The organism is Pseudoxanthomonas sp. 134C1, assembly GCF_057773065.1.
Window position 1 is genome coordinate 337105 of record NZ_JBYMTH010000004.1, and the last position, 54848, is coordinate 391952.

A 54848-nucleotide genomic window follows, 5' to 3' on the forward strand; every position below is an offset into this window, starting at 1 on the left:
TTGCCCTTGACCCCGGCGCCAAATCGGAGCGGAGCAATACCGACGCGACATTTTTCCAGCAGTGGCGAAAGATCAGGCACATGTCCATGCACATGCACGGAAGCTGGCAACATGATTCCCGTCAGTGCTTCCCGCAGGCCCGCACCTACCAGATGGATATCGATGTCACGTGATGCCTCGCGGGTCAGTCGGGGCAGTATTCCGGACACCAGCCAGCGGACTGCATCGGCATTGGGTGGATGCCTGCCACCACCCACGAACAACATGCCTTGTCGTTCCGGGAATCCGGGAGGGGATGAGCGCAGACCGTGGATGTTGGATACGATTTCGATTCTCGCGGTGGGTACCAACTCCGCCAGAAGCTCGCGCTCCAATTCGCTGACGACCCAGGCGACTTCCGCCTCCCCGATTTGATGAAGCTCCTGTTTCCGGGTCGCGCGGGCCATCCGCGCCAGCGCGGGCTTGCCCAGAAGTTCCGCTTCCCGAGCTTCGCGCAGAAAGTGCAGATCCACGGTATCCAGAACAAGGCGGGCCGACGGAGCATGTTGTCGGAGGAACGGAAACCAGTAGCGTGCCAGGTGGTAGCGGCATACCAGCACGCCCGCATGCTTGCCTGAGCGCCGCAAGCGGTTGATCGGCGAAGCCGCCCAACTCCGGCCCAGGATCCGGACGCCCAATGCCCGAAGTGAATCGGCGTCGGCGCCGTGTTCCAATCCATCCTCGGGAAGAAAATCGACCTCCAGGCCAGCTTCACGCATGAGGCGCAGGATGCCAAACAAGCGCATGGAGCCTGAATCACGATCCGGTCGTGGCAGGCTTCCATCGATCACCAGCAGGCGATTCCCTCCGCCGGGCGTGGGCGGGTCAAGCGATTCCGGATGAAACCGGATTGCTGGTTCAGCCTCCACCCCATTCCTCCCCAGCCTGCCGGCCAGTCCCTCCATTCCCTGGGAGGCCAGCACCAGGCGCAGTCGATGCAGCCTGGAAAGCAGCCGATGCCAATGGAAAGCCGTCGATGGGGGCATGAGTAGCTGGGCGGACACTGAATTTGCGGGCTATCACGGCCCTTGGGGTTGCCGGGACTGCGTTAGACTGCCCGGAATTCCCATTGTCGCATCCCCGTGGCCCATACCGACTACGACGACGAAGACGATTACGAGTACGACGAGGACGAAGCCGGGGCGCCACGCTGGCGCCAACGGCTGATCACCTGGGGCCTGGCGGCGCTGGGGCTGGGGCTGGGATTCCTGATTCCGTATACGTTGTACCTGAACCACCAGGTCACCCAGCGATTCGGGGAACTGCGCTGGCAGGTGCCCACGCGCGTCTACGCGCGTCCGCTGGCGCTGGCGCCGGGCGTGGCGATGGATGCGCAGACCCTGAAGACCGAGCTGGCCGCGGCCTCCTACCGCGAGGACGGCACCGGCAAGCTGCCCGGTACCTATGTCGGCGAGGGCGGACGCTTCACCATCGCCAGCCGCGGCTTCGTCGACGTGGACGGGCAGGTGGCGCCACGCCGGGTCCAGGTCAGCCTGTCGGGTGGCCGGGTGGCGGCGGTGCGCGATATCGACCGTCGGCAGAACCTGAAGGCGGCGCGGCTGGATCCGGCGCGCATCGCCACCCTGTACGGGCAGAAGCAGGAAGAGCGCCGGCTCGTCCGATTGAAGGAAGTGCCGTTGCTGCTGGTGACCGGCCTGCAGGCGGTCGAGGACCGCGACTTCAAGGACCACCACGGCATCGATCTCAGCGGCATCGCGCGCGCGGTCTGGGTGACCCTGCGTTCCGGCGGCGAGACCCGCCAGGGCGCGAGCACGCTGACCCAGCAGCTCGCGCGCAGCGGTCTGCTGGGTATCGGCAAGGAAGTCACGCCGTCGCGCAAGTTCAATGAAATCCTGTTCGCGCTCATCCTGGAAGCGCGCTACGACAAGAGCACGATCCTGGAGGCGTACTTCAACCAGGTGTATCTCGGCCAGCGCGGCAGCCAGGCCATCCATGGCGTCGCGGCGGGCGCCGAATTCTGGTTTGGCCGCGATCTGAACTCCCTGACCACCGAACAGGTCGCGCTGCTGATCGGCATGGTGAAGGGGCCTTCCTATTACGATCCGCGGCGCAATCCGGAGCGTGCGAAGGAACGCCGCGACTTCGTGCTGGGCAAGCTGCTGGAAACCCGGCTCATCGACGAGAAGGAATACAAGCGCGCGCTGGCCGCGCCGCTGGGTGTCACCCAGACTCCGGGCATGGCCGCGGCCAACCGCTTCCCGGCCTATGTGGATCTGGTTCGCCGGCAACTGGCGCGCGACTATCCGGAAAGCACGCTGCAGGGTGCCGGCCTGACCGTGCTGACCGGCATGTCGCCCTCCGCGCAGGCCTACGCCGAAGGTGCGGTCACCCGCACCATCAAGGCGCTGGAGAACAAGCGCCGGCCGCCGTTGCAGGCGGGCGTGGTGGTGACCGATGTGCATGACGGTGACGTGCTGGCGGTGGTCGGCAGCCGCGATGTCTCGCAGCCGGGTTTCAACCGCGCGGTGGAAGCGCAGCGTCCGGTCGGTTCGCTGCTCAAGCCGTTCGTGTACCTGCTCGCGCTGGCCCAGCCGGATACCTATTCGCTGGCCAGTTGGGTCGATGATTCACCGGTGACCGTGCAATTGGGCAGGAACCGGCGCTGGACGCCGGGCAATGCGGACAATCGCAGCCATGGCACCGTGCGCCTGATCGACGCGCTCGCGCGCTCGTACAACCAGGCTACCGTGCGCATCGGCATGAAGGTCGATCCGGAACGGCTGGCGGAACTGCTGCGCGTGCTGGCCGGCGTCAAGGCCGACGCCAATCCGGCCCTCATCCTCGGCTCGACCGACCAGAGTCCGTACGCGATCGCGCAGCTGTACCAGTTCCTCGCGTCCGGTGGCGAAATCCAGCCGCTGCACGCGGTGCGCGGCGTGCTGGATCCCAACGGCAAGCTGCTCAAGCGCTACGACAAGACGCCCGCGCCCGCGCAGGAAGGCGATTCGATCGCCGCCAACCTGATCAGCGTGGCGCTGCAGGAAGTGGTCAGCAACGGTACCGGCCGGCGATTGCTCGGCGACGGTCTGGGCCGGCTGCAGTCGGCCGGCAAGACCGGTACCAGCAACGATGGCCGCGACAGCTGGTACGCCGGCTACACCGGCGATCATCTCGCGGTCGTCTGGATGGGCAACGACAAGAACGAACAGACCGGCCTGCAGGGCGCCACCGGCGGCATGCGGGTATGGTCGAACCTGTTCATGCGCTTGCCCAGCGCGCCGCTCAACGTGTCCGGCAAGGGCCTGGACTGGCAGTGGGTGGCCGGTGCCAACACGACCGATCCCGGCTGCCCCGGTGCCCGCCAGCTGCCGTTCGTGGCCGGCTTCGCGCCCGCCTACAGCGCCTGCGTGATCGAGGCGCCGGCGGCGCCGGAAGAAGAGAGCGGTGGCTGGCGCAGCTGGTTCGGCCTGGATCGGAAACCCGAGGAAGCCCCGCCCGCCGAAGACACTCCCCCGCCCGCATCACCGCCATGAAGATGAAACTGTTTTCCCGCTCCGCCACCCTTGTCATTGCCACGATTGCGCTGGCGGCCTGCGTCACCGCGCCATCGGAACCCGAGCCGCCCGCGGTCGCCGTGCGCACATCCGCGCAGATGCTGGCCGCGGTACACAAGGCCGCGCAGGGCGGCGACGATCGCGAACTGAACGTGCAGCCGCTGCGTGATCCCGAGGTCGAGGATCTGCGCGCGAGCGCCGGCAAGGCCGTGGCGGGCGGCAATCCCGCCGCCGCCGCAGCAGCGCTGGATCAGGCGTTGGGCATCGTCGCCGATGATCCGGCGGTCCTGCAGGAGCGGGCCGAAGTGGCGCTGGCGCTGGGCGAATTCGATCAGGCCGAACGGTTTGCCGAGCGCGCGGCCGGGCTGGGTTCCGCCGTCGGTCCGTTGTGCCGCCGGCACTGGGAAACCGTCCGCCAGGTCCGCGAGCATCGACGCGAACTGGCCTCCGCGCCGCTGAAGCGGCCCAACCAGGCGCAACTGGACGAACAGACGGCGAAGCTGGCCGCCCTGGATCGCGCCATTGGCGAAGCCGGACAGCAGTTCGATACCTGCACGGTGCCCGGCATCAATAGAATGTAGGCATGTCCCAGCTTGCCCAAGCCAGTTGCGAAGCCCTCAGCGAGGGCGGCGCCCTGGCCAGTCGTCTCGATGCTTTCGTTCCCCGCGAGGCGCAGCAGCGCCTGACCCGCGCGATTGCCGATGCCTTCGAACAGCGCGACGTGCTGATCGCCGAAGCCGGCACCGGCACCGGCAAGACGTTCGCCTATCTGGTGCCGGCGCTGCTGTCCGGCCTGAAGACGATCGTCTCCACCGGTACCCGCGCGCTGCAGGATCAGCTCTATCATCGCGATCTGCCGCGCGTGCGCGACGCGTTGGGCGTCGGCCTGAAATCGGCGTTGCTGAAGGGGCGGGCCAACTACCTGTGCCGCTACCGGCTGGAACAGGCCAAGGGCGAGCCCCGTTTCACCTCGCGCGAGCAGATCGACCAGTTCCAGCGAGTCGTGGCCTGGGCTGGCCGCACCCACTTCGGCGACATGGCTGAACTGGCGACCCTGCCCGATGATTCGCCATTGCTGCCGATGGTCACCTCCACGATGGACAACTGCCTGGGATCGGATTGCCCGTTCTGGGAAGACTGCTTCGTGGTGCAGGCGCGCCAGCGCGCGCAGGCGGCCGACGTGGTGGTGGTCAATCATCACCTGCTGCTGGCGGATCTGGCGTTGAAGCAGGAAGGCTTCGGCGAAATCCTGCCGGGCGCGCAGGCCTTCGTGATCGACGAAGCGCACCAGTTGCCCGAGCTGGCGGCGAATTTCTTCGGCGAAGGCTTCGGCCTAAGGCCATTGCAGGAGCTGGGGCGCGATTGCCTGAGCGAATGCAAGGACGTGCCGGGCGCGCTCGCGGCGATGCAGGCGCCGGTCCAGCGGCTGGAACACGCCCTGCGCGAGCTGCGCCTGGCGATGGAAGGCCTGCCGGTGCGCGGCACCCGCGAACGCGCGCTGGGCAAGGTCGAGGTGAGCGAGGGATTCGACAACATGGTCGAAGCGCTGGCGGATCTGTTCCAGTGCGTGGTCGGCATGGCCGAAGCCTCGATTGGCCTGGATGCCTGCGCCGCGCGTGCGCGCGAACTGTCCACGCGGTTGTCGCGCTGGCTGGGCGAAGGCGAGGGCGAGGCGATTCCCGGTTTCGACGACGACGACCCTGCGCATGACGCCGCCGGCGACGTGTTCTGGTACGAGTTGACCCAGCGCGGTTTCCGTTGCCAGCGCACGCCGCTGGACGTGTCGGCGCCGTTGCGCGCGCACCGCGAACAGTCGCGCGCGGCCTGGGTGTTCACTTCGGCGACGCTGGCCGTCGGCGGACATTTCGATCATTACGCCGAACGATTGGGCCTGGAGGATCCACCCACGCTGCTGCAGCCCAGCCCGTTCGACTGGCCGCGACAGGCGCTGTGCTACCTGCCCGGCAACCTGCCGGATCCGGGCTCACGCGATTTCGGTCGCGCCGTCATCGAGGCGGTGAAACCGGTGCTGCATGCCTCGCAGGGGCGCGCCTTTTTGCTGTTCGCCTCGCACCGCGCGCTGCGCGAAGCCGCGGAGTTGTTGCGGGGTGGGCCATGGCCACTATTCGTGCAGGGCGAGGCCCCGCGTGCGTTGCTGTTGCAGAAGTTCCGTGAATCCGGAAACGGCGTGTTGCTCGGCGCGGCCAGTTTCCGCGAAGGCGTGGATGTGGCCGGCGACGCGCTGTCGGTGGTGGTGGTGGACAAGCTGCCGTTCGCCGCGCCGGATGATCCGGTGTTCGAGGCCCGTCTGGACGCGATTCGCCGGCATGGCGGCAATCCGTTCCGCGACGAGCAGCTGCCGCAGGCGGTGATCGCGCTCAAGCAGGGCGTGGGCCGGCTGATCCGCAGCGAGACCGATCGCGGCGTGTTGGTGCTGTGCGACCCGCGCCTGCTCGGCAAATCCTATGGCCGGGTGTTCCTGGAATCGCTGCCGCCATTCGCGCGGACCCGACGGGTGGAAGACGTGCAGGCGTTCTTTGCGCCAGAATCGGTGGGCCAGAGGGAGATGGATCTGTCATGAAACTGCTAGCGTTCGAGACCGCCACCGAAGCCTGTTCGGTCGCGCTGTATCTGGATGGCGAGGTGCGCGAACGCTTCGAGATCGCGCCGCGCCGGCATGCCGAGCTGGCGCTGCCGTGGGCCGATGCGCTGCTGGCGGACGCCGGCGTGGCGCGGACGGATCTGGATGCGATCGCGATCAGCCGCGGTCCCGGCGCCTTCACCGGCGTGCGCCTGGCGATCGCGCTGGCGCAAGGCATCGCGATGGCGCTGGACCGGCCGATCGTGCCGATCTCGACCCTCAAGGTGGTGGCCGCTTCCCTCGTGCTTCCCTATGCGACCGAGCCGGTCGGGGCGAAGCAACGGATCCTGGCGGCCATCGATGCCCGCATGGGCGAGGTTTACACGGGCGCTTTCATGCGGGACGGCGCGGACCTGATTGCCCTGTCGGAGGAAACCGTGTCTGCGCCGGACAACGTCGTCCTGCCGGACGAGGACGGACGCTGGCATGGTGCCGGTACCGGTTTCGCCGCGCTCGATGGTGCCCTGCAGGCTCGCCTGCAGCCGCGGCTGGCCAGTGTGGACGCGCAGGTCCTGCCGCACGCGTCGGATCTGGCGCAGCTGGCTTCGCTGGCCTGCGCGCGGGGAGAAACCGTCGCGCCCGAGCGGGTGGAGCCCGCCTACCTGCGCGACAACGTCGCGTTGACGCTGGCCGAGCAGCAAGCGTTGCGGGCGTCGAAGTAGACAGGCCCCCGGCCCTCATCCCGCCCGCGCAGCGGCGCGGGCGGGATGCCGCGATCATGCGCGCCGCTTGCGCGCATGGACCTCGATGACATCCAGAATCAGCGAACGTTGCTGCTTCGGCGCTTCGCGAAACAACTGCAGCAGACAACGTTCGTCGCTGTCGCGGGCAAACTCTTCCGGGGCGACGACGGGCTTCGAAGCGATCTGATCGTCGTTGCGCGCATCGCGCCCCGTCGCCAGCCATTCGAAATTCACGCCGGTGAGAAGCGCCAGCTGGATCATGTGCTCGACCGTCGGCGTGATTTCAGAATCGGATTCCCAGTTGGCGACGGCGCCACGGGTGACGCCGATGCGCTGGGACAATTCCTGTTGGGAGAGGCCAGCATGCTGTCGGGCCTGGCGGATGCGTGAGGTCATTTTCATGTGTTGCCTTCTGTTGGAGAGAACGGCCACGAGCCTAGTCCTCTCCTGCGCGGCGATGCAATTAACATTGACATTCGCGTTGCGTAGATAAGCTTGCACAAGATCAAGAAATCACATCAATTGCCGGCCCGAATGGATGAATGACCCGCGTGACGTCCACATCTCGATGCATCCAGCGAGGGCGCCCGTACGTGAAGAATCGACTTTGTCTTCGTGCGTGGCCTGTGACACGCGCTCGGTGTCCGTAACGACAAGAAGTTGGCGCATGGACGAACGCGGAACGCCGGTGCTCGCTGTCAGGAAAGATGGTGGTCACTCATCCCGCACTTCACCGCCCGGCAGGAAATTCCAGGTGCGGGTGACGTGCAGGATGTCTATGTGCTCGTCGGTTTCCGGCAATGGCGGGAAGGGCTCGGCGAGACGGACGATACGCAGCGCGGTGGAATCGAGCAGCGGAATGCCGCTGGACTGGATGATGCGGGTCTGCTCGATCGAACCATCGCGGCGCACCGCCACGCTGATGACCAACTGCCCGGTCAGGCGCTTGCGGCGCGCTTCGTCGGGGTAGTTCAGATTGCCCACGCGCTCGGCGCGATCGACCCAGGCGCGCAGGTAGTTGGCATAGGCGTATTCGCGGGTGCTGGCGGAAACGAATTTGCGCTTGGGTCGCTTGGCGTACAGCTCGGAGCGGAGGTGAATCTCGGCGGCCAGGCGGGCCATCTCGGCGTCGTGCTGGATCTTGCGATCGCCGCGCGGAAGATCGGGGTGTTCGATTGGCGGCGTCGATTGCGCAGTTGGCACCCGTTGTTCGCTGTCGCGGGTGGTGATGACGCGCGCCTCCGGCGGTGGCGCGGGCGCGGGCGACTGCGCTCGCAGCGGCTGTGGCGCCAGCCCGGTTTCCTGCTGGGGAACCCAGCCGGCCTGGCTGTCGCGTGGTCGCCGGGCTTTGTCATGGTCGCCGCCGCCCTGCTGGTTGGCGGCGGCCAGGAAGTCGGCTTCCTTCGGCGTCAGCGGGGTCTGGGTCTGGCTGAGCACCACGTCCAGGGTGGGCACGACCGGCGCGGCCTCGTCCAGGGTGAAGCCCACGCCCAGCACCAACATGCCGTGCAGGATCAGCGAGAGCGCCAGGGTCGCGCCCAGGCGCTCGTTCTCGCCGACGCGGGGCGGGGCAACGGCGACGGCGACGGCGCTCATTTCATCCGGCCAGCTTGCGCTCGATGACGTCGAACAACTGCCCGGCGATGTTCAATCCGAACTGGGCGTCAAGTTCGCGCACGCAGGTCGGACTGGTGACGTTGACCTCGGTCAGGTAGTCGCCGATCACGTCCAGGCCGACGAACAACATGCCCCGGCGTTTCATTTCCGGTCCCACCTGGCTCGCGATCCAGCGGTCGCGATCACTCAGCGGACGGCCTTCGCCGCGGCCGCCGGCGGCCAGGTTGCCGCGGAATTCGTCGCCCTGCGGGATCCGCGCCAGCGCGTAATCCACCGGTTCGCCATCCACCAGCAGGACCCGCTTGTCGCCGTCCTTGATGCCGGGAATGAAGCGCTGGGCCAGGGCCTGGTGGCCCGGACCGACCAGGGTCTCCAGGATGACGTTGGTGTTGGGGTCGCCCGCGCGGACCCGGAAGATCGAACGTCCGCCCATGCCGTCGAGCGGCTTGAGCACGGCTTCGCCATGCTCGTGGACGAAGGCCTTGAGCGCGGCCGGGTCGCGGCTGACCAGGGTGGGCGGGCAGCATTGCGGGAACAGCAGCGCGGCCAGCTTTTCGTTGAAATCGCGCAGGCCCTGCGGGTCGTTCACCAGCAGGGCGCCGGCGGCCTGGGCCACCGACAGGATGTGGGTGTCGTACAGGTACTCGCCGTCCACCGGCGGGTCCTTGCGCATCAGCACCACCTGGCCCGGCCCGAAACGCTGGTCGACCGGCTCGCCCAGGGTGAACCACCCGGCCTTGTCGTCCTTCACCGCCAGCGGCGCGGTGCGCGCCCAGGCCTCGCCGCCACGCAGGGACAGGCCGCCGGGAATCACGTAGTGAAGCCGGTGGCCGCGGCGCTGGGCCTCCAGCAACATGGCAAAGGTGGTGTCCTTGGCGATTTTGATGGACCCGATGGGGTCCATGACGACGATGACATCGAACGGCATGGCGGGGAGGGGGCGAACCGGTGCGGGAAGTGGCGCGATGTTAGCAGGCCCGTGCCATCGGCCCGGTCCGGCGGACCCACCTGAAACCAGGGAAGTGCAAATGAGACGGGGTTCGCATCGCCGTGTTCAGCTGGGGCCTTTCCGGAGCCTCAACTTGACAGCCCGCGCCCGGGCTGGAATATAGGGGACATCGCAGCGACGCCGGTTGGTCAATGAAGCGTCGCGCGCACGGGGATTCCAGTAATGACGCAGAACGCTGACCGGGCCGGGGAACTCAATGGCCTCCGGGTCATGGTTATCGATGACTCGAAAACCATCCGCCGCACGGCGGAGACCCTATTAAAACGTGAAGGTTGCGAAGTGGTGACCGCGACGGACGGCTTCGAGGCGCTTGCCAAGATCGCCGACCAGCAGCCGCAGATCATCTTCGTCGACATCATGATGCCGCGCCTGGACGGCTATCAGACCTGCGCGCTGATCAAGAACAACCAGGTGTTCAAGAGTACGCCGGTGATCATGCTGTCCTCCAAGGACGGTCTGTTCGACAAGGCGCGGGGACGGATCGTCGGCTCCGAGCAATACCTGACCAAACCGTTCACGCGCGAGGAACTCCTCGGCGCGATCCGCGCGCACGTCAGCACCTGAGCGCCGTGACGCCGACTGCCACACCGCGCACTGGGAGCGGACCATGAGCCGTACACCGTTCGACATCCTTGCCGAGTACGAGCGCCGCAGCCTGGCGCACGCGGTCGTGCTGCCCGCCGTCGAGCAATCGCCGGATCAGTGGCGGGGCGTCGGCTACCGGGTCGGCCAGCGCCGGCTGGTGTCCAATTTCGCCGAGGTGGTGGAAATCGTGCCGCTGCCGCCCATGACCCAGGTACCCGGGGCGCAACCCTGGCTGCTGGGCATCGGCAACCTGCGCGGCAACCTGTTCCCGGTGGTCGACCTCAAGCAGTTCCTGGAGGGCGAGCGCACGGTGCTGCATGAAGGACAGCGGGTGCTGGTGATGCGCCAGCCCGGCGGGGACGTCGCCCTGACCATCGACGAATTGTATGGACAGCGCAGTTTCAACGAAGCCCAGCGGACCGAGCCGGGGAGCTTGACCGAAGGGCGTTACGCACATTTCGTCGACCGTGCCTATCACGGCGACGAGCACGATTGGGGGGTGTTCGCGCTGTCGTTGCTGGCGCGGACGCCGGAGTTCCGACAAGCCGCGCTCTGACGCGGACGACAACTAGAAACAGCCAGGGGTTTGGAAGATGAGCACTGCGGCGGATTCCCCCAACACCAGCAAGCTGGGCGGCCTGGGCAGCACGTCCTGGTTGGTCCTGCTGGTGATTGCGGTATTGCTGTTCGGCGCCAACACGGGCGTCGCCACCTGGCAGGGCAGTCGGCTGTCCGGCGCCAGCACCGGCGCATCGGACATGCGCGTGCTGTCGCAGCAGTTGGCCAACTACGGCCGCGAGGCCGTGGCCGGCAATGCCGAGGCATTCAAATCGTTCCGTTCGACCAAGGAACGCATCGACACCACGGTCAATGAACTGGAAGGCCGGTTCGGCAAGGAAGGCGCCATCGTCGGCCCGCTGAACCAGTTGAAGGCGACCTGGGCGCCGCTGGACAAGAGCGCCGATCAGATCATCGCCAGCGAAGCCGCGGTGCTTGCACTGTCCGGCAACGCCGATCGCTTCGCCGGCCAGGTGCCGCAGCTGCAGGCGCAGTTGAACGAAGTGGTGCGCGCGATGTCGGCCAGCGGTGCGCCGTCCTCGCAGATCTACAGCGCGCTGCAGCAGGTCGTGCTGGCCGGCACGATGGCGCGCCGCGTCACCGAAATCCGCGCCGGCGGCGCGGGCGCGGCGATGGCCGGCGACGCGCTGGGTCGCGACGCGGTGCTGTTCGGCCAGGTGCTGGACGGCCTGCGCAACGGCAACGCCGACCTGGGCATCGCCGCGGTCCGCGGCCCCGGCACGCTGGCGGCGCTGGACCAGTCGCAGGCGCTGTGGAACAACATGAAGAAGGATCTGGACGCCATCCTCGGCAGCTCCAAGAACCTGTTCGGTGCGCAGTCCTCGGCGACCGCGCTCACCAACGGCGCGGGCACGATGCTGGAGGACAGCACCCGCCTGTTCGAGGCGTTCACCGCGTTCGGCTCGGTGCGCGATACCCGCCTGTTCCCCAATTTCTGGATCTCGGTCGGCGCCGGCGCGCTGCTGCTGGTCTCGATCGGCGGCTTCCTGTTCAGCCTGTACCGCAATCGCCAGCGCGAGCAGGAAACGCGGTACCAGACCCAGGTCGAGTTCAACAGCCGCAACCAGCAGGCGATCATGCGGCTGCTGGATGAAATCAGTTCGCTGGGTGAAGGCGACCTGACGGTGAAGGCCTCGGTGACCGAGGACATGACCGGCGCCATCGCGGACGCCATCAACTACGCCGTGGACGAACTGCGCAACCTGGTGACCACCATCAACGACACCTCGGTGCAGGTGGCGGCCTCGACCCAGGAAACCCAGGCCACCGCGCTGCAACTGGCCGAGGCGGCCGGCCACCAGGCCGACCAGATCACCACCGCGTCCGAACGCATCAACGAAATCGCGGTCAGCATCGACCAGGTGTCGCGCAACTCCACCGAATCGGCGGACGTGGCGCAGCGCTCGGTGCAGATCGCGACCGAGGGCGCCGGCGTCGTGCGCGAGACCATTCGCGGCATGGACCAGATCCGCGATCAGATCCAGGAAACCTCCAAGCGCATCAAGCGGCTGGGCGAGTCGTCGCAGGAAATCGGCTCGGTGGTGGAACTGATCAACGACATTTCCGAACAGACCAACATCCTGGCCTTGAACGCGGCGGTGCAGGCCGCCTCGGCGGGCGAGGCCGGCCGCGGTTTCGCGGTCGTGGCCGACGAAGTGCAGCGCCTGGCCGAGCGCACATCCAACGCGACCCGCCGCATCGAGTCGCTGGTGCAGGCGATTCAGGCCGACACCAACGAAGCGGTCAGCTCGATGGAGCAGACCACCGCCGAAGTGGTGTCCGGTGCGCGTCTGGCCGAGGACGCCGGCACCGCGCTGGGCGAGATCGAACGCGTGTCGAGCGATCTGAACGACCTCATCAAGAACATCTCCGGCGCCGCCCAGCAGCAGTCCGCCGCGGCGACGGACATCACCGAAACGATGGGCGTGATCCGGCAGATCACCTCGCAGACCTCGCTGGGCGCCAAGCAGACCGCCGATTCGATCGGCCACCTGGCGCAACTGGCGGCGGACCTGCGCCGCTCGGTCGCCGACTTCAAACTGCCGGGCTGAGGACGGAACGCACGGATGAAAGCCCGAATTCCCACCGCATGGCACCTGTACCCGACGGGCTGCCGCTCGCTTGCCGACGGAGCGTGCCGATGAGCGTGCTGCGCGAGGCCATGAGCCATGCCGTCCTGGGCTGGGTCAAGCCCGAACTGGACGAAACCCTGCGCCTGGCGCGCGGTGAGATCGAGGCGTTCGTCGAGACTCCGGCCGACACCGGCCGCATGCGCTTCTGCGCGGGCTATCTGCACCAGGTCCAGGGCACCCTGCGGATGGTCGAGCTGTACGCACCGGCGATGGTGGCCGAAGAACTGGAACAGCTGGCGCAGGCGCTGCAGGAAGGTACCGTCGTCGATCGCGAGGAGGCCTGCGCCACCCTGATGCGCGGCGCGGTGTTGCTGCCGGATTATCTGGAACGCCTGCAGGACGGCCATCGCGACATTCCGATCGTGTTGCTGCCGCTGCTCAACGAGATTCGCAATGCGCGCGGCGCTCCGGGCCTGAACGAAAGCATGTTGTTCCCGCCGGGAACGCAGGCCGCCGAGGCGCCGCAGCCCAGCGCCGAGGAGATCGATCATGCGCGCAGCAGCATCAGCGGACGCAACCGCGAACTGCTCGATACGGTCGGCAACGCGGTCAAGGAGGAACTGCTGCGGGTCAAGGATGCGCTGGACCTGCACCTGCGCACCCGCGGCGATGCGGCGGCGCTGCAGCAACAGGTGTCGGAACTGGGCAACGTCGCCGATACCCTGGGCATGATGGGACTGGGCGTGGCCCGCGACGTGGTGCAGCAGCAGCGCGATGCGCTGCGCGACGTGGCCGAAGGCCGCCGCGAGGCGGACGAGGGGACGTTGCTGGACATCGCGGGCGCGCTGCTCTACGTGGATGCGTCGCTGGACGACCAGGTCGCGCGCCTGGGCGGCCCGGCGGACGAGGGACAGCAGGACCCCAGCGCGGTCGAGTCGCAGCGCACGGTCGAAGTGCTGGCGCAGGAGGCGATCATCAATTTCGCCTCCGCGCGCGAAAAGTTCGTCGCCTTCATCGAGACCAACTGGGATCACGCCGAACTGACGGAAGTGCCGCGCCTGCTGGATGAAGTCGCCGGTGCGATGCGCATGCTCGAACTGGATCAGGCGGGCGATTACCTGCTGGGCGTGCGCCGCTATGTCAGCAATGAACTGATCGGCAGGCGCCGAGTGCCGGGCGGGCAGCAACTGGACACCCTCGCCGACGCGCTGGCCAGCCTGGAGTACTACCTGGAGGCGCTGCGCGAGCGACGTCCCAACCGCGACGACATTCTGGAAATCACCCGCAGCAGCCTGGAAAACCTGCGCTACTGGCCGTTGCCGGACGAAGCCCCGGTCACCGCGCCCGCCGGGATCGTGGTGGAAGTACCGCCGGCCATCGAGCCGTCCAGTGAAATCACCGCGCCCGTGGCCGCCACCATCGAGGAAGCGCCGGTCGCCGAGGCGCACCCATTCGATCCGGTGGGTTTCGAATTCACCGAGGAAGCGCCACCGCCGGCGAGCACCGTGCCCGTCAGCTGGGAGCCGGCCGAACGGGATGTCGAATCCGACACGGCGGGCGACGACGCCGAACTGGTGGCGGTGATGGCGGACATCGATGCCGCGGCGAGCGCTTTGACGCCGGGTGGCGATGGCCACGTGCCGCATCCGGTCGTCCATGCACCGTCCGCGTCCCTCGCGGCTCCCCCGGCTCCGACGCCGCAGGCCGGTGGCTTCGAAGGCGACGCCGGCGACATCGATGACGAGATCCGGGAAGTGTTCCTGGAAGAATTCGACGAGGAAATCGTCAACCTGCGCCAACTGCTGCCGGCGTGGCGGATGGTACCGGATGATCTCGAACGCCTGCGCCCGATTCGCCGGGTGTTCCACACCCTGAAGGGCAGTGGCCGGCTGGTCGGCGCCAAGGTGCTCGGCGAGTTCAGCTGGAAAGTCGAGAACATGCTCAACCGCGTGCTGGACCGCACGCGTGCGCCAAGCATGGCGGTGGCGCTGATGCTGGAACAGGCCTGCGAGGTGTTGCCGCAGTTGAACGCGGCACTTCGGGGGCAGGCGCCGGTCACCGCGGATCTGGAAGGCATCAAGGCGGTGGCCGATCGCGTCGCCGCCGGCGAGGAAGCGTTCTATTCGAAGGAAAGCCCGGTCGCCTCCGACGAGGGCGGGCAGGAAGACGCGTTGGTCGAAACGGTCGAATCGATCGACGACGCGCCCGAGCCGGAATCCGAACCGGAGATCCTGGAAGGCACGCCGGCGTCGGTGGATTCGGTGCTGCGGGAGATTCTGGAAACCGAGGTCGGTACCCATCTGGAGACGGTGCATGGCTGGCTGTCCGCGGCGCGCGTCGCGCCGCAGCCGGCGACCGAACCGCTGCTGCGCGCGATGCATACGATGAACGGCGCGTTCGCGATGGCGGACGTGCCCGAAATCATCGAGGTCACCGCGCCGGCCGAGCAATACATCAAGCGCCTGCTGGCCGCGGGCGAAACGCCGGTGCCGGAAGGCGTGCAGGCACTATCCGATGCCGCGGCCGCAATCGCGCGCAGCATCACCGCGCTCAAACGGCCGTCGCCGCGCATTCCGGTATTCGCGGAACTGTCCGCGCGGCTGGCCGACCTGCGCGATACCCTGCCCGAAGTGCGCACGGGCGCGCAGGTGATCAACGACAGTGCCCAGGGCACCTACGTCGAAACACTCTCGGCCATCGCCCCGCCCATGTCGCTGGAGGACGTGCAGCTGGCGCCGCATGACCTGTCCCGGTTCATCGAGCCGGGCCATGCCGATGCGCTCGGCACGGCCGCGTGGATCGAGCCGGCGTACACGGCGCAGGAAACGATCGCCGCGGAGGAAGCTTCCGTATCGCCGGTGCTGCCGGAGGCGTCCGCGGCGGTGGAGCCGGCGGGTGATGACGCTGTTGGCGCCGCCACCTCCGCGAGCATGGACCCCGCATCCGCCGCGAGTGCCATCAACTTCTACGACGTGCATGACGTGCGCACCTCGTATGTCTATACACCCTGGTCCGATGCCGAAGGCGCCACCGTCGGCGCTGGGTCCGACGCGGGCGTCGACACGCAGGCAATGGCGGATGGGAGCGGGTCGGGGCCGGCTGTCGAGGTCTCCGCGGAAGCCTCCGATGATGCCCTGGTGATCGAGGAAATCGGTCTGGATGCGGCTGTCGAGACCGCTCACGGCGACGCCACGCTCGAGTTCGATGCGGCCACACCGGTCGAGACCCTTGAAGCCACCGACGATGCCTCCGGCGCGGACGATGCGCTGGTTTGGGAGGCCGTTGCGCTGGAGGCCGATGACGCCGTTGAAGCGCCTGTCGCCGGGGACGCCGGCGAACTCGTGGAAGGCGAGGCGATCGACGCGCGGGACAGTGGCGACAGCCTTGCCGCGCCGGAGCCGGAAACCGTCTTGCCGGCAGATGAAACCGCCGTGCCGGAGAACGGCGAAGAGCCTGCTGTCGCGGCGCTCGAACAGGAAGCTGCTTCCGGCATCGAACCGGAAGTCGGCGATACCGTTGATGCCGATGCGCCGATGGTCGTCGATGCGGACGACGCGTCGGGCTCTCCACAGGACGAGACGGCTGCCGAAGCACTCGCTGTCATTGGTGATGCATCCTCCGACGAGGCTGCGGCCGATGCGGACGCGGAGCCCGGAACCGGGCCTCAATCCGAAGCGCACGCCGAAATCCCGGAAGAAGTCTCCGTCGAAACACCTGCGGAAGCCGAAGCGGATGTCGATGCCGATGGCGAAGTCGCGGAACCCGGCGATGCGCCGGCGTCCGTGGATTCCCCGGTACCGGAGTCCGCGATGCCGGCATCCGGCGAGGTCTCGCCTATGGAAGAGCAGCCCGAAGACGCCCTTGATCTGGCCGGCCTGGATCTGGATCTGGTCGAGATCTTCATCGAGGAAGGCAACGACCTGCTGGACCATTCCGATGACCTGCTGGCGAGATTGCGCGAGACGCCGGAAGATCGCAGCCTGGTCACCGGCCTGCAACGCGACCTGCACACGCTCAAGGGCGGTGCGCGGATGGCGGGCATCCACCCGGTCGGCGATCTCGGACATGCCATCGAATCGATGCTGGAATCGATCGTCGCCCAGCGCACCGAACTGGATCGCCGCGGCGTGCAATTGCTGGAGCGCGGCTTCGACGCCCTGCACGAACAACTCAAGCGGGTATCCGCGCGCCGCACCGTCCAGATTCCCGACGGACTGATCGCGGAGTTCACCGCGCACGCGCGTGGCCTCGAAGCGCCCGCGATGCCGGAACGCCGGGTCGAGCCGCCGCGTGCGCCGGTCACCCTCACGCCGTTGTCGGCGCCGGTGGAAACCGAGTTCGCGCAGGACGAGGAGTTCTTCCCGCACAGCCAGCAGGAGCAGGTGCGCGTTCGCGCGGATCTGCTGGACCGCCTGGTCAACCACGCCGGCGAAGTGGCGATCTACCGCGCCCGCCTGGAACAGCAGTTGGGCGCGTTCCGTGGCGCCATGGCCGAACTGGAACGCACCAACATCCGTCTGCACGATCAGCTGCGCCGACTGGACCTGGAGACCGAGGCGCAGATCGTCGCCCGCTACCAGCGCGAGCAGGACCATCAGGACGCGACCTTCGATCCGCTGGAGCTGGACCGCTTCTCCACCCTGCAGCAGCTCAGTCGCGCGCTGGCCGAATCGGCCGCCGACATCAGCGGCCTGCAGGGCGTCCTGGATGATCTGGCGCGCAACTACGACAGCCTGCTGCACCAGCAGTCGCGCGTGAGTTCGGAACTGCAGGATGGCCTGATGCGCGCGCGCATGGTGCCGTTCGAGGGCATCGTGCCGCGTCTGCGGCGCGTGCTGCGGCAGGCCGCGACCGACACCGGCAAGCAGGTCCGCCTGCTGCTGGAAGGCACCCACGGCGAAATGGACCGCAACGTGCTGGAGCGCATGACCGCGCCGCTGGAGCATCTGCTGCGCAATTCGGTCGCGCATGGCCTGGAGTCGCCCGACCGGCGTGCGGCGGCCAGCAAGCCGGAAGAAGGCACGGTGCAGGTCAACCTGCGCCGCGAAGGTTCGGAAATGGTGCTGAGCGTGCGCGACGACGGCGCCGGCCTGAACCGCGCGGCGATCCGCGAACGCGCGGAACAGCGCGGTCTGCTGCAGCCGGGCACGGTGATCGACGATATCGATCTGGATCGGTTGATCCTGGAATCGGGTTTCTCCACCTACGACAGCGTCAGCCAGCTGGCCGGTCGCGGCGTCGGCATGGACGTGGTCTACAACGAGGTGCGCCAGCTGGGCGGTTCGCTGGATATCGCCTCGCGCCAGGGCGAAGGCGCCGAATTCACCCTGCGCCTGCCGCAGACGCTGGCGGTGACCCAGGCCGCGTTCGTGCAGATCGGCGAGACCCAGTTCGCGGTACCGGTGGCATCGGTCAGCGGCATCGGCCGGATCAGCCACGCGCGCTTCGAAGCCGGCACTGGTGGCTATGTCTATGGTGGCGAGGAGTACACCCTGTACAACCTCGGCCACCTGGTCGGCCACGCGCCGGCGCGCGCCGAGGGCGAGGCGCAGGTGCCGTTGCTGTTGATCCGCGCGGGCGACATGCGCGCGGCGGTCGCCGTCGATCAAGTACTGGGCAACCGCGAAATCGTGGTCAAGGCGGTGGGTCCGCAGATCGCCTCGATTCCCGGCATCTACGGCGCCACCATCACGGGCGACGGCAGCGTCGTGGTCATCCTCGACATCGCACCGCTGGTGCGCCGCCAACTGGCCCAGCCGCAACAGCCCGCGTCGGCGGCGCCGGTGCAGGAGCAGCGGCGGGTGCCTCTGGTGATGGTGGTCGACGACTCGTTGACCATGCGCAAGGTCACCGGCCGCGTGCTGGAACGCCACAATTTCGAAGTCACCGTGGCCCGCGACGGCGTGGAAGCGCTGGAGAAGCTGGAGGATCGGGTACCGGACCTCATGCTGCTGGACATCGAAATGCCGCGCATGGACGGTTACGAGCTGGCCACCGCGATGAAGGCCGACCCGCGCTTCAAGGACGTGCCCATCGTGATGATCACCTCGCGTACCGGCGACAAGCATCGCCAGCGCGCGTTCGACATCGGCGTGCAGCGCTACATGGGCAAGCCGTACCAGGAACTGGATTTGATGCGCAACGTCTACGATCTGCTGGGAATCGCACGTGTCCGGGAATGAAGCCAAGCGCGTCGCGCTGCTGGCGCGTCCCGGACCGGCGAGGGAACGCCTGCGCAGTACCCTCCATGAAGTCGGCGCGGACATCGTGCTGGAAGACGACCCCGGCGCCATCGACGTGCAGACCGTGGGGGACGCGGCGCCGCAGGTCGTGCTGGTGGCGCTGGAGCCGGCAATCGAGGACAGCCTCGCGCGCTTCGATGCGTTGCTGGACAACCCGGCCATCGCGGTGATTTTCGAGGAAGCCGAACTCGCGGTCCGCCGCGACGGCTGGGAGGCGAGGCGCTGGGCCCGCCATCTGGCGGCCAAGATCAATGGCCACGACGACGTGCTGCCGCCGGGACGCGAAGAGGATGCTTCCCTCGCGCTTGAGCCGGGCCTGCCACCCACGCCCGCGCAGATGCACGCCGACGCGGCCATCGAGCCGCACGTGCACGAGGCCGTGGATCGGGCCTGGGAACTGCCCGACGACGATTTCGCCTACCGTCCGCCGCCGGCGGCCGCCCAGTCCGCGGTGATCGATGCGGACGAGTGGTTGCGCGGCGCGGCGCCCAGGGTGGAGCCTGCGGCGGAGACGCGCGGCGAGCCGACACCGCCGCCGGTCATCGAACCGGTCTGGGATCTGGCGCTGGAGCCGGTGACCTCCGAACCCGCGGCGCCGCCCGCATCCGCGTCCGGACCGGTTGCGCCGCCGGCGGTGGAAGCGCCGGTGGCGTCGAAGTGGGAGCTGTCACTGGAGCCGTTGGAACACGCCGCCGCCGCGGGTGGTCCGCGTGCGCCCGGCGCGGTGCTGGTGTTCGCCGGCATCGGTGGCCCGGACGCCATCCGCAAGCTGCTGGCCGAACTGCCGCCCGACTTCGGCCGCCCGCTCATCATCCATCTGAAGCTGGATGGCGGACGCTATGACAACCTGGTGCGGCAGATGGCGCGCGCGTCGACGATGCCGGTGATGCTGGCGGAAGCGGGCCACGTGGCCGAGGCCGGGCACGTCTACGTGCTGCCTGGCGATGTCGGAATCGGCGTGGAGCAGGGCGCGGTGGATTTCCGCGCGCAGGGCGCGCTCGATGCCGCGATGGCGCAGTTGCCGCCGCGCGACAGTGCGGTGCTGCTGCTCAGCGGCAGCGATGGCCTGTGGGTCGACGCGGCATGGCCGCTGGTGGTGCAGGGTGCGTGGGTGGTCGGCCAGGCGCCGGAGGGCTGCTATGACCCGACGGCGTCGCATGCGCTGGCCGCGCGTGGCGGACAGCTGGTGACACCGAATGAGATGGCCAGGCAACTGGCGGAACGCTGGATCTGAGGAGAGCTCCTTCATGGCACATTCGAACGACGAGATCCGTGGCGTCCTGGTGCAGTCCGGCGACGACCGCCTTTTGCTGCCGAATGCCACCATTGCCGAGGTGCTGTCGCGCGCGCCGATCATCCCGATCGAAGGCGCGCCGACATGGCTGGCCGGCGCCATCGACTGGCACGGCTGGCGGGTGCCGCTGGTCGCCTTCGCGCGCCTGACCGGCCTGGGCGGCGACGTCGCGCCGGTTGGCAGCAAGATCGTGGTGCTCAAGGCCCTGGAAGGATTGGAAGACCTGCCGTACTACGCCTTGCTGACGCCTTCGTTCCCGCGCCTGGTCTCGGTGCCGCGCGATGGCCTGCTGGCCGACGCGACCGAGGAGGAACTGCCGGCGGGTGTGCAGGTTCGCGTGCTGCTGGGCGACGAAGTCGCGATCCTGCCGGACCTGCAGATGGTCGAGCAGCGCATCCACGAGGCATTGCAGGCCGCCTGAGCGGCGCATGTTCACGCTGTTTCCACTGCCCTGAACGCTTGCTGGCGCGGACCCGCGCGTTCACACGGAGTTGGAGGCGACGGTGACAGCGTGATCGGGCTGCCGGGTGCAGCCCATTCCCGCGAACCGGGAGGCCCATCATGAAAGCCTGGATCCTTCTTCCCCTTTGGCTGCTGGCATTGCAGGCCAATGCGCAGCAGGCGTCACCGCAACCGGTGCGCAGCGAACCGCTGACCGCCTACCAGGGTGGTGGCCAGAGCCGCCAGTTGCAGGAACAGAGCGGACCGGTCACGGTGCGCTGGGGACAGCCCGAGACGCTGCCCAATGCCGCCGACTATCGCGTGACCATCGGTGACCTGGATCGCAACGGCGACGGCGTGCTGACCCGCGACGAGGTGCCGGAAGGCCACGCGCTGGCCAGCGAGTTCAAGCTGGTCGATCGCAATCACGACGGGCGGATCACCGCCGAGGAACTGGCGGCCTGGCGTTGAACGATCCGGCGTTGCCGCTGTTGAAGATCGGCTAGGCGAGATCGCCGAAACGCGACTGCAATGCCGCGATGGCGGCCAATCCCGCGGTCTCCGTGCGCAGGATGCGCGGGCCGAGTCGCAGGCCGAGGAAACCGGACGCCAGCAGCACCTCGCGATCGCGTGGTGACCAGCCGCCCTCCGGACCGATGGCGATCACGATGCCCGCGCCCGCGGGCGGCGCCACGCTGGCGAGTGAAAGCTCACCGACCGGATCCAGCAACAGGCGCAGGTCCGAGTCATCGCAGGCCTGCGCCGCCTGCATCAGCGCGGTCGGTGGCGACAGTTCCGGAATCCTGGCCCGGCCGCTCTGCTCGCAGGCGGAGACCACCACACTGCGCCAGTGCGCGACCCGTTTGTCCAATCGCTCCGCATCCAGCTTCACTTCGGTGCGTTCGGCGTTCACCGGCTGGATCCGAGCGATTCCGAGTTCGGTCGCCTTCTGCAGGATCAGGTCCATCTTCTCGCCTCGCGCGATGCCCTGGATCAGGGCCAGCCGCAGGGGGGATTCGCGCTCGACCGCGAGCGAGGACAGCACCTCGACCTGCACCTCGCGCTTGCCCACGCTGACCAGACGGGCGACGTGATCCTGTCCGTCTCCGTTGAACAACACGCATTCGTCGCCTTCGCGCAGGCGCAGCACGCGGGCAAGATGGTTGGCGGCGGCTTCGGGCAGCGCGAACGTCCGCGCCGGGGCCAGCGGAAGATCGACGTGGCAACGGGTCAGGCGCATGCGACGGCCTCCTCGATGGCGGCGCGGGTGGTGGCGGCCAGCAGATCGAGCTGCGCCGCGTCCACGCAATAGGGGGGCATCCAGTACAGCACATCGCCCAGCGGACGCAGCACCACGCCACGCGCCAGCGCGGCGCGGTAGGCGTGCAGGCCGATACGCCGGCCGGAATCGAACGGGTGCCGGCGATCGCCGTCACGGGTCAGTTCGATCGCCAGGATCATCCCGGCCTGGCGCACGTCGGCCACCCAGGGCAGGTCCGCCAGCGGGGCCGCCAGCGCGGTCATGCGCGCGGCGGTCGCGCGGTTGCGGACCAGCACGTCGTCCTGCGCGAAGATGTCCAGACTGGCCAGCGCGGCGGCGCAGGCCAGCGGATTGCCGGTGTAGCTGTGCGAGTGCAGGAAGGCGCGTTCGCGCGAGTCATCGAGGAACGCGTCGTAGATGGCCTGGGTGGCCAGCACCGCGGCGAGCGGCAGGAAGCCGCCGGTCAGGCCCTTGGACAGGCACAGCAGATCCGGCATGACCCCGCTCTGCTCGCTGGCGAACAGGGTGCCGGTGCGGCCGAAACCGACCGCGATCTCGTCGGCGATCAGGAATACGCCGTGCGCATCGCAGAGTTCGCGTGCGCGTCGCAGATAATCCGGATGGTGCATGCGCATGCCACCGGCGCATTGCACCCGCGGTTCCAGGATCAGCGCGCATATTTCGCCGGGGTGGCGATCCAGCAGATCCGCCAGCGCATCGGCGGCGCGCCGGGCGACATCGGCGCCGGTTTCGTCAGGCTCCGCCAGGTACGCGTCCGGCGAGGGCGTGAACAGCGCTTCGGCCAACAGCGGCGCGTAGATGCGTCGATACAGCGGAATGTCGCCGACCGCCAGCGCGCCCAGGGTCTCGCCGTGGTAGCCGTTCTCCAGGGCGATGAACTTCGTCCGCCGCGATTCGCCACGGTTGTGGAAATAGTGGAAGGCCATCTTCAGGGCCACTTCCACGCCGGCCGAGCCATTGTCGGCATAGAACACCTTTGCCAGCGGAGCGCGCCCGGATTGCCGGGGCGCCAGCGCCAGCAGGCGTTCGGCCAGTTCGACCGCGGGAGGATGGCTGAAGCCGGCCAGGATCACCTGTTCCAGCTGCCCGGCCTGGCGGGCGATGGCGGCGGCGATGCGCGGCTCGGCATGGCCGAACAGGTTGGTCCACCAGCTGCTGACCGCATCCAGGTAGCGACGGCCGTCCTGGCCGATCAGCCAGGCGCCTTCGCCGCGGGCGATGGGCACCAGCGGGAGGGTGTCGGGATGCTCGCGCATCTGCGTGCACGGGTGCCACAGCACCGCGAGATCGCGCGAACGCCACGCGTCCGCCTCTGCTAGCATTCGGGTTTCATGATTCGTCGCCACCATCCCGCCATGATATCGGCGTGCCTGCCGTCCCGTCGCCCGGTTCCTGTCCGTGGGGAGCGGCCATGAGCCGCCGCCTGCCGATCATCCATCGCGTGACCGAGCGATCCGGCGGCCCGCTGGACCGCAATGTCGAAGAGCTGGATCTGGAGTTCAGCAATGGCGAACGCCGGCGCTTCCACCGCGTGCGCGCGGATGGCCACGGCGCGGTGGTGGTGGTGCCGCTGATCGACGATGACACCGTGCTGCTGGTGCGCGAGTACGCGGCCGGCGTGCATCGTTACGAGCTGGGCCTGGTCAAGGGCCGCATCGACGCCGGCGAGACGCCGGAGCAGGCCGCCGATCGTGAACTCAAGGAGGAAGCAGGCTACGGCGCGCGCCGTGTCGACGTGCTGCGCAGCCTGACCCAGGCGCCCCTGTACATGAGCCACCAGTCCTGGCTGGTGGTCGCACGAGATCTGTATCCGGAGCGCCTGCCCGGAGACGAACCCGAGGAGTTGGAAGTAGTGCCGTGGAAGCTTGATGCCCTCGACCAGCTGATGCTGCGCGAGGATTTTTCGGAAGGTCGTTCGCTGGCGGCATTGTTCATCGTCCGCGAATGGCTGCGTACCTCGGCATGAGCCGGATGACCTCTGACCTCCACGAAGCCGTTCTTGTCATCGCCCGCGAAGCCGGCGAGGCGATCATGGCGGTATACGAACAGGGCTTCGACGTGGCCCGCAAGGCCGACGACAGCCCGCTGACCGCGGCCGATCTGGCCGCGCACCGGGTGATCTCGGAAGGCCTGCGCCGCCTGACGCCGGAATGGCCGGTGCTGTCGGAGGAAGCGGCCGACATCCCCTGGGAGACCCGTTGTGCCTGGCCGACCTACTGGCTGGTGGATCCGCTGGACGGCACCCGCGAATTCATCAAGCGCAATGGCGAGTTCACCGTCAACATCGCGCTCATCGAGCAGCACATCCCGATCTTCGGTGTGGTGCAGGCGCCGGTCACCGGCGAGATCTGGCACGCCGAACGTGGCCGCCATGCCTATCGCCGGCGCGGCCAGGTGGATGAGCAGTTGCGCAGCCGGGCGCCGGCGAAGGCGCCGCTGCGGGTCGCCGCCAGCCGTTCCCATCGTGACGCGCGCACCGAGTCGGTGCTGGCGCGGATGGGCGACATCGAACTGGTGGGCTTGGGATCCTCGCTGAAGTTCTGCCGCATCGCCGAAGGCTCCCTCGACGTGTATCCGCGCTTCGGGCCGACTTCGGAATGGGACACGGCCGCCGCGCAGTGCGTGCTGGAGGCGGCGGGCGGCGCATTGCTGGCGCCGGATGGACGCGCGTTCCGCTACAACCGGCGCGAAACCCTGCTCAATGGCGATTTCATCGCCCTGGGCGATCCCGCCTTGCCGTGGCGCGAGTGGCTGGAGGACGGCGCCGTTGAACAGACCGCCTGATCCGCGCGACATCCGCGAACTGCTCGACATCATGGCGCGCCTGCGCAATCCCGAAGGCGGTTGCCCGTGGGATCTGGAACAGGATTTCGCCACCATCGCGCCGTACACGATCGAGGAGGCTTACGAAGTCGCCGATGCGATCGACCGTGGCGATCTGGAGGATCTGAAGGACGAGCTCGGCGATCTGCTGCTGCAGGTCGTGTTCCATGCGCAGATGGCGAAGGAGCAGGGTGCGTTCGCGTTCCCGGACGTGGTGGCGGCGATCTGCGACAAGATGGTCCGGCGCCATCCGCACGTGTTCGGCGACGACCGTTTCGAGGACGCCGAAGCGCAGACCCGCAATTGGGAAGCGATCAAGCAGGCCGAGCGTGCCGTCGCCGGCAACGCCGATGCGTCCGCGCTGGCCGGCATTTCGCGCGGGCTGCCGGAATGGCAGCGCGCGGTGAAGCTGCAATCGCGCGCGGCGCGGGTCGGTTTCGACTGGCCCGGTCCCGCGCCGGTGATCGACAAGCTGCACGAGGAAATCGGCGAGGTCCAGGCCGAACTGGCGCAGGGCGACGTGGTGGCCAACCATGATCGGCTGGAGGACGAGATCGGCGATCTGTTGTTCGTCGCGGCCAACCTCGCCCGGCATGCGAAGGTCGATCCCGGTGCGGCATTGCGCCGCGCCAACCTCAAGTTCGAACGCCGCTTCCGCGCCATGGAGGCGATCGCGGCCGAACGCCGGGAAACGCTGAAGGATCTTTCGCTCGCGCAACAGGAAGATCTGTGGCAACAGGCCAAGCGGCAGGAACGCGGCGCGACGGAATGAGCCGGTCGCCACAGGGTCGCCAAGGAGCTCGCGCATGAAAACCCTGCTGCTGTTCGTCATCACCGCGCTGGCGGAAATCGTCGGTTGCTATCTGCCGTATCTGTGGTTGCGCAAGGGCGGCAGCGCCTGGCTGCTGGTGCCGGCGGCGGCGAGTCTTGCGCTGTTCGCCTGGCTGCTGACCCTGCATCCCACCGCCTCGGGCCGTGTGTACGCGGCCTACGGCGGTGTCTACGTCACCATCGCGATCGGCTGGTTGTGGGCGGTGGACGCAGTCAAACCGACGCGCTGGGACCTGCTGGGCGCGGGCCTGTGCCTGCTCGGCATGGCGGTGATCATGTTCGCGCCGCGGCCGGCCTGAACGCCCGCGCGGCGTTGCGTCCACGGGCGCGCGGGGCCATCATCCCGCCGGTTGGCGCAATGCCGGACCGGGAGGGCGCTTCATGAGCCGTTTCGCCAGTTTCCGCGAGTTCTATCCGTTCTACCTGAGCGAGCACGGCAACCGCATTTCGCGCCGCCTGCATTTCATCGGCAGCTGCGGCGTGCTGCTCCTGTTGGCCTGGACGATCGTGTCGGGCAATCCGTGGTGGCTGCTGGCGGCGCTGTTCTGTGGCTACGGATTCGCCTGGGTGGGGCATTTCTTCTTCGAGAAGAATCGTCCGGCCACCTTCCGCCATCCGTTCTATTCCTTCGCCGGCGACTGGGTGATGTTCAAGGACATCCTCATCGGCCGAATCCGGTTCTGAACGTCCGGTTCCGAGCGTTCACGCCGCGTCCGCCACGCCGTCCTGCGAGCCGATCCGGAACAGGGTGCGGCCAAGACCGAATGCGGTGTCCAGATGCCGCCGCGCGTCCTCGCCGGCGGCTGGCACCAGCAGTTCGGAAGTGATCACGCGCGCGCCGCAGTACTCGAAGATGCCATGGTCGATCTGGGTGCGCATCGCGCCGAAATAACCATGCCGCGCATAGGTCCGCAGGTCGGCGCCGCCGATGGCGAGCAGGTGGACCGCCAGGTGGCCGAGCCGGCGCTCGTCGCGCCCCTCCCGTTCCTCATAGGCCCAGCCCTGCGAGAACACCCGATCGATCCAGCCCTTGAGCAGGCCCGGCATGGACCACCAGTAGACCGGATAGACCAGCGCCAGCGCATCGGCGCGATCGATGCGCGCCTGCTCGGCGCGCACGTCCGCGTCGGCGGGGGCCCGTTGCTGGAAGCGGGCGATGTCGCCCCCGGTGAAGCGCGGATCGAAGCCCTCCCGGGCGAGGTCGGCGAGCTCGGTGGTGTGTCCGGCATCTTCCACGCCATCGGCCAGCCGGCGTGCCACCGCGTGGGTGAGGGATGGGGGCAGGGGATGGGCGGTGACGATCAAGGCGTGCATCGGAGGGCTCCAGAGGGTACGGCGGGGGTGGAGGGTCGGTATATACTTTCGGTAACTTATTGGCCATAACCTACTTTTGGTATATAGCAATGTCAAGCCGCGTCACCCCTGCCGATCCGGCCTCCGAACCCGTCGCCCGCAGGCGCCTGTCGCGCGATGCGCGCTATCGCCAGTTGCTGGAAGCCTCCTGGCGCCTGATCGGTGAAGAGGGCACGGAAGCGCTGTCGCTCGGACGCCTGGCCGAAGCGGCGGGCGTCACCAAGCCGGTGGTCTATGACCATTTCGGAACCCGCGCGGGGCTGCTCGCCGCGCTGTACCGGGATTTCGACGCGCGCCAGACCGCCCTGATGGACGCGGCGCTGCGCGAGGGCGCGGCGGATCTGGATGCGCGCGCGCGCGTCATCGCGCGCTGCTACGTGGAATGCGTGCTGTCGCAGGGAAGGGAGATCCCGGGTGTGGTCGCCGCCCTGGCCGGTTCGCCCGAGATGGAGCGCATCAAGCACGAGTACCAGAGCGCGTTCATGGCCAAGTGTCATGACCTGCTGGTGCGGTTCGCGCCGGATCGACGGCTGCCCGCGGCGGGTCTGTGGGCCGTGCTGGGCGCGGCGGAATCGCTCTCCTACGCGGCGGTGGCGGAAGCCATCGACGCGGCGCAGGCCATCCGCGCGCTGACCGATCTGATTGTCGGCATCGTCGAGCGCGGTGGATGCGAGGACAAGGCCTAGGCGATCCGCCTGCTCATTCGTAGAACATCAGGAACGCCGCGCCGACGATCAGCGCGAACGCGGCGTAATGATTCCATTTCAGCGGCTGGCCCAGGTACCAGGTGGAGAAGCCGGCGAACACCACGAGGGTCAGGATTTCCTGGATGGTCTTCAGCTGCACCACCGAGTAGACGGTGCTGCCAAGCCGGTTGGCCGGCACCATCAGGGTGTACTCGAAGAAGGCGATGCCCCAACTGGCGAAAATGGCCAGGAGCAACGGTGCGCTGCGGTATTTGAGGTGCCCGTACCAGGCGAAGGTCATGAACACGTTGGAGCCGAGCAGAAGCACGAGCGGCAGGATGCGGGCGAGCATGGAGGGGACCGGCGGGAGGACGCGCCAGCCTAGCCTCACTGCGGGCTGAATGGCAGCAGGGGCCTTCACGCGACCTCAACTGGCCGCCGGGTAGCTTCACAAAGCTGAAGCACTAGGGAGCTCTTATGCGCCACTCACAGGAAACCGCGGGTCTGGTTCTGGTCGTCGAGGACAACCGCAACATTTCGGAAATGGTCGGCGAATACCTGGAAGGCCGGGGATTCGAGGTCGACTACGCCTCGGACGGACTGGACGGCTATCGGCTGGCCACCGAGAACAGCTACGACGTGGTCGTGCTGGATCTGATGCTGCCGCGCATGGACGGCATGGAAGTCTGCAAGAAGCTGCGCAACGAAGCGCGCAAGTCCACGCCGGTGCTGATGCTCACCGCCCGTGACACCCTGGACGACAAGTTGACCGGACTGAGCTCCGGCGCCGACGACTACCTGACCAAGCCCTTCGCGATCCAGGAACTGGAAGCCCGCCTGCGCGCGCTGATCCGGCGCGAGCGCCGCCAGGTCGGCGCCGAGGTGCTGAAGGTCGCGGATCTGGTGCTGGATCCGGTCAGCATGCGCGCCACCCGCGGCGGCAACGAATTGATGCTGTCGCCGATCGGCCTGCGCCTGCTGACCATCCTGATGCGCGAATCGCCCCGGGTGGTCACCCGCCAGGAGATCGAGCGCGAAATCTGGGGCAACGGGCTGCCGGATTCGGACACCCTGCGCAGCCATCTCTACAACCTGCGCAAGGTGATCGACAAGCCGTTCGACAAGCCCTTGCTGCATACGGTCCAGAGTGCCGGCTACCGGATCGCGGACATCGGCTGACGACCACGGCATAATCCGGCCGGGGAGAGGAGCCGCCATGCCGCAGGGGTTGCCGCGCAAGCTACGTATCGCCTTCATCCTGCAGGCGGTGATGGTCAGCCTGGCCATCGTGCTGGGCGTGTACCTGATCTCGGCTGTCATCAAGCACAGCCTGATGAACACCGCGCTGCAGGAGGAAGCGACCCATTTCTGGGAGCTCTACGACGCGTCCACCGCGCAGCCTCCACCCAACACCCACAATCTTCGCGGCTATCTGGTGGTCAAGGGGCATTCCAACCTGGTGCTGCCGGACAACCTGCGCGACCTCAAGCCGGGTTTCCACGAACTCAAGGACGACGACATGCTGGTGCTCGTGGACGAGCAGCCCGCCGGCCGTCTGTACCTGGTGTTCCTGCGTTCGCAGGCCGAGCGGCTGGCGTTCTACTTCGGCACCCTGCCGATCATCCTGACCCTGATCGCGATCTACGTGGTGTCGTGGCTGACCTATCGTGCGTCCAAGCGGCTGGTGTCGCCGGTCAGCTGGCTGGCGCGGCAGGTGTCCGAATGGGATCCGCGCCGGCCCGATGTCAGCGGACTGGCGCCGGATCGCCTGCCGGCGGAAGTGCAGGGCGAAGCGCGCCAACTGGCGTCGGCGCTGCACGGCCTGGCCCAGCGCGTGGCCTCGCACGTGGCCCGCGAGCGCGACTTCACCCGCGACGCCAGCCACGAGCTGCGCACGCCACTCACCGTGATCCGCGTCGCCAGCGACATGGCCATGGCCGAGGAGGCATCGCCGCGGGTGGTGCGTTCCCTGCAACGCATCCAGCGCGCCGGCCGCGACATGGAGGCGGTGATCGACGCGTTCCTGATCCTGGCGCGCGAAGCCGAAGTGGAGCCGCAGCGCGAGGACTTCGACGTGGCCGACATCGTGCTCGACGAAGCCGAGAACGCCCGCGCGCTGCTGATCGGGAAACCCGTCGACCTGGAAGTCAGCTGCCACGCCAAGCCGCGCCTGCACGCGCCGCCGCGGGTGTTCCAGGTGGTGGTCAGCAACCTGCTGCGCAACGCATGCAGTTATACGGATACCGGCCGCATCGACGTGGTCGTCGAGGCGGACCGGGTGATTGTCCGCGACACCGGCATCGGCATGTCGGCCGAGTCGATGGAGCGCGTGTTCGAGCCGTTCTACCGCGCCGATCCCTCGCGTCCGCGCGGGAGTGGCCTGGGCCTGTCGATCGTCAGCCGCCTGTGCGACCGGTTCGGCTGGAAGATCGAGTTCGAGAGTGAGCTGGGCAAAGGCACGGCCGCGGCCATCCGCTTCACCTGAGCATCCGCGGGAACGGAAAGATGAGTGGCAGCCCAACGGACACGGCGGCCATCTCTCCGCTGTCAACCGCCGCACCCGCCGTGCGTTAATGGGCCCAGACTTCCCTTCGACATAGCCGACTCGCCCGCATGAGCCAGCCGTCCCGCCGTCGCTCCCGACTGATTCCCCGCATCATCCTCGGCATCGCCGTCCTCGCCATCCTGGGCGCGGGGGCGTGGTACTGGAAGGGCCGCCAGGCCAAGGCCGACGAAGGCGCCTATCGCACCGCCGAGGTCGAGCGCGGCAACATCCGGGTCGCGATCTCCGCCACCGGCACCCTCAGCGCCATTTCCACCGTCACCGTCGGCAGCCAGATCTCGGGCCAGGTGACCGATGTGCTGGTCGACTTCAACAGTCCGGTGAAGAAGGGCGACGTGCTGGCCCGCATCGATCCCAAGACCTACGAGGCGCAGATCGAGCAGGGCACCGCCCAGATTGCCGCCGCCCGCGCGTCGCTCGCGCAGGCGCAGGCGACGCTGCACAACGCCGAACTGGACTATCGCCGCAAGGCCGATCTCGGCCAGCAGAAACTGGTGGCGCAGAGTGATGTGGACCTGGCCCGCGCCGCGCGGGATCAGGCGCGCGCCCAGTTGAACTCGGCGCAGGCGCAGATCCGTCAGCAGACCGCGTCCACCCAGACCACCCGGGTCAACCTGGAGCGCACGGTGATCCGCTCGCCGGTGGATGGCGTGGTGCTGACCCGCAGCATCGAGCCCGGCCAGACCGTGGCCGCCAGCCTGCAGGCGCCGGAGCTGTTCACCATCGCCGAGGATCTGCGCAAGATGAAGATCGAACTGGCGGTGGACGAGGCCGACATCGGCCAGGTCAAGGTCGGCCAGACCGTGTCCTTCACCGTCGATGCCTTTCCGGATCGCCAGTTCAAGGGCCAGGTCGAGCAGGTGCGCCTGGCCGCCACCACCACCAACAATGTCGTGACCTATCCGGTGGTGGTGACCGTGGACAACGGCGACGAGATTCTGCTGCCGGGTCTGACCGTCAACGCGGAAATCGAAGTCAGCAAGCGCGACAACGTACTCAAGGTGTCCAACGCGGCGCTGCGCTACAAGCCCACCAACGAGGACGAGCAGGCGCAGGGCGCGCCGCAGGCGGCCCAGGTGCGCGGTGGCGGGGTGACCGAGGATTTGCAGCGCATCGCCGGCGATCTGCAGTTGACGCCGGAACAGCGCGCGGCGTTTGACGCCGCGGTGCAGGCGGTGCGCGAGCGCCAGGCCGCGCGGATGGCGCAGGTCCAGGAGGGCGGCGGCAATCGCCTGTTCGGGGGTGGTCCCGGCGGCGGCGGTCCGCGCACGGTGACGAGTGGTGGCGCCGGCGGCGCGATGCAGGCGCAGCTCCGCCAGCGCATGGCGGAGCGTTTCCAGCAGGATTTCGCCACCTTCCGCGCCACGCTGGATCCGGCCCGGCAGCAGCGCTGGGACAACGAGCTCAAGACCCTGCTGGCGGCCAAGCGCGCCCCGCTGTACAAACTGGTGGCCGGCAAGCCGGAGCGGATCATGGCGCGGCTGGGCGCCAGCGATGGCAGCGCGACCGAGGTGTCCGGCGACATCAAGGCCGGTGATCAGGTGATCGTCGGCGAGCGCGCCAGGGAATGAGTGCCGTGCCCGCTTCCGCCGGCGGCGTGCCGGTCATCCAGACCCGGGCGCTGAGCAAGGTGTATTCGCCCGGCACCGAGGCCGAGGTGGTCGCCCTCAAGGGCGTGGACGTGCGCATCGAGCGCGGCGACTTCGTCGCCATCATGGGACCTTCGGGTTCGGGCAAGTCGACCCTGATGAATCTGGTCGGCTGCCTGGATACACCTTCTTCCGGCAGCTATCACTGCGACGGCGTCGATGTGGCAACGCTGGACGCGGAGGAACTCGCGGTGCTGCGCCGGGACAAGATTGGTTTCGTTTTCCAGGGCTTCAACCTGCTGCCCCGGATGAGCGCGCTGGAGAACGTGGCGATGCCGCTGGGCTATGCCCAGGTGCCTCCGCACGAACGTACCGAACGCGCGCGCAAGGCGCTGGCGGCGGTCGGCCTGGCCGAACGCGGCGGCCATCGTCCGAGCGAACTCTCGGGTGGCCAGCAGCAGCGCGTGGCGATTGCCCGCGCGCTGATCAACGAGCCGCCGATCATCCTGGCCGACGAACCCACCGGCGCGCTCGACAGCCGCACCGGCGAGGAAATCCTGGCGTTGTTCAAGCGCCTGCGCGATGAGGGCCACACGGTGATCCTGATCACCCACGACGCCGATGTGGCCGCCCATGCCGACCGCATCCTGGTCATGCGCGACGGCGAGTTGCATGAGGAGCCGGGGTTCGGGAAACGGGATCCGGGATGGGGGGAAAGCAACCCATGAACTTCACCGATATCCTGCGCACCGCGATCTTCGCCCTGCGCGGCAACTGGATGCGCAGCGCGCTGACGTCGCTGGGCGTGATCATCGGCATCGCCGCGGTCATCGTGATGGTTTCGGTGGGGCAGGGCACGCAGGCGGAGATCGACAAGCTGGTGTCCGGCCTCGGTTCGCAGCGCCTGGACATCAATCCGGGCGCCGGCCGCGGCGGTGGCGGCGTGCGCATGAGCGGCAGCGGCTTCTTCACCTTGCGCGAGGGCGACGTGGACGCCATCCGCAGCGAAATCCCGGAAGTGCAGTACGTGGCCGGGGCGCTGCGCGGCAGCAGCCAGGTGGTGTACGCCGAGAACAACTGGTCGAGCAGCTGGCAGGGCGTGCAGCCGGACTACTTCGACATCAACAGCTGGACGCTCGCCAATGGCGAAGGCTTCGACACGCAGGACTACAGCAGTGCGGGCAAGGTGGTGATCCTGGGCGAGACCGTGCGCCGCGAGTTGTTCGGCGAGGAAACCGGGATTGGCCAGAGCGTGCGCATCGGCCGGGTGCCGTTCACCGTGGTCGGCACGCTGGCGCCGAAGGGGCAGGGTGGTTTCGGCCAGGACCAGGATGACGTGATGATGGTGCCGCTGGAAACCGCACGCCGCCGATTGATGGGTTCGATGGGCCTGCCGCCCAGCGCGGTGATGCAGATTGCGCTGACCGTGGCCGACGCCAAGGATCTGAGCTACGTGCAGGGCGAAGTCGAGGCGCTGCTGCGCCAACGCCACAAAATTGCGCCGGGCGAGGACGATGATTTCAACGTCCGCAACATTTCCGAAATCGTCGCCACCCGCACCGCCACCACCCGCCTGATGTCGTTGTTGCTGGGCGCGGTCGCGACCATTTCGCTGATCGTCGGCGGCATCGGCATCATGAACATCATGCTGGTGTCGGTGACCGAGCGCATCCGCGAAATCGGCTTGCGCATGGCGGTCGGCGCTGGGCCCGGCGATGTGCGCCGGCAGTTTCTCGCCGAGGCCATGCTGATCTCGCTGATCGGCGGGGTGCTCGGCATCGCGATCGGCATTGTCGGAGCGCTGCTGGTGGGCAAGTTCAGCGAACTGCCAGTGGCCTTGAACGGGCAGGTCATCGGCCTGGCGGCCGGCTTCTCGGTCGCTACCGGACTGTTCTTCGGTTACTACCCGGCGCGCAAGGCCTCGCAACTGGATCCCATCGAAGCGCTGCGCTCGCAGTAGGCCGGCGTCGGCCGCGCTTCTGCGGCATCATCGGCACATGGACCTGGATACTTATCGCCAGTTGAGTTCGCAGGCGCGCCGGCTGGCGCGCGGTGCCGCCGACGCCGAGGATCTGGTCCAGGACACTCTGGTGGCCGCCCTGGAGGCGGATCGCGCCGACATGCCCTGGCTGGCGGGCACGCTGCGCAACCTCGCCGCGATGCAGGCGCGCACCGCGGTGCGCCGCCGCCGTCGCGAGGCGGTCAGCGCGGAGGGCGAAACCACGGTCGACGAAATGAGGCCAATCGACCGCGTCACGGCCGCCCGTTGGCTGCGTGACTGGCCCGTCAGCCTGCGACGAGTGGCGGTGCTGGCGCTGCATGGTCTGTCGGTCGAGGAAATCCGCTGGATTCTGGGACTGTCTCCCGAAGCGTTCCGGCAACGGCTCAGCCGCATCCGCAAGGCGCTGGGGACGCTGCCGCCGATCGCGCGCGCGGAGAGCCTGGCCATGGCGTACGTGCGCGATCCGGCGCGCAGCGTCGATCTCCAGTTCGGGCTGGTCCGCCGTCGCCTCAGGGCGGCGCTGGGCGGCAGCGCCGGCCTGGCCACCCACGATGCCGACGGCCATTTGCTGGTGATCCGCCGGCCCGGTCACACCTGGCGCCCCGACGGCAACGAATAGTCGGGACCACAACCACAAGGAGGATTCCCATGCTTTCCCAATGCAAGGTCGGCGCCATCGTGTTCTTCGTCAGCGACCTGGCGCGCTCGATCGGTTTCTACCGCGACACGCTCGGCCTGCCGGTCAATGCCATCGACGGCCATGATGGTCCGTTCGCGCTGGCCGAGGTCGGCGGGCTGACCCTGGTGTTCATCGTCCAGCCGGTCCGGCCGGGTGATTCGCCGGTGGTGGTGTTCAGCCTGGACGGCGGCATCGATGACTACGCCGAAGCGCTGGCGCAGCACGGCGTGGAAATCGTCGTGCCGGTCGGCGAGTCGCCGGACGGCGGGCTGTCGCTGGATTTCGTCGATCCGGATCGCAACCTGCTGAGCCTGCATCAGGATGCGGGGCTGCCGCGCCGGAAATAGTCAACGGACATCCGCGCCTTCCGGGTCCCGAAGCCCGGAAGGCGCGTTCCGGGTCATGCCGTGCCCGGAGCGTTGTCCTGCGACCAGGCTTCCATGCGCCGCTGCATTTCCTCGGGCGCGACGTCCTCCACATGGGTCGACAGCGACCACTTGTGTCCGAACGGATCCACGACCGAGCCGATGCGATCGCCCCAGAACTCCTGCTTGACCGGGCGGTCGGCGCGCGCGCCCGCCTTGACCGCGCGCGCATAGGCGGCGTCGGCGTCCTCGACATAGATCATGAAGCTCGATGTCGCGCCGCCCCGGGTATTCGGCGACAGCGCGTTCATGTCCGGCCATTCGTCGGACAGCATCAACACGGTGTCGCCGATGCGGGTTTCGGCGTGGCCGATGCGATCGCCCATCGGCAACCGGTACATTTCCTCGGCGCCGAAGGCGTCACGGTAGAAATCCAGCGCCTTGGCGGCGTCGTCGACAATCAGGTAGGAAGTAACGCTGTGGTAGCCCTGCGGACGGTAGGTGGTGGTAGCCATGGGAGAGGGTCTCCTCTGCGGGAGACCGACCCTACGCCCGCGGGGGTTACGTTCCCGTCTAGGCGAAACCGCGGGAATACCGGGAAAAATGATCGCGTGGCGGGGTGTCCGCTCAGTTCACGTAGGGAGCCAGCAGTTCGCGCCAGAGCGCGTAGCCGGCCGCGTTCATGTGCAGGCGATCCGCCAGGAACAGGTCTTCCCGCGGCTTGCCCGCGGCATCCAGCATCGGCGTGAGCACATCGATGTACACGAAACCGCGGCGGGCGGACTCGGCCTTGATCAGGGCGTTGGCCTCGCGCTGCGCGCCGAGCAGGTGCGCGCGCGACGGACTCGGCTTGGTGGAGATGTAGATCAGGCGCGTCTTCGGCAGCTTGCGATGGAGGAGTTCGGCGAACGCGACGAAGTCGTCGTGCAGTTGCCGCGGCGTGCGGCCGCTGGCGAGATCGTTGTCGCCCGCGTACAGCACCACCGTCTCCGGCTGGCAGGGCAGCACGATGCGCGGCGCGTACCAGGTGCTGTCGCGGATCTCCGAGCCACCGAAGCCGCGGTTGATGACCTTCACGCCGGGGAAGTCGCGGGCCAGGGATTCCCACATCCGGATCGAGGAACTGCCGACGAACAGCACCGCGTGCTTCGGCGGCGGCGTGGCGGCGTCCTCGGCCGCGAACCGCTGCATGTCCTTTTCCCATTCCGCGTTGGAGACTTCGGCGGGGATGGCGGGCGCCCGTTTCGCACTGGCACCGGAGGGCGACGTGGCGCAGGCGGACAACGCCAGCAGGACCGGCAGCAGCAGACAGGCCAGGCGGCGGACGGGCAGCGGGAAGCGGGACATCGGGACGGGCTCCGGACGACGGGGGAAGGGCAGTGAAGCAGCCGGGACGGCCAAAGGCAAACCCATGCGTGCCGGGAAGGCATCCCGATATGGCAAGATCGGGGTCTTCTCCGCCGCCTCTCCTTCCATGCCCGTTGCCGCGATGACCCGCCTCCCGCCTTGCCTGCCTGTCCAGGCCGCAGGCTGACCGGAGATCCAGGAATGGCGGACGAAATCGGACATATGCCCCGGGGTCCGGGGCGCATCCTCAAGGCGGCGGTCTGGTCGATGCAGGGCCTGCGCGCGGCCTGGCTGCACGAATCCTCGTTCCGGCTGGAGGTCTACCTGCTGGTGGTGCTGACGCCGCTGGCCCTGTGGCTGGGCCAGACCCCGGTGGAGCGCGTGCTGCTGATCGGCAGCTGCCTGCTGGTGCTGGCCGCCGAACTGCTGAACTCCGCGATCGAGGCGGTCATCGAGCGCTACGGCCCGGAGCATCACGAACTGGCCGGGCGTGCCAAGGACATGGGCTCGGCGGCGGTGTTCGTGTTGATGATGAACGTGCTGCTGTGCTGGGGCCTGATCCTGTGGCCCCGCCTGTCCGAACTTTTTTCCTGATCAAGCAAGGTTGCAAATCGAATGAGTCTAGAGTTCCTGGCCGACCCCAACGTCTGGCTGACCCTGGTGACGCTGAGCGCGCTGGAAATCGTGTTGGGCATCGACAATCTGGTGTTCATTTCCATCGCGGTGAGCAAGCTGCCGGCGCACCAGCGTCCCAGCGCCCGTCGCTTCGGCATCGCGGTCGCGTGCATCACCCGCATCGCGCTGCTGGTCTCGCTCGCGTTCCTGGCGCGGATGCAGAACGACCTGTTCACCGTGGCCGGCATGGGCATCTCCATCCGCGATCTGGTGCTGATCCTGGGTGGCATCTTCCTGCTGGTGAAGGGCGCCAAGGAAATCAAGGAACTGATCACCGGCGGTGAAGACGAGGATCCGTCCACCACCAAGGCGTCGGCGGTGTTCGGGCTGGTGATCGCGCAGATCGCCATCATCGACATCGTGTTCTCGCTCGACTCGGTCATCACCGCGGTCGGCATGGCCCAGCACATTCCGATCATGGTCGCGGCGATCCTGCTGGCGGTAGCGGTGATGCTGCTGGCCGCCAACCCGCTGGGCCGGTTCATCGACGCGAATCCGACCATCAAGATGCTGGCGCTGGCGTTCATCGTGCTGATCGGAGCGGTGCTGATCCTGGACGGCCTGGAAGTCCATGTGCCCAAGCCGTATGTCTACTTCGCGATGGGCTTCTCGGTGATGGTCGAGTGGCTGAACCTGCTCATGCGCCGCCGCGCGGCGAAGAAGCACATTCCGGGCGCCGGCAACTGGTAGGCCCGACCGCTGCTTCCGGCTCCCCCGACGCCCGGCTCCCGCCGGGCGTCGGCGTTTGGAGGCTGGCTGACGGGCCGGCGACCCCGGCGGCGCGGTTGCATCCTTCACCGGCGGATGCTGCAATGCCGCCGTCCCTGCCGAAGGAGTGGTGCCATGCGTCTGTTTGTCCGTTCGTTCGTGCTGGTCGCGCTGGCCGTGTTGCTGTCCGGCTGCGGCTACAACGCCATCCAGCAGAAGGATGAAGCGGTCAAGGCCGGCTGGTCGGAAGTGCTGAACCAGTACAAGCGCCGCGCCGATCTGATCCCCAACCTCGTCAAGACCGTGCAGGGCTACGCCCAGCAGGAACGGCAGGTACTCACCGACGTCACCAATGCGCGCGCGCGGGTGGGCCAGATCCAGGTCAACGCCGACGATGCCGCCTCGCTGCAGCAGTTCCAGCAGGCACAGGGTGAACTATCCGGCGCGCTTTCGCGCCTGCTGGTGGTCACCGAGAACTATCCGAACCTGAAATCGGACCAGTCCTTCCGCGACCTGCAGGCGCAGCTGGAAGGCACCGAGAACCGCATCACCGTCGCCCGCGGCCGCTACATCCAGACGGTGCAGGACTACAACACCTATATCCGCTCGTTCCCGCAGGTGATCACCGCCAAGATTTTCGGCTACAAGGAAAAGCCGAATTTCACGGTGGAGAACGAGGCGCAGATCCAGCAGGCGCCGCAGGTCGATTTCGGCACCCCGCCACCGGCACCGGCCGCTCCGCAGCCCTCCGCGCCACCGGCCCCGTAGCCCGCACCCGCGCCGGCCAACTGACCGACCGCGATCGCGCCGATGCTGCGCCGCGCGCTGGCCTGTCTGCTGCTGTGGTGCTGCCTGCTGCCGGCGGCGGCACAGCAGCTGGCGGCCATTCCCGCCCTGGATTCGCCGGTGGTCGATACCACCGGGACGCTGGACGCCACGCGGAAACAGCAACTGGAACAGCAGGCGCTCGCCCTGCAGCAGCGCAAGGGCAGCCAGTTGCAGGTGCTGATCGTGCCCACCACCGAACCGGAGGGTATCGAGCAGTACACGCAGCGCGTGTTCGAGCAATGGAAGCTGGGGCGCAAGGGCGTGGATGACGGCGTGCTGCTGCTGGTCGCCAAGAATGATCGGCGCGTGCGCATCGAACCGGGCTACGGACTGGAAGGCGCCATCCCCGACGCGATCGCCAACCGGGTCATCCAGGAATACCTGGTGCCGAAGTTCCGCGCCGGCGACTACGGCGGTGGCATCACCGACGCCACCGCGGTGCTGGTCAAACTCATCGATGGCGAGGCGCTGCCGGCGCCGGTCAGCGACAACCGCCCGGAGCGCTCGCGCGGCGGCGACTGGCTGTTCACGCTGTTCGCCGCCTTCGTCATCGCCACCATCGTGCGCGGGGTGTTCTGGCGCGCGCCCGCCGGCATCCGCGGGCTGTTCACCGGCGCCGCCTCGGGAGGAACCGCGTTCCTGTTGTCGTCGCTGATTCCGATGGCGGGAATCGCCGGCGTATTCGGCCTGATCTACGGCCTGCTGTCCGTGTCCAGTGGCGGAGGCGGTGGACGCTATGCCCGCCACCGTGACTGGGGCGGCTGGGGCGGCGGCGGCGGTGGAGGATTCGGCGGTGGCGGCGGCTTTGGCGGCGGCGGCTGGGGGGGCAGTGGCGGCATGTCCGGAGGCGGTGGCGCCTCGGGGAGCTGGTGATGCGCCTGCTGCGCCATCTGTTCCCGCCTTCCGCACGCCGGCTGTTCCCCGCCGACAGCCTGGAGCGCATCGCCGACGCCATCCACCAGGGCGAACAACGCCATCGCGGCGAAGTGATGTTCGCGGTCGAACCGGACCTGCCGATGCAGGCCGTGCTGCGCGGCATGCAGGCGCGCGAACGCGCGCACGAGGCATTCGCGCGCCTGCGCACCTGGGACACGGAAGCCAACAACGGCGTGCTGATCTACCTGTTGCTGGCCGATCATCGCATCGAGATCGTCGCCGACCGGGGTCTGCGCGGGCGCGTCAGCGACGAGCAGTGGCGCGGGGTCTGCCAGCTGATGGAAGAACACCTGCGCGCCGGTGACGCCGAAGCCGCCGTGATCCGCGGCATCGCCGCGGTGTCGGATCTGCTGGCGGCCTTCTACCCGCAGGACGGCAGCCAGCCGGACGAGGACGAACTGCCCAACCGGCCGCATGTGTTTTGAATCCGCGGCCGTCAGGCCGCGCATGGGCGACCAGGATGGCGTCGGGCTTGCGCGGGATTACGCCGGGCCGGATGCATCCGGGATCAGAGCAGTTCCCCAAAACGCATGCTCACCGGTTCGATCAGCGCGAGGAATGCCTCGCAGCTTGGCTGCCCCTGCCAGCCTGCGCACAGGGCCTGTGAACGTTCGCGACTGTCGGCGAGCGCGAGATCGATGAAGCTGCCGTCTTCCAGCTTGATCAGATGCTGTCGGCACCAACCCGGCTGACCGGAAAGATGGGTCTCCACCATGGCGGAGTAGGCTTGGCGCATCGTGCTTTCATCGATGCCGGGCTTGAGGCGGAAGTGCCCGATCTCGACGCCGTGCCCCGGTACCATTTCACGAGTACCGACAGCGCTCTGGCTGTAATGCCCCATATGCACGAGCGTGTTGATTGAAGCCCGGAACTCGGCAAACTCTGGAGCATTTCCAACACGTTGCGCTGCGGCTTTCGCATCGTCGTTCGACCGCCATGCGACCAGGTCCACACGTTCAAGGGCGTCCCCTGAGGCGGTGAGTGGCGTCCATGCGATGAACCCCGGGTAGTGCTTCACCCGATCACGCGCGGAGTTTCTGGAGAGGTCGGCGGCGTGCGCATCGTCAACGCGGTAAGTGACGATTTCGTAGCAGAGAGGATTGGTCATGCCTGATGCATCCAAGGAGATAGCGGGCGCCCACGGTAGCGCGCCCTGCTGACAGAACCTGTCAGGAGGGTAAGATGCCTCCATGAAGACACAGCGTCTGTTTGCGTTGTTACAGCATCTGCGGGGCCGGCGGCGCCCGGTACCGGCAGAAGCGCTGGCGCACGAACTGGGCGTATCGGTTCGGACCATCTATCGGGACATGACCGCATTGCAGGCGATGGGAGCGCCCATACGAGGGGAAGCCGGACTGGGCTACCAGTTGGAAAAGGGCTATTTCCTGCCACCGCTTCATTTCGATCCCGATGAACTCGATGCCCTGATGCTGGGTACGCGCTGGGTCGCGGCACGAGGGGATGTCGCATTGAGCGAAGCGGCGCGTCGGGTCTCGGCCAAGATCAGTGCCGCGCTGGGTGAAACCGGAGAGGATCGCTACCTGCGTTTGCCATTGCGGGCGGTGCCGCGTCGGACGGAAGAAAGCACGAAGGCGGCCGTTCATCTCGGCGTCCTTCGGTCGGCAATCCGAAACCGATTGGTGCTCGAGATCGACTATCGGGATCTGCAGGGAAAATGGAGTCGCCGGACCGCCTGGCCGCTGGGGTTGACCTTGTTCGAGCAGGCCTGGTTGTTGACGGTTTGGTGCGAGGTCAGGGAGGACTTCCGCAATCTGCGGGTGGACCGTATCCGGGCTGTTTCGGAGGTGGGGCGGAGATTTGAGAATCGGCGCGGAAAGCGCTTCGAAGACTACCTCCGGACTCTTCCCTGAAAGGCGCTCCCGTGAGGCGGGCGCAAGCTCCCCGGCTGGGGCAAAATAGGGCATTCCCTGCCGGTCCCCGAGGCGCATGATCTACCTCCACCAGATTGACCCGATCGCCCTTTCGCTGGGGCCGCTGAAGCTGCACTGGTATGGCCTGATGTATCTGCTGGGCTTCATCGCGGCCTGGTGGCTGGGGCAGCGGCGGGTGCGTGCCGGCCGCTTGCCGGGGGTGGATGCCAACGGTTTCTCCGACCTGCTGTTCTACGCGATGCTCGGCGTGGTCCTGGGCGGCCGGTTGGGCTACATCCTGTTCTACGGGCTGGAGGGATTCCTCGCCAATCCGCTGTCCATCTTCAAGGTGTGGGAAGGCGGCATGAGTTTCCACGGCGGCCTGCTGGGCGTGATGACCGCCGCGCTGTGGTGGTCGCGCCGACAGCGCATGCATTTCTTCGACACCATGGATTTCGTCGCCCCGCTGGTGCCGCTGGGCCTGGGTTTCGGCCGACTCGGCAATTTCATCGGCGCCGAGTTGTGGGGCAAGTACACACAGGCCGGCTGGGGCGTGATTTTTCCGACCGATCCGGCCTTGAAGGATTTCTCCGCCGCGCAGTTGCAGGCCCAGTACGCCGCCGGCGCGCTGGATCAATTCGCGCGCCATCCCTCGCAGCTCTATCAGGCTTTCCTGGAAGGCCTGGTGATGTTCCTGGCGCTGTGGTGGTTCTCGCGCCGGCCGCGGCCGCGCTACGCGGTTTCCGGCCTGTTCGCGTTGCTGTATGGCGTGTTCCGTTTCCTGGTCGAATTCGTGCGGGTGCCGGACGAGCAGCTCAAGTATCTCGCCTTCGGCTGGTTGACCATGGGCCAGTTGCTGAGCGTGCCGCTGATCCTGCTGGGCGTGTACCTGCTGTGGCTGTCGCGCCGTTCCCCCGTCCTGCAACCCGTCGTTCCGGCCAAGGAATCCGCATGAAGCCCTATCTCGATCTGCTGCGCCACGTACTGGAGCAGGGCGCCGAGAAATCCGATCGCACCGGCACCGGCACGCGCAGCGTGTTCGGCTGGCAGATGCGCTTCGATCTCGCCGAGGGATTCCCGCTGGTCACCACCAAGAAGCTGCACCTGCGCTCGATCGTCCACGAACTGCTGTGGTTCCTGAAGGGCGAGACCAACATCGCCTATCTGAAGGACAACAAGGTCAGCATCTGGGACGAATGGGCCGATGCCGAGGGAGAACTCGGGCCGGTCTACGGCAAACAGTGGCGGCGCTGGGCAACCGCCGAGGGCGGCGAGATCGACCAGATCAAATGGGTGATCGAGGAAATCAAGCGCAATCCGGATTCGCGCAGGCTGATCGTCAGCGCCTGGAACGTGGCGGACCTGCCGAAGATGGCGCTGATGCCCTGCCACACGATGTTCCAGTTCTATGTGGTCGACGGAAAGCTGAGCTGCCAGCTGTACCAGCGCAGCGGCGACATCTTCCTGGGCGTACCGTTCAACATCGCCAGCTACGCGCTGCTGACCCACATGGTGGCGCAGGCCACCGGCCTGGGCGTGGGCGATTTCGTGCACACGCTGGGCGATGCGCATCTGTATTCCAACCACTATGAACAGGCGCGCGAGCAACTGACGCGCGTGCCACGCCCGTTGCCGACGCTGCGGCTGAATCCGGACGTGACCGATCTGTTCGCCTTCAGTTACGACGACATTGAAATCCTTGGTTACGACCCGCATCCGGCCATCAAGGCGCCGGTCGCGGTATGACCGGCGGCAATGACGCGGCGGAAGTGGGTTTCCGCCGCGATGACGCCTATCTGCGCGAGCAATACCTCAAGTGGTGGCTGTTTCGCAGCGGCTTGCGTCGCTGGCTGTGGCTGGTTTCGCTGCTGCTGGCGGTCATCGCGCTGGGGGTGATCGTCGTTGCGGACACACAGGGTGTGCGTCTGTCCGCCATGGTGGTCGCCGCGGTCGGCCTGGCCCAGGGCGTGATGCCCTGGCTGGAGTTCCGTCGCTGGAAACGGGCCGCGCTGGGCGGCCTGGACACCATGCCGGATCTGCGCCTGACGGTGGACGCCGGCACGCTGCGGTTCGGTGCCGGACCGAACGTGCGCTATGACGCCGATGGCGAGGTGGTGCGCGTGACGGGCGGACGTTTCATCTATGAGCGCGGGCGGAGCGGCCGCCATGTCTACCTGCCGGATCGCTGGTGGAACGAACCACGCACGCAGGCGCTGCTGGCCCAGTGGCGGCCCGCGTCACCGGCGGACGCGCCGCGCTAGCGCGGGAGCGTATCCCGGCAATCGGCGACGCAGCGAAAGTAGGCCGCCGCGCCCGGATAGTCGATGCTCATGATGAAGTGGCGGAAGGCGTTGCCGCCCAGTGCGCCATCCACCCGCGCATCCATGAAGCTGGACATGAAGTCGTGGAAATTGCGGTTCTCGCGATGGGTGAACCATACCGGACCGACCTTGTAGCCGGCGATGATCACCTCCGGCACTTCGATCATCGCCGAACCCATGCCGGCCTGTGCGTTCTCGATGACGCGCCATTCCGGGTGCGCCTTGCGCCAGGCCTGGAAGACGCTGTCGGCGATCATGCTGGTTGCCCGTTCCTGCGGACCGCCATCGGCGAGTTGCGCCAGTGCCTGCGGCGTGAGCACCGTCATCGCGCCGGTATCCAGCAACAGCGAATGCTGCCTGCCATCGATGGTGACCTGCAGGCGCGGGAAATCGGCGACCCGCGCCCCGTGTTCGTCGGTCTTGAAACCCAGCGCAAGCCTGCGCAGCTGCGCCGGCGGTTTCCAATCGCCGGCTTCGCGGCGGAAGCGGCGGCCGGGATAGTCCCAGGTCCAGATCCGGCCGGCGAACCAGGCCTGGCCGAGGATGCCGTCGTCCTGGCTGGTACCGGGCAACTGTGGACCGGCCAGCGCGCTCGGCAGGACCATCAGGCGCCCGTCGTCGGCCAGCGGCGCCGGGATCCCGGCTTCCAGCGCGAAGGCGGGCAACCGGGTGATCCGGGCGCGATCGCCCAGTTCGCGGCGGGCGTCGGGATCCTCCAGGGGAGAGAGCGGCAGCTTCAGGCGTTCGACCGCTTCCTGCTTGAGGAACAAACCGCCACCGGTGTCGGTGTACAGGCGCAGACGCTCGCCTTGCGCCCCCCGGGCTTCCAGATAGACGCGATCGGATTCGAAACTTGCGGGAAGCGACTGGCCGGCGCTGGCGGTCGCCCCCAACAGCAATCCGCTGGCCAACAGCATCGTTCTGGCTTGCGAGGGCATCCGGCCTTCCCCGAAGATGGTGTGTGGCGAAAGTACGCCGCGTTTCCCACGCCTGCAATACGCCGGAAGTCTGTCCATATGAACAACCCCGTTTCCCTGTCGTTGATCGCGGCGCTGGATCGCCATTGCGCCATTGGCCGCGACAACGACCTGCCCTGGCGCTTGCCCGACGACCTCAAGCGCTTCAAGGCGCTGACCCTGGGCAAGCCGGTGCTGATGGGCCGGCGGACCGCCGAGTCGCTGGGCCGCGCGCTGCCGGGCCGCCGCAACCTGGTCCTGACCCGTGGCGGACAGGTGCCGTTCGCCGGCATGGAGGCGGTCGGATCGCTCGAACAGGCGCTGTCCTGGGCGGCCAGCGAGGAGAATCCCGAGATCTGCGTGATTGGCGGCGGCGAGATCTACGCACAGACGCTGGCCTTGGCCGATGCCCTTTATCTGACCCATGTCGACACGGTGGTGGTGGATGCGCACGCGCACTTCCCCCGCTTTGAACCCGCCGAATGGGACGTGGTGCGGCGCGAACCGCATCCGGCGGACGCGCGCCATGCGCATGCGTTCGAGTTCGTCGATTACCTGCGGGTGCGGACGGCCTGAATTGCGATCACCGCGCGGCTACGGAAGCGCCGGCCGGTAGTGGCCGATGATGGAATGCCGGAACAGCAGATCCTCCTCCTGCGTTCCCGCGCCGATGTTGTGCAGGATCAGCGGCACGCCAGCGGCGCCACGCCGATCCGAGACGATGCCGATGTGCAGCAGACCACTGCCCTGCAGCTTCCAGGCCACGATGTCGCCGGCCCGGTAGCTGCCGGCGTCTGTGCCGATGGGCACCGTCCAGCCCTGCCGCTCGAACCAGCGCATCTGGTTGGGCACACGCCGATGGTCGATGTTGCGATCGGGGCCGCGCATGCCCCAGTCCTGGGGATACGAACCGAAATCTCCGCGCATGTCCTCGTGGATGCTTCGCTGCAGATCCATTCCCTGCGAGCGGAATGCGCGGATGACCACATCGGTGCAGACACCGCGATCCTCCGGTACGTCACCGCCCGGATACGACAACCGGACATACGCCGGATCGTAGCGGCGGGTGACGCCAATCTGCGCACGGGCGGCCGCGACCAACGGAGGGGACGCCGCGGAGAGGGCACCCGCGGGCGCTGCCATCGCGGCGGAGGCGGCCGTGGATGCGGAGGCATGGGGAGAGGTTGCGGTGGCGGAAGTGCCGCCGCATGCCGCCAGAAGCTGCCCTGACAGCAGGGCCATGGCGAAGATTCGAGAAGGAAACGCCGGAGTACGCATGGCCACGATTGTAGACCGGCGATGCGATGGAACATCCTGCCGAAACGCCAAAGTTAGCAAGGTGACAGCGGTGGAAGCCTCACGTCCGCGCGACGTCAGTCCCGACCCGCGAAAGCGGCCGGATCCACATCGCGTCCGGGTACCTGCACGATGCGCAGCTCATCGGTATCCAGTTGCAGCGCGGTGAGCTTGCCGCCCCAGACCGCGCCGGTATCGATCGCGTGCACGCCATGGCCGATCATCAGGCCCAGGGTCGACCAGTGGCCGCAGACGATCTTCAGATCGCGCGGCGCACGGCCAGGCACTTCGTACCAGGGATACAGGCCCTGCGCCTGGGTGCCGGGCGCGCCTTTTTCCTCGATCGCCATGCGTCCGCGTGGCGTGCAGTAGCGCATGCGGGTGAGCACATTGATGATGGCGCGCGCGCGGTCATAGCCGGCCAGGCCGGAGGACCAGTTGGGTTTGTCGCCATACATGTTGCGGAACAGCTTGCGGAAACCGTTGCCATGCAACTGCTGTTCGACCTCGCGCGCGTAGCGTTCGGCGAGGCTGGTGGTCCACTTGGGCGCGAGCCCGGCGTGGATCATCATCCAACCGAGCTCGCGGTCGGCATGCACCAGCTTCTGGCCACGGAGCCAGTCCAGCAGCACGCGTGCGTCGTCGGCCAGCACCACCCGCTGCAGGTCGGGATTGACCTTGCGCTGTTCCTCCGGCGAACGCTCGCCGATCGCCAGCAGGGACAGGTCGTGATTGCCGAGCACCACCACGCTCTGTTCGCGCAGCGAGTGCACCAGCCGCAGCGTTTCCAGCGACTGACCGCCCCGGTTGACCAGATCGCCGCAGAACCACAGCCGGTCGCGGGCGGGATCGAAACGCACGCGTTCCAGCAGGCGCTGGGTCGCGTCGTAGCATCCCTGCAGATCGCCTATCGCCCAGACCGCCATCAGTGCAGCGTCCGAGGGATGGAGAGGGTGAACTGGGGAATGGGGGCGTCGAAGCGGGTGCCGTCGTCGGCAATCATGTCGTAGCTTCCTTTCATGGTCCCGATGTCCGTTTCCAGCACGGCGCCGGAGGTGTATTCGAAGTCCTCGCCAGGCTGCAGCCACGGCTGCTCGCCGACCACGCCCGCACCCTCGACCTCGCGGACCTTGCCGTTGGCGTCGGTGATGATCCAGTGGCGACCGAGCAGGCGCGCGGGCGCCGCACCCCGGTTGCGGATGCGGATGGTATAGGCGAACACATAGCGCCCGTCCTCGGGCGCGGATTGATCGTCGAGGAAGCGGGTGGCTACGTCGATATCGATGGCGTAGTCGTGTTTCATGCCGGACAGTGTATGCATTGCGGCGTGAAACAGGAATCGCCGCGCGGGCGCGGGCGCGCTCAGCCCTCGGGCGTTGCCGGGATCTGGTTGGCCAGGCGGATGAAGGCGGCCACTTCGATCTGCTCGGCGCGGGCGTCGGGACTGATTCCGGCGGCTTCGATGGCCGCGCCGTCGCACACCCCGGACAACGCGTTGCGCAGGGTCTTGCGGCGCTGCCCGAACGCGGCTCGCACGACTTCGGTGAAGCGTTGCGGATCGGCGACACCGATCTCCGCGGAAGGACGCGGGACCATCCGCACCACCGCCGAATCCACCTTCGGCGGCGGGCGGAACGCACCGGGCGGAACCACGAACAGCGGTGTCACCGTGCAGTACGCCTGCAACATCACGCTCAGGCGGCCATACACCTTGCTGCCGGGACCGGCGGCCATGCGATCGACCACTTCCTTCTGCAGCATGAACACCATGTCGCGGATCGACGCGGCGTGTTCGAGTGCATGGAACAGGATGGGCGATGACAGGTTGTAGGGCAGGTTGCCGACCAGGCGCAGGCGATCGTCGCCGGCCAGTTTGCCGAAATCCACCGCCAGCACATCCTTGTGGATGATGGTCAGACGGCCGACGCCTTCCGAGGCTTCCATCAGCGGGGTGATCAGATCGCGATCGAATTCGATCGCGGTCAGTTCGCCATGGCGGCGCAGCAACGGCATCGTGATCGCGCCCTGGCCCGGACCGATCTCAACCAGCCTGTCGCCCGGTTTGGGATCCACGGCCAGCACGATCCGTTCGATGTAGCTGCGATCGGTGAGGAAGTGCTGGCCCAGTGATTTCTTGGGCGGTGCCTTGAAAGGGGACATGGCTGGGTGGGGAGTCGGAATAGGGGATTCGGGCGGGCAGGAAGCAGGATATGCGTTTGCTAACTTGCGGATTTTCGGGAGGCGATGCGGGCGCAGGTCTGTACCGCGGCGAACAGGCTGGAGGGATCGGCGATGCCCTTGCCGGCCAGGTCCAGCGCGGTGCCGTGATCGACCGCGACCCGGGGATAGGGCAGGCCCAGCGTGAGGTTCACCGCTTGTTCGAAGCCACTGTACTTGAGCACCGGCAGGCCCTGGTCGTGGTACATCGCCAGCACCGCGTCGAAGCCGGCGAGCTTCTGCGGCAGGAAAGCGGTGTCGGCGGGCAACGGACCGACCAGCCGCATGCCTTCATCGCGGAGGGCAGCCATCACCGGTTCGATGATCTCCATTTCCTCGTGTCCCAGATGGCCGGCCTCGCCGGCATGCGGGTTGAGTCCGAGTACCGCGATCACGGGATCGGCGATACCGACATCGTCGCGCATCGCGGCATGGGTAATGCGCAGCACCTTGGTGAGAGCGGGGGCGGTGATGGCGTCGGCCACCTGCCGCAGCGGCAGGTGGGTGGTCGCCAGGGCGACCCGGACGATGTCGTTCGCCAGCATCATTACCACATCGCGCCGCGCGCGCGCGGCGAGCAGTTCGGTGGTGCCGGTGTAGGGAATGCCGCCGGCGTTGATGGCGGCCTTGTGCACCGGACCGGTGACCACGCCATCGAACTCACCCTCCAGGCAGGCATCCGAAGCCTGCTCGAGCGCGGCGATGACCGCGGCGGCGTTGCGGGGATCCGGTTGGCCAAAACGGGTGGGCACCGGATTCGGCATCGGGCGCAGGCACAGCTCGCCGGGTGCGCGGGCGTCCTGATGTTCGTCGAGCAGTCGCAGCGGCAGTTCCAGCGCGGCGGCGGCCGCGTGGATCACGCCGGCGTCGGCGAAGGCGACCAGCCGGCAGTCAGCGCGAGGTTCCTGGGCCAGCCGGACGCAGAGTTCAGGCCCGATGCCGGCCGGCTCGCCCGGAACCAGCGCCAGGCGGGGCAGCATGCTCAGCCGCCGGGCGCGGGCGCGGGTGCGGGCGTCTCGGCCGGTGCCGGCGCGTTTGCCGGCGTACCGTCGGTCTGGGCCTGGGCGCCGGTGCGGATGTTCACATAGGCTTCGCCGCGCATTTCATGCAGGAAGCGGTTGTATTCGTCTTCCAGCTTGCGGCGACCGATGGTCTCGCGGACCTGGGCACGCTGGTTGGCATCGGTGACGTCGCTCTGGCGCGCTTCCACGCGCTGCACGATGTGCCAGCCCGCATCGGTGCGGAAAGGTTCGGTGACCTGGCCATCGCCGACGCCCGCGACCTGTTCGCCGAAGGCCGGGCCGAAGGCATCGGCGGGGAACCAGCCCAGGTCGCCACCTTCGCCGCGGCTGTTGGGATCCTCGGAGGATTCCTTGGCGACGGTGGCGAAATCCGCGCCGCCGGCGATGCGGGCGCGCAGGGTGTCGACCTTGGCCTTGGCCGCCGCGGCGTCCTGGGTCTCGGTGACGCGGACCAGGATGTGGCGGGCGTGGTACTCGGTGACGGTGCGCTTGTCCGCCTGCGATGCGTCGCGGGTTTCCACCAGCTTGAGCAGCTGGAAGCCGCTGGCGCCGCGCAGCGGGCCGACCACCTGGCCGGCGGACATCGTCTTGAGCATGTCCACGAACGCGGTCGGGATTTCGTCCATGCTGCGCCAGCCCAGATCACCGCCATCCAGCGCGTTGGGGCTGTCGGAATAGCGCACGGCCGCGGCGTTGAAGTCCATCTCGCCCTTGTCCAGCAGGGCCTTGATGCCGTCGATCTTCTGCTGGCCGGTCGTGATCTGCTCGGCGGTGGCACCGTCCGGCAGGGCGACCAGGATGTGCGCCAGGTGATACTGCTGGCCCGAATTGGCCTGCATCGCCAGCGCGGCGTCCACTTCGCCCTCGCTGACCTGGATCTTGCTCTGGGCGAAGCTCTGGCGCAGGCGCTGCACCGTGATTTCGTCGCGCAGCGAATTGCGGAAGTCGTTGAAGGACATGCCGTCCTGGGCCAGACGCGCGCGCAACGCGTCGACGGTCATGCCGTTCTGCTGGGCGACCGCGGCGACCGCGCCGTTGACTTCCTGATCGCCGACCTGGATGCCGCTGCCATTGGCGCGGGTGACCTGCAGCTTCATCAGGATCAAGCGCTCCATCACCTGCCGTTCCAGCACCTCGCGCGGCGGCAACTGGCCTGGCTGGCTGGCATATTGGTTGACCACGTTGGTGATCGCGCGATCCAGTTCGCTCTGCAGGATGACGTCCTCATCCACGATCGCGGCGATCCGGTCCAGCGGCTGGAGGGTCTGGGCCGACAGTGGCGCCATGCAGACGGCCGCCAGCAGGACGGCGGCGAGGGGACGGAACAACTTGATGGTCATGGCAGCATATCCGGAGCGTAGCGGTTGTCGTCGTCCGGATCCGGCGTGGTATTGCTCGGCGGGACGAGATAGAGGTCGTCTCGGTAATAGCCGAGGATACCACGGCGCAGGGTGCGCTCCGTGTCCTGGCCAGCCGAGCCCAGGCCCTTGAGGACGAATTCGACCTGGATGGAGTTGTTCATTTCGCCTTCGCGGTTGCGCACGTAGCGGCGCACCACCGCGCGCACCGCCAGGCAGCAACTGTCCCACTGGACGCCGGCGATGCCTTCCAGCAGTTTGTTGTCCATGAACGAGTGGTAGTAGCGCCCGACGATGCTCCAGGACGGGCTGATCGGGTACAGGAACGAGAAATCGCCCTGTTCGAGCAGGTCGCGGCGGTGGCGGTAGGTCAGGTTGACCACTCCATCATCGCCAATCAGATAGCGCGCGCGCAGGCTGGCCAGATCCTCGCGGCGGAACTTCGGATCCCACTGGTAGGAAGCGCCGATGGTCCAGCGGTCGGTGGGTGCGTAGTTGGCATCGGCAATCCATGCGGACTTGCCCTTCAGCAAGGGGGCCTCGGAAGGGGACAGGGTGACCCTGCTGTCTTCGAAATAGCGGATCTGGCCCAGACTCATCGAGGCGCGCTCGAACCCATCGGACTGGCGCAGGAAGCGGGTCGTCAATGCCATCGTCAGCTGGTTGGCATCGGCCTGACGATCGGGACCGGAATACCTGTTGTCGCGGAACATCTGGCCCCAGCTGAACGTAAAGGGCCGGGTGTCGAACAGCGGGATGCCGTCCTGCTCGCGATAGGGAGCGTTGAGATAGAACAGGCGCGGTTCCAGGGTCTGCAGGAAGCGACTGCCCTTGATCTCGGTCTCGCGGTCGAAGAACAGGCCCATGTCGACCGAGCCGATGGGCAGGCTGCGGTTGGGTGATTCGTTGTAGTAGGGCTGCATCATCACGTCGGTGACGCTGTTGGCGGGCACGCCCAGCGCACGCGCCGCGCGGGTGACGGCGATACTGCGGGCCAGCTCCGGATCGAGGCGGTAATCGGTGTAGCGCCAGGCGAGCGTGGGGCGGATGTACCAGGACGGTCCTTCGAAGTTCAGACCGACGGTTGGTTTGAGATCCAGCCGGGTGCCGCCGTCACGCAAGTCGTGCTGGAAACGCACGGCCTCGCTGTGCAGGCCGACGTTCAGCCAGCGGCCCAGCGGGCGTTCGTACTTGAAATAGGCACGCGGCAGGCGGTTGTAGGGCAGCGTGGCCTTGGTCAGATTGAAATCCGACAACTGCCAGGCATCGGCCATGAGTGCGGCGTTCCAGAACTGCCCCACGCCATACAGGCCGGCGGTGCTGGTCAGCGTGCTGGCGGTCAGGCCGCCCAGGTTGTTGGCGAAGTCCTCGACATAGCGGGCATCGCTGACCCAGACGAGATTGGCGCGCGCCTGCCAGTGGGTGTTGAGATTGTGGTAGCCGTTGAAGCGGAACAGGCCGCGGCTGTCATCCGGCTCCGGGTTGCGGGCGGGCACGAACTCCGGTTCCTGGCTCCGCGTTTCCAGCAGATCGTCGCGGTGCATGTAGTTGCCTTCCAGCTTGCCGGCACCGCCCCTGTACAGGTAACGGAACTCGGCGCCGAGGGCGAAGCCGCGCTTGCTCATGTAGCGCGGATTGAGCGTGGCGTCGTAGTTCGGCGCCAGGTTCAGGTAGATCGGCTGGCGATAGTCCAGACCATTGCGTCCCGAATGGCTCAGAGCGGGGTACAGCAGGCCGGTGTGGCGCTGGTCGTCGATCGGGAACTTGAACCACGGCATGTACAGCACGGGCACGTGGCCCAGCCGCACGGTCGCGCCGTGCGCCACGCCCCAACCGGTCTCGGTATTCACGTCGATGCGCCGCGAGCGCAGTTCCCAGCGCCGGTCGGCGGGATCGCAGGTGGAATAGGTGGAATGCAGCAGGCTGCCTTCCGGTCCCTTCATGTCGATGCGATCGGCGCCGCCATTGCCGCGCCGCGAGACCAACTGGTACTGCAGGTTGTCGATCTGGTGGCGATCGGCGTTCTGGTCGCCGCGTGCGCTTTCGGCGACCAGGCGGATGCCGGCGTCCTGGTAGCGCACGTGGCCTTCGGCGGAATAGGTATCGCTTTCCTGGTCGTACTTCAGGTTGTCCGCACCCAGGAACTGGTCACCGCGCTTCAGCGCGACGTTACCCGTGTACTCCAGGTTCTGTTCGGTGCCGCCGAGCTGGTTGCCCTCGATGTGGGTGTCCTGGTTCGCGCGGGCGGCGCGGGCCTGTTCGGTATTGGCGCCGGCCGCGGGCTGGGGCACGTCGGCGAAGACCGGGACCGGATCCTCGATCGGGCACAGCGCCCAGCTCTCGGGCTTTTCGTCCGCCGCCAGCGCCGGCAGGCACAGGGCGATACTGAACGGCAGGGGCAGCAGGCGAAGGACTGGACGCACGCGGTACCGGGCTCCGGGACGGTTCGGTTCAGAAACGGCGGTTAGCTTGCCGGATCCCCGGCATGGCGGCAATGAAAACCCCCCGCCGGTTTCGGGTCTGGTTCATGCAGTCGCGGCCGGGCCGGGGAGCGTGGTCAGCGCAGTTCGTCGACGTGGGCGGAAGCGCACTCCTTCAATGCCTCCAGGTCGTACCCGCCTTCCAGCATCGACACCACCCGTCCGTCGGCATGGCGCCGGGCCAGTTGCCGGAGCTGGCGGGTCAGCCAGGCGAAATCCTCGGTTTCCAGCATCAGGTCGGCCAGCGGGTCGCGCATGTGGGCGTCGAAGCCGGCGGAAATCAGCAGCAACTGTGGCCGGACCTCGTCCACCGCCGGCAGCAACTGGTCCGCCCAGGTGTTCTGGAAGCGGAAGCCGCCGCTGCCCGGGGGGAGCAGGGCGTTGAACACATTGCCGGCGCCCCGCTCGTAGGGCGCGCCGCTGTAGGGGAACAGGCCCGACTCGTGGGTGCTGAAATAGGTCACCCGTGGATCGTCGTAGAAAATGGCCTGGGTGCCGTTGCCGTGGTGCACGTCGAAATCGACGATGGCGACCCGTTCCAGGCCGTGCTTGTCCAGCGCGTGGGCGGCGGCGATGGCGATGTTGTTGAACAGGCAGAATCCCATCGCCGCGCTGGCGGTCGCGTGATGGCCCGGAGGACGCACCGCGCAGAAGGCGGTACCGGCTTCCCCATGCATCACCGCGTCGACCGCGGCGATGCCGGCGCCGGCGGCGCGCAGCGCGGCCGCGCGCGATGCCGGCACCATCACGGTATCGGGGTCCAGCATGCGGTGGCCTTCGAAATCGGTGTCCAGGATCTCGCGCAGCAGCGCCTCGTCGTGCACCCGGCGCAGATCGCCCAGTTTCGCCAGCGGCGCTTCGCGCCAGTCGAGGTCGCCATGGTCGCGGCGCAGTACCTCGAGTACCACCTCCAGTCGTGCCGGTCGCTCCGGATGCTCGGGTCCGGGATCGTGCGACAGGCAGGCCGGGTGGGTGTAGATGATCACGGCGTCAGGTCGGGCGCCGCCGTTCGTGGTTCCAGAGCACTTCGCCGTGGCCGTCGGCGCGGGCCAGCACCCGTGCCAGCACGAACAGGAGATCCGACAGTCGGTTGAGGTAGCGGACCGCTTCCGGCCGCACCGCGTCGTGGCGGGCCAGGGTGACGGTCTCGCGCTCGGCGCGGCGGACGATGGTGCGGGCCAGGTGGCAGCGCGCCGCGGCCTCGCCGCCCGCCGGGAGGATGAAATCCTTCAGCGGTGGCAGCGCTTCGTTGTAGTGGTCCAGGCGCGCTTCCAGCGCATCCACGTCATCGCCGGTGATGGCGGCGTGGCCGGGAATGCACAGTTCGCCGCCAAGGTCGAACAACTGGTGCTGCACCACGGTCAGCAGCGCGGCGACGTCCTCCGGGACGTTCGGCGCGGCGAGGATCACGCCGATCGCCGAGTTGGCCTCGTCGACCGTGCCATAGGCGTTGACCCGGGCCGAGTCCTTGCCGACGCGGCTGCCGTCGCCGAGGCCGGTGGTGCCGTCGTCGCCGGTGCGCGTGTAGATCTTGGAAAGGCGGTTGCCCATCGCGGTATCCCTCCGCTCAGCGCGATGCCTTCTGGTGACCCAGACGTGCGAGTTGTTCGACGCCGACGTGGGCGATCGCGGCCAGGCCGACGTAGATGGCGGCCACGCGCAGGTAGGGGAGGAACCAGTCGCTGTAGTTCTTCCACCAGCCGGCGACGGTGGGGTTGGGCACGACGTCGCTGGACAGCCAGTAGAAGCTGCCCTGGCTCAGCAGGTGGCAGACCACCACCGAAGCGAACAGGCTGGCGACGGTCACCGCCAGCACACGGCCATGTTGGCCGGTGTGGGAGGCGTGGAAACGGCGGACCAGCAGGCCACCCGCCCACAGGGCGAAGTAGGCCGGGACCAGGAACCAGTACGCCGCCGAGGTGCAGTAGTGCGCCCAGAAGTTC

At 67.6% G+C, this 54848-nt stretch carries 56 protein-coding genes (2 of these 56 only partly in view); 34 read left to right on the plus strand and 22 right to left on the minus strand.

The genetic code is table 11. The features are described from left to right. Positions 1-1043 carry the 5' portion of a glycosyltransferase gene (locus AC3DEZ_RS10800; protein WP_488388203.1) on the minus strand. It extends 277 nt beyond the left edge of the window, so the window shows 1043 of its 1320 coding nt (coding positions 1-1043); its start codon is at positions 1041-1043; its stop codon lies off the left edge, out of view. A gap of 72 nt (positions 1044-1115) precedes the next feature. Here AC3DEZ_RS10800 and mrcB point away from each other — a divergent pair, with 72 nt between their 5' ends. The 4 genes from mrcB to tsaB are packed head-to-tail and all read left to right on the plus strand — an operon-like array spanning position 1116 to position 6857. Further along, positions 1116-3533: a penicillin-binding protein 1B gene (gene mrcB / locus AC3DEZ_RS10805; protein WP_488388299.1), complete on the plus strand. Its 2418-nt coding sequence runs from the start codon at positions 1116-1118 to the stop codon at positions 3531-3533. 2 nt (positions 3534-3535) lie between these two features. Next, positions 3536-4135, plus strand: a complete 600-nt coding sequence (locus AC3DEZ_RS10810) for a tetratricopeptide repeat protein (protein ID WP_488388300.1) — start codon at positions 3536-3538, stop codon at positions 4133-4135. Positions 4136-4137: 2 nt separating this feature from the next. After that, positions 4138-6135 (plus strand): DNA repair helicase YoaA, encoded by a 1998-nt coding sequence (gene yoaA, locus AC3DEZ_RS10815; protein WP_488388204.1) that lies wholly within the window; start codon positions 4138-4140, stop codon positions 6133-6135. Then, positions 6132-6857, plus strand: a complete 726-nt coding sequence (tsaB, locus tag AC3DEZ_RS10820) for a tRNA (adenosine(37)-N6)-threonylcarbamoyltransferase complex dimerization subunit type 1 TsaB (RefSeq protein ID WP_488388205.1) — start codon at positions 6132-6134, stop codon at positions 6855-6857. The genes yoaA and tsaB overlap by 4 nt, the downstream gene beginning before the upstream one ends. 54 nt (positions 6858-6911) lie before the next feature. Here the strand turns inward: tsaB and AC3DEZ_RS10825 are convergent, their stop codons facing one another. The 3 genes from AC3DEZ_RS10825 to gshB form a co-directional block, all read right to left on the minus strand. After that, complete coding sequence (locus AC3DEZ_RS10825) at positions 6912-7274, minus strand: helix-turn-helix domain-containing protein (RefSeq protein WP_488388206.1); 363 nt, start codon at positions 7272-7274, stop codon at positions 6912-6914. A 318-nt stretch (positions 7275-7592) separates the two neighbouring features. Beyond that, on the minus strand, positions 7593-8474 hold the full coding sequence (locus tag AC3DEZ_RS10830) for an energy transducer TonB (protein ID WP_488388207.1): 882 nt from the start codon (positions 8472-8474) through the stop codon (positions 7593-7595). A gap of 1 nt (position 8475) precedes the next feature. Continuing rightward, a complete protein-coding gene (gshB, locus tag AC3DEZ_RS10835) occupies positions 8476-9423 on the minus strand; it encodes a glutathione synthase (RefSeq protein WP_447103215.1) in 948 nt (315 codons plus the stop codon). Positions 9424-9666: 243 nt separating this feature from the next. On the opposite strand from gshB, the gene pilG reads away from it, so the two are divergent. From pilG to AC3DEZ_RS10870, 7 genes are all read left to right on the plus strand, one after another. After that, positions 9667-10068: a twitching motility response regulator PilG gene (gene pilG, locus AC3DEZ_RS10840; RefSeq protein ID WP_141455768.1), complete on the plus strand. Its 402-nt coding sequence runs from the start codon at positions 9667-9669 to the stop codon at positions 10066-10068. Between the two features lie 43 nt (positions 10069-10111). Continuing rightward, a complete protein-coding gene (locus AC3DEZ_RS10845) occupies positions 10112-10645 on the plus strand; it encodes a chemotaxis protein CheW (RefSeq protein WP_447103214.1) in 534 nt (177 codons plus the stop codon). A gap of 37 nt (positions 10646-10682) precedes the next feature. Further along, positions 10683-12719, plus strand: a complete 2037-nt coding sequence (locus tag AC3DEZ_RS10850) for a methyl-accepting chemotaxis protein (RefSeq protein WP_488388208.1) — start codon at positions 10683-10685, stop codon at positions 12717-12719. A 38-nt stretch (positions 12720-12757) separates the two neighbouring features. Then, positions 12758-18922: an Hpt domain-containing protein gene (locus AC3DEZ_RS10855; RefSeq protein WP_488388209.1), complete on the plus strand. Its 6165-nt coding sequence runs from the start codon at positions 12758-12760 to the stop codon at positions 18920-18922. Then, the gene (locus AC3DEZ_RS10860; protein WP_488388210.1) at positions 18909-20216 is read left to right on the plus strand and encodes a chemotaxis protein CheB; all 1308 of its coding nucleotides are present in this window, start codon (positions 18909-18911) and stop codon (positions 20214-20216) included. Before AC3DEZ_RS10855 ends, AC3DEZ_RS10860 begins: the two co-directional genes overlap by 14 nt. Before the next feature lie 13 nt (positions 20217-20229). Then, the gene (locus AC3DEZ_RS10865; RefSeq protein WP_488388211.1) at positions 20230-20697 is read left to right on the plus strand and encodes a chemotaxis protein CheW; all 468 of its coding nucleotides are present in this window, start codon (positions 20230-20232) and stop codon (positions 20695-20697) included. A 140-nt stretch (positions 20698-20837) separates the two neighbouring features. Next, positions 20838-21188: a hypothetical protein gene (locus tag AC3DEZ_RS10870; protein ID WP_488388212.1), complete on the plus strand. Its 351-nt coding sequence runs from the start codon at positions 20838-20840 to the stop codon at positions 21186-21188. Between the two features lie 31 nt (positions 21189-21219). Here AC3DEZ_RS10870 and AC3DEZ_RS10875 read toward each other — a convergent pair whose 3' ends face one another. Both AC3DEZ_RS10875 and bioA read right to left on the minus strand, forming a co-directional pair. Further along, the gene (locus AC3DEZ_RS10875) at positions 21220-21957 is read right to left on the minus strand and encodes a 16S rRNA (uracil(1498)-N(3))-methyltransferase (RefSeq protein WP_488388213.1); all 738 of its coding nucleotides are present in this window, start codon (positions 21955-21957) and stop codon (positions 21220-21222) included. Then, the gene (gene bioA, locus AC3DEZ_RS10880; protein WP_488388214.1) at positions 21948-23321 is read right to left on the minus strand and encodes an adenosylmethionine--8-amino-7-oxononanoate transaminase; all 1374 of its coding nucleotides are present in this window, start codon (positions 23319-23321) and stop codon (positions 21948-21950) included. The genes AC3DEZ_RS10875 and bioA overlap by 10 nt, the downstream gene beginning before the upstream one ends. Before the next feature lie 89 nt (positions 23322-23410). Between bioA and nudE the strand changes: the two genes are divergently transcribed. From nudE to AC3DEZ_RS10905, 5 genes are all read left to right on the plus strand, one after another. Then, the gene (gene nudE, locus AC3DEZ_RS10885) at positions 23411-23965 is read left to right on the plus strand and encodes an ADP compounds hydrolase NudE (protein WP_447103206.1); all 555 of its coding nucleotides are present in this window, start codon (positions 23411-23413) and stop codon (positions 23963-23965) included. Then, a complete protein-coding gene (gene cysQ / locus AC3DEZ_RS10890) occupies positions 23962-24783 on the plus strand; it encodes a 3'(2'),5'-bisphosphate nucleotidase CysQ (RefSeq protein ID WP_488388215.1) in 822 nt (273 codons plus the stop codon). The genes nudE and cysQ overlap by 4 nt, the downstream gene beginning before the upstream one ends. Then, positions 24767-25594, plus strand: coding sequence for a nucleoside triphosphate pyrophosphohydrolase (gene mazG / locus AC3DEZ_RS10895; protein WP_488388216.1), 828 nt, complete (start codon positions 24767-24769; stop codon positions 25592-25594). The genes cysQ and mazG overlap by 17 nt, the downstream gene beginning before the upstream one ends. A gap of 34 nt (positions 25595-25628) precedes the next feature. Continuing rightward, positions 25629-25952, plus strand: a complete 324-nt coding sequence (locus tag AC3DEZ_RS10900) for a YnfA family protein (protein WP_447103203.1) — start codon at positions 25629-25631, stop codon at positions 25950-25952. A gap of 82 nt (positions 25953-26034) precedes the next feature. Continuing rightward, positions 26035-26337: an Mpo1-like protein gene (locus AC3DEZ_RS10905; protein WP_488388217.1), complete on the plus strand. Its 303-nt coding sequence runs from the start codon at positions 26035-26037 to the stop codon at positions 26335-26337. A gap of 18 nt (positions 26338-26355) precedes the next feature. Here AC3DEZ_RS10905 and AC3DEZ_RS10910 read toward each other — a convergent pair whose 3' ends face one another. Beyond that, positions 26356-26967 carry an NAD(P)H-dependent oxidoreductase gene (locus AC3DEZ_RS10910; RefSeq protein ID WP_488388218.1) on the minus strand — a complete coding sequence of 204 codons (612 nt, stop codon included), beginning with the start codon at positions 26965-26967 and terminating at the stop codon, positions 26356-26358. Between the two features lie 89 nt (positions 26968-27056). On the opposite strand from AC3DEZ_RS10910, the gene AC3DEZ_RS10915 reads away from it, so the two are divergent. Then, positions 27057-27692: a TetR/AcrR family transcriptional regulator gene (locus AC3DEZ_RS10915; RefSeq protein WP_488388219.1), complete on the plus strand. Its 636-nt coding sequence runs from the start codon at positions 27057-27059 to the stop codon at positions 27690-27692. A gap of 13 nt (positions 27693-27705) precedes the next feature. Here AC3DEZ_RS10915 and AC3DEZ_RS10920 read toward each other — a convergent pair whose 3' ends face one another. Then, positions 27706-28044 (minus strand): DMT family protein, encoded by a 339-nt coding sequence (locus AC3DEZ_RS10920; protein ID WP_447103199.1) that lies wholly within the window; start codon positions 28042-28044, stop codon positions 27706-27708. Positions 28045-28169: 125 nt separating this feature from the next. Between AC3DEZ_RS10920 and AC3DEZ_RS10925 the strand changes: the two genes are divergently transcribed. The 7 genes from AC3DEZ_RS10925 to AC3DEZ_RS10955 all read left to right on the plus strand — a co-directional run bounded on the left by AC3DEZ_RS10925 (position 28170) and on the right by AC3DEZ_RS10955 (position 34872). Then, positions 28170-28871: a response regulator transcription factor gene (locus tag AC3DEZ_RS10925; RefSeq protein ID WP_079724910.1), complete on the plus strand. Its 702-nt coding sequence runs from the start codon at positions 28170-28172 to the stop codon at positions 28869-28871. A gap of 37 nt (positions 28872-28908) precedes the next feature. After that, complete coding sequence (locus AC3DEZ_RS10930) at positions 28909-30177, plus strand: sensor histidine kinase (protein WP_488388220.1); 1269 nt, start codon at positions 28909-28911, stop codon at positions 30175-30177. A gap of 128 nt (positions 30178-30305) precedes the next feature. Beyond that, entirely contained in the window at positions 30306-31826 is a 1521-nt protein-coding gene (locus tag AC3DEZ_RS10935) for an efflux RND transporter periplasmic adaptor subunit (RefSeq protein WP_488388221.1), read from the plus strand. Beyond that, the gene (locus tag AC3DEZ_RS10940; protein WP_447103196.1) at positions 31823-32572 is read left to right on the plus strand and encodes an ABC transporter ATP-binding protein; all 750 of its coding nucleotides are present in this window, start codon (positions 31823-31825) and stop codon (positions 32570-32572) included. The genes AC3DEZ_RS10935 and AC3DEZ_RS10940 overlap by 4 nt, the downstream gene beginning before the upstream one ends. After that, positions 32569-33804 carry an ABC transporter permease gene (locus AC3DEZ_RS10945; protein ID WP_488388222.1) on the plus strand — a complete coding sequence of 412 codons (1236 nt, stop codon included), beginning with the start codon at positions 32569-32571 and terminating at the stop codon, positions 33802-33804. The genes AC3DEZ_RS10940 and AC3DEZ_RS10945 overlap by 4 nt, the downstream gene beginning before the upstream one ends. A gap of 37 nt (positions 33805-33841) precedes the next feature. Continuing rightward, positions 33842-34465, plus strand: a complete 624-nt coding sequence (locus tag AC3DEZ_RS10950; RefSeq protein ID WP_488388223.1) for an RNA polymerase sigma factor — start codon at positions 33842-33844, stop codon at positions 34463-34465. A gap of 29 nt (positions 34466-34494) precedes the next feature. After that, positions 34495-34872: a VOC family protein gene (locus tag AC3DEZ_RS10955; protein WP_488388224.1), complete on the plus strand. Its 378-nt coding sequence runs from the start codon at positions 34495-34497 to the stop codon at positions 34870-34872. A 53-nt stretch (positions 34873-34925) separates the two neighbouring features. Here the strand turns inward: AC3DEZ_RS10955 and AC3DEZ_RS10960 are convergent, their stop codons facing one another. Together AC3DEZ_RS10960 and AC3DEZ_RS10965 are read right to left on the minus strand one after the other, a co-directional pair. Beyond that, positions 34926-35405 carry a VOC family protein gene (locus AC3DEZ_RS10960; RefSeq protein WP_488388225.1) on the minus strand — a complete coding sequence of 160 codons (480 nt, stop codon included), beginning with the start codon at positions 35403-35405 and terminating at the stop codon, positions 34926-34928. 112 nt (positions 35406-35517) lie between these two features. Beyond that, entirely contained in the window at positions 35518-36237 is a 720-nt protein-coding gene (locus tag AC3DEZ_RS10965) for an SGNH/GDSL hydrolase family protein (RefSeq protein WP_488388226.1), read from the minus strand. A 201-nt stretch (positions 36238-36438) separates the two neighbouring features. Between AC3DEZ_RS10965 and AC3DEZ_RS10970 the strand changes: the two genes are divergently transcribed. The 5 genes from AC3DEZ_RS10970 to AC3DEZ_RS10990 all read left to right on the plus strand — a co-directional run bounded on the left by AC3DEZ_RS10970 (position 36439) and on the right by AC3DEZ_RS10990 (position 39809). Next, a complete protein-coding gene (locus AC3DEZ_RS10970; RefSeq protein ID WP_488388227.1) occupies positions 36439-36831 on the plus strand; it encodes a diacylglycerol kinase in 393 nt (130 codons plus the stop codon). A 21-nt stretch (positions 36832-36852) separates the two neighbouring features. Then, positions 36853-37602, plus strand: a complete 750-nt coding sequence (locus tag AC3DEZ_RS10975) for a TerC family protein (protein ID WP_447103190.1) — start codon at positions 36853-36855, stop codon at positions 37600-37602. A 153-nt stretch (positions 37603-37755) separates the two neighbouring features. Then, entirely contained in the window at positions 37756-38388 is a 633-nt protein-coding gene (locus AC3DEZ_RS10980; RefSeq protein ID WP_488388228.1) for a LemA family protein, read from the plus strand. A 42-nt stretch (positions 38389-38430) separates the two neighbouring features. After that, on the plus strand, positions 38431-39321 hold the full coding sequence (locus AC3DEZ_RS10985; protein WP_488388229.1) for a TPM domain-containing protein: 891 nt from the start codon (positions 38431-38433) through the stop codon (positions 39319-39321). After that, complete coding sequence (locus AC3DEZ_RS10990; protein ID WP_488388230.1) at positions 39321-39809, plus strand: TPM domain-containing protein; 489 nt, start codon at positions 39321-39323, stop codon at positions 39807-39809. The genes AC3DEZ_RS10985 and AC3DEZ_RS10990 overlap by 1 nt, the downstream gene beginning before the upstream one ends. Positions 39810-39892: 83 nt before the next feature. Here the strand turns inward: AC3DEZ_RS10990 and AC3DEZ_RS10995 are convergent, their stop codons facing one another. Beyond that, entirely contained in the window at positions 39893-40492 is a 600-nt protein-coding gene (locus AC3DEZ_RS10995) for a hypothetical protein (protein ID WP_488388231.1), read from the minus strand. An 82-nt stretch (positions 40493-40574) separates the two neighbouring features. Here AC3DEZ_RS10995 and AC3DEZ_RS11000 point away from each other — a divergent pair, with 82 nt between their 5' ends. The 4 genes from AC3DEZ_RS11000 (at position 40575) to AC3DEZ_RS11015 (ending at position 43516) form a co-directional block, all read left to right on the plus strand. Next, positions 40575-41255: a helix-turn-helix transcriptional regulator gene (locus tag AC3DEZ_RS11000; protein ID WP_488388232.1), complete on the plus strand. Its 681-nt coding sequence runs from the start codon at positions 40575-40577 to the stop codon at positions 41253-41255. A gap of 76 nt (positions 41256-41331) precedes the next feature. Continuing rightward, a complete protein-coding gene (gene lgt, locus AC3DEZ_RS11005) occupies positions 41332-42210 on the plus strand; it encodes a prolipoprotein diacylglyceryl transferase (RefSeq protein WP_488388233.1) in 879 nt (292 codons plus the stop codon). After that, positions 42207-43001 (plus strand): thymidylate synthase, encoded by a 795-nt coding sequence (locus tag AC3DEZ_RS11010; protein WP_488388234.1) that lies wholly within the window; start codon positions 42207-42209, stop codon positions 42999-43001. The genes lgt and AC3DEZ_RS11010 overlap by 4 nt, the downstream gene beginning before the upstream one ends. Next, the gene (locus AC3DEZ_RS11015; RefSeq protein ID WP_488388235.1) at positions 42998-43516 is read left to right on the plus strand and encodes a hypothetical protein; all 519 of its coding nucleotides are present in this window, start codon (positions 42998-43000) and stop codon (positions 43514-43516) included. The genes AC3DEZ_RS11010 and AC3DEZ_RS11015 overlap by 4 nt, the downstream gene beginning before the upstream one ends. Here the strand turns inward: AC3DEZ_RS11015 and AC3DEZ_RS11020 are convergent. Then, complete coding sequence (locus AC3DEZ_RS11020) at positions 43513-44514, minus strand: pepsin/retropepsin-like aspartic protease family protein (protein WP_488388236.1); 1002 nt, start codon at positions 44512-44514, stop codon at positions 43513-43515. The genes AC3DEZ_RS11015 and AC3DEZ_RS11020 overlap by 4 nt on opposite strands. A gap of 78 nt (positions 44515-44592) precedes the next feature. Here AC3DEZ_RS11020 and AC3DEZ_RS11025 point away from each other — a divergent pair, with 78 nt between their 5' ends. Then, positions 44593-45108 carry a dihydrofolate reductase gene (locus AC3DEZ_RS11025; protein ID WP_488388237.1) on the plus strand — a complete coding sequence of 172 codons (516 nt, stop codon included), beginning with the start codon at positions 44593-44595 and terminating at the stop codon, positions 45106-45108. A gap of 18 nt (positions 45109-45126) precedes the next feature. On the opposite strand, the gene AC3DEZ_RS11030 is transcribed toward AC3DEZ_RS11025, so the two are convergent. The 10 genes from AC3DEZ_RS11030 to AC3DEZ_RS11075 all read right to left on the minus strand — a co-directional run. Beyond that, positions 45127-45675, minus strand: coding sequence for a DUF1287 domain-containing protein (locus AC3DEZ_RS11030; protein WP_488388301.1), 549 nt, complete (start codon positions 45673-45675; stop codon positions 45127-45129). A 230-nt stretch (positions 45676-45905) separates the two neighbouring features. After that, a complete protein-coding gene (locus AC3DEZ_RS11035; RefSeq protein WP_488388238.1) occupies positions 45906-46754 on the minus strand; it encodes a symmetrical bis(5'-nucleosyl)-tetraphosphatase in 849 nt (282 codons plus the stop codon). Then, on the minus strand, positions 46754-47131 hold the full coding sequence (gene apaG, locus AC3DEZ_RS11040) for a Co2+/Mg2+ efflux protein ApaG (protein WP_447103179.1): 378 nt from the start codon (positions 47129-47131) through the stop codon (positions 46754-46756). The genes AC3DEZ_RS11035 and apaG overlap by 1 nt, the downstream gene beginning before the upstream one ends. A gap of 59 nt (positions 47132-47190) precedes the next feature. Then, a complete protein-coding gene (rsmA, locus tag AC3DEZ_RS11045) occupies positions 47191-47988 on the minus strand; it encodes a 16S rRNA (adenine(1518)-N(6)/adenine(1519)-N(6))-dimethyltransferase RsmA (protein WP_488388239.1) in 798 nt (265 codons plus the stop codon). Between the two features lie 59 nt (positions 47989-48047). Then, positions 48048-49025: a 4-hydroxythreonine-4-phosphate dehydrogenase PdxA gene (pdxA, locus tag AC3DEZ_RS11050; RefSeq protein WP_488388240.1), complete on the minus strand. Its 978-nt coding sequence runs from the start codon at positions 49023-49025 to the stop codon at positions 48048-48050. A gap of 2 nt (positions 49026-49027) precedes the next feature. Beyond that, positions 49028-50407, minus strand: coding sequence for a peptidylprolyl isomerase (locus AC3DEZ_RS11055; RefSeq protein WP_488388241.1), 1380 nt, complete (start codon positions 50405-50407; stop codon positions 49028-49030). Continuing rightward, a complete protein-coding gene (gene lptD, locus AC3DEZ_RS11060) occupies positions 50404-52848 on the minus strand; it encodes an LPS assembly protein LptD (RefSeq protein ID WP_488388242.1) in 2445 nt (814 codons plus the stop codon). The genes AC3DEZ_RS11055 and lptD overlap by 4 nt, the downstream gene beginning before the upstream one ends. A gap of 134 nt (positions 52849-52982) precedes the next feature. After that, complete coding sequence (locus AC3DEZ_RS11065) at positions 52983-53891, minus strand: histone deacetylase family protein (protein WP_488388243.1); 909 nt, start codon at positions 53889-53891, stop codon at positions 52983-52985. Positions 53892-53895: 4 nt separating this feature from the next. Further along, on the minus strand, positions 53896-54456 hold the full coding sequence (locus tag AC3DEZ_RS11070) for a cob(I)yrinic acid a,c-diamide adenosyltransferase (RefSeq protein ID WP_488388244.1): 561 nt from the start codon (positions 54454-54456) through the stop codon (positions 53896-53898). A gap of 16 nt (positions 54457-54472) precedes the next feature. Next, a protein-coding gene (locus AC3DEZ_RS11075) for a hypothetical protein (protein WP_488388245.1) crosses the window boundary here: on the minus strand, positions 54473-54848 show its 3' portion. It continues 233 nt past the right edge of the window; only the last 376 of its 609 coding nucleotides appear in the window; its start codon lies off the right edge, out of view; the stop codon is at positions 54473-54475.

Coding starts and splice junctions, on each gene's coding strand:
- AC3DEZ_RS10955 (WP_488388224.1), top strand. CDS start 34,495: ATGCTTTCCCAATGCAAGGTCGGCGCCATCGTGTTCTTCGTCAGCGAC.
- AC3DEZ_RS10945 (WP_488388222.1), top strand. CDS start 32,569: ATGAACTTCACCGATATCCTGCGCACCGCGATCTTCGCCCTGCGCGGC.
- AC3DEZ_RS11010 (WP_488388234.1), top strand. CDS start 42,207: ATGAAGCCCTATCTCGATCTGCTGCGCCACGTACTGGAGCAGGGCGCC.
- AC3DEZ_RS10980 (WP_488388228.1), top strand. CDS start 37,756: ATGCGTCTGTTTGTCCGTTCGTTCGTGCTGGTCGCGCTGGCCGTGTTG.
- tsaB (WP_488388205.1), top strand. CDS start 6,132: ATGAAACTGCTAGCGTTCGAGACCGCCACCGAAGCCTGTTCGGTCGCG.
- AC3DEZ_RS10870 (WP_488388212.1), top strand. CDS start 20,838: ATGAAAGCCTGGATCCTTCTTCCCCTTTGGCTGCTGGCATTGCAGGCC.
- AC3DEZ_RS10990 (WP_488388230.1), top strand. CDS start 39,321: ATGCGCCTGCTGCGCCATCTGTTCCCGCCTTCCGCACGCCGGCTGTTC.
- AC3DEZ_RS11055 (WP_488388241.1), bottom strand. CDS start 50,407: ATGACCATCAAGTTGTTCCGTCCCCTCGCCGCCGTCCTGCTGGCGGCC.
- apaG (WP_447103179.1), bottom strand. CDS start 47,131: ATGAAACACGACTACGCCATCGATATCGACGTAGCCACCCGCTTCCTC.
- AC3DEZ_RS10910 (WP_488388218.1), bottom strand. CDS start 26,967: ATGCACGCCTTGATCGTCACCGCCCATCCCCTGCCCCCATCCCTCACC.
- AC3DEZ_RS10905 (WP_488388217.1), top strand. CDS start 26,035: ATGAGCCGTTTCGCCAGTTTCCGCGAGTTCTATCCGTTCTACCTGAGC.
- AC3DEZ_RS10940 (WP_447103196.1), top strand. CDS start 31,823: ATGAGTGCCGTGCCCGCTTCCGCCGGCGGCGTGCCGGTCATCCAGACC.
- rsmA (WP_488388239.1), bottom strand. CDS start 47,988: ATGTCCCCTTTCAAGGCACCGCCCAAGAAATCACTGGGCCAGCACTTC.
- AC3DEZ_RS10900 (WP_447103203.1), top strand. CDS start 25,629: ATGAAAACCCTGCTGCTGTTCGTCATCACCGCGCTGGCGGAAATCGTC.
- AC3DEZ_RS10950 (WP_488388223.1), top strand. CDS start 33,842: ATGGACCTGGATACTTATCGCCAGTTGAGTTCGCAGGCGCGCCGGCTG.
- AC3DEZ_RS10865 (WP_488388211.1), top strand. CDS start 20,230: ATGGCACATTCGAACGACGAGATCCGTGGCGTCCTGGTGCAGTCCGGC.
- AC3DEZ_RS10920 (WP_447103199.1), bottom strand. CDS start 28,044: ATGCTCGCCCGCATCCTGCCGCTCGTGCTTCTGCTCGGCTCCAACGTG.
- AC3DEZ_RS10935 (WP_488388221.1), top strand. CDS start 30,306: ATGAGCCAGCCGTCCCGCCGTCGCTCCCGACTGATTCCCCGCATCATC.
- AC3DEZ_RS10850 (WP_488388208.1), top strand. CDS start 10,683: ATGAGCACTGCGGCGGATTCCCCCAACACCAGCAAGCTGGGCGGCCTG.
- AC3DEZ_RS11025 (WP_488388237.1), top strand. CDS start 44,593: ATGAACAACCCCGTTTCCCTGTCGTTGATCGCGGCGCTGGATCGCCAT.
- AC3DEZ_RS11015 (WP_488388235.1), top strand. CDS start 42,998: ATGACCGGCGGCAATGACGCGGCGGAAGTGGGTTTCCGCCGCGATGAC.
- AC3DEZ_RS10825 (WP_488388206.1), bottom strand. CDS start 7,274: ATGACCTCACGCATCCGCCAGGCCCGACAGCATGCTGGCCTCTCCCAA.
- AC3DEZ_RS11070 (WP_488388244.1), bottom strand. CDS start 54,456: ATGGGCAACCGCCTTTCCAAGATCTACACGCGCACCGGCGACGACGGC.
- AC3DEZ_RS11035 (WP_488388238.1), bottom strand. CDS start 46,754: ATGGCGGTCTGGGCGATAGGCGATCTGCAGGGATGCTACGACGCGACC.
- AC3DEZ_RS10985 (WP_488388229.1), top strand. CDS start 38,431: ATGCTGCGCCGCGCGCTGGCCTGTCTGCTGCTGTGGTGCTGCCTGCTG.
- AC3DEZ_RS10965 (WP_488388226.1), bottom strand. CDS start 36,237: ATGTCCCGCTTCCCGCTGCCCGTCCGCCGCCTGGCCTGTCTGCTGCTG.
- cysQ (WP_488388215.1), top strand. CDS start 23,962: ATGAGCCGGATGACCTCTGACCTCCACGAAGCCGTTCTTGTCATCGCC.
- gshB (WP_447103215.1), bottom strand. CDS start 9,423: ATGCCGTTCGATGTCATCGTCGTCATGGACCCCATCGGGTCCATCAAA.
- AC3DEZ_RS10810 (WP_488388300.1), top strand. CDS start 3,536: ATGAAACTGTTTTCCCGCTCCGCCACCCTTGTCATTGCCACGATTGCG.
- AC3DEZ_RS10970 (WP_488388227.1), top strand. CDS start 36,439: ATGGCGGACGAAATCGGACATATGCCCCGGGGTCCGGGGCGCATCCTC.
- lgt (WP_488388233.1), top strand. CDS start 41,332: ATGATCTACCTCCACCAGATTGACCCGATCGCCCTTTCGCTGGGGCCG.
- AC3DEZ_RS10875 (WP_488388213.1), bottom strand. CDS start 21,957: ATGCGCCTGACCCGTTGCCACGTCGATCTTCCGCTGGCCCCGGCGCGG.
- AC3DEZ_RS10830 (WP_488388207.1), bottom strand. CDS start 8,474: ATGAGCGCCGTCGCCGTCGCCGTTGCCCCGCCCCGCGTCGGCGAGAAC.
- AC3DEZ_RS10845 (WP_447103214.1), top strand. CDS start 10,112: ATGAGCCGTACACCGTTCGACATCCTTGCCGAGTACGAGCGCCGCAGC.
- AC3DEZ_RS10930 (WP_488388220.1), top strand. CDS start 28,909: ATGCCGCAGGGGTTGCCGCGCAAGCTACGTATCGCCTTCATCCTGCAG.
- nudE (WP_447103206.1), top strand. CDS start 23,411: ATGAGCCGCCGCCTGCCGATCATCCATCGCGTGACCGAGCGATCCGGC.
- pilG (WP_141455768.1), top strand. CDS start 9,667: ATGACGCAGAACGCTGACCGGGCCGGGGAACTCAATGGCCTCCGGGTC.
- AC3DEZ_RS10855 (WP_488388209.1), top strand. CDS start 12,758: ATGGCACCTGTACCCGACGGGCTGCCGCTCGCTTGCCGACGGAGCGTG.
- AC3DEZ_RS11030 (WP_488388301.1), bottom strand. CDS start 45,675: ATGGCAGCGCCCGCGGGTGCCCTCTCCGCGGCGTCCCCTCCGTTGGTC.
- AC3DEZ_RS10915 (WP_488388219.1), top strand. CDS start 27,057: ATGTCAAGCCGCGTCACCCCTGCCGATCCGGCCTCCGAACCCGTCGCC.
- AC3DEZ_RS10995 (WP_488388231.1), bottom strand. CDS start 40,492: ATGACCAATCCTCTCTGCTACGAAATCGTCACTTACCGCGTTGACGAT.
- AC3DEZ_RS10960 (WP_488388225.1), bottom strand. CDS start 35,405: ATGGCTACCACCACCTACCGTCCGCAGGGCTACCACAGCGTTACTTCC.
- AC3DEZ_RS11000 (WP_488388232.1), top strand. CDS start 40,575: ATGAAGACACAGCGTCTGTTTGCGTTGTTACAGCATCTGCGGGGCCGG.
- AC3DEZ_RS10975 (WP_447103190.1), top strand. CDS start 36,853: ATGAGTCTAGAGTTCCTGGCCGACCCCAACGTCTGGCTGACCCTGGTG.
- pdxA (WP_488388240.1), bottom strand. CDS start 49,025: ATGCTGCCCCGCCTGGCGCTGGTTCCGGGCGAGCCGGCCGGCATCGGG.
- yoaA (WP_488388204.1), top strand. CDS start 4,138: ATGTCCCAGCTTGCCCAAGCCAGTTGCGAAGCCCTCAGCGAGGGCGGC.
- AC3DEZ_RS11020 (WP_488388236.1), bottom strand. CDS start 44,514: ATGCCCTCGCAAGCCAGAACGATGCTGTTGGCCAGCGGATTGCTGTTG.
- bioA (WP_488388214.1), bottom strand. CDS start 23,321: ATGCTAGCAGAGGCGGACGCGTGGCGTTCGCGCGATCTCGCGGTGCTG.
- AC3DEZ_RS10925 (WP_079724910.1), top strand. CDS start 28,170: ATGCGCCACTCACAGGAAACCGCGGGTCTGGTTCTGGTCGTCGAGGAC.